The organism is Neobacillus sp. Fa239 (genome assembly GCF_055395235.1).
In genome coordinates this window covers 4,335,074-4,392,744 of sequence record NZ_AP041611.1, presented here as the reverse complement: position 1 = coordinate 4,392,744, position 57,671 = coordinate 4,335,074, and the positions used below count along the sequence as shown (strand labels likewise).

Below are 57,671 nucleotides of genomic sequence, written 5' to 3'. Positions count from 1 at the left end.
CCAGTCCAAGCCCTTTTTCATACACATGAATAAAGGAGGCGATTGCTGTGAAAGACAAGCAGACTGTCAACCTTGTCGACATGGAAGCGAAATACGGTGCAGATCTTGCAAAAGAAATTGAAAATCACATAAGCTACTGTGATAAATGCGGTATAGATTTTAAACTTGTCGTCATTGAAAATCTCAGTTTTACTTCAACAATTGCTTTTGTAACCCATGCTTTCGCTTATTTGTATGAGGTGTCATTATTGAGAAAGACCATAAGCAATAAAAACTTCGTTGGATTCAACGAAGTTATAAAGCTAGTAGAAATAATGAGCAGCTTAAAAGCCTAACCAGGCTTTTTTTTATTTCTAAAATAGGCAATGAGAAATAAAAGTATAGGAATAATAATTTCTACTGTCCAATATAAATAACCTATTTTAAACCCTTCTTGAAAGTGCTCGGCAGAATTTGATGCTATCGCCATAGAAGCAAATAAAATAACTAATCCTATTGGAAAAATAACATTACTTTGAACCTTAAGTCGAAATACATCTGCAACGGCAGTTACAGCAGCATAAAAGAAGATGGTAATTTTTAAAAAACCTCCTATGACAAGTTGGAGCATAAAAAATACATCAAATCTAAAAAAAACAATTTTCCTAATCGTGGAAAACAGAGGGAATGGGGAGCGGACAAAAGCATCCACCCCAAGAGAAGCAATATTAATGATTGTGACAATGACTAAATCGATCCCACTCAAAAGAATCGCGGAAAGGCAAACATTTTTTGCTTTTTTGGACTCATTTATCTGAGGAAGTATCATAGAAAATACAATCATTTCACCAAATGGATATAGGATAGATTGATTTAAAGATGTTTTTAACACTGGTGTATAGCCGTCTTCTAGAATTGGCTCTAGATTTTCTAAATGGATTATTCCGGAAAATAATATTAAGAAAAAAGCGAGAATGGACATTAAAAAAACTACTATAAAAAAAATCTCACTCACTCTGCCCAATACTTCAAGACCTTTATGGAGTGCATAGATACAGATTAGAATCATTAACATATTTATAACAATTAGGGGTGTATTTGTATAAATAGTTGTCGTTAATAATTCGCCGAAATCACGTAATACCCTTGATGCATCATATATAAAGTAAATAATATAAATAAAACCAAGGATACGGCCTAAAAATTTTCCTGTTAATTGTTTTATATAGCTTGTTAAGGGGAGGTCTGGATAATATAAGAACAAACGGTGATAAATAAGAACCAATATTAAGCCACACATTAGTCCGATGAGCATCACTATCCATGCGTCCTGTTTAGTATTCGAGCCGATACCAACTAGAAGAGCACTTCCTAATTCAAACAAATATATAAGGGAAAACAATTGAAATGGTGATACTTTTATTGTCTTCATTATTCTCCTCACTGTCATTTCTAAAGGGAAAAATCATCGCAGAGGGCTTTCTGTTGGGATTTTGTTTTTTGGAATTTCAATTCATACTACTCACCATTAATCTTTTCCCTAAACCTTGTTGTTAAAGGTTATTATTTCCAAATTAAAAATAAAAAACCCTAGAAGCGTTGTAATAACGCTTCTAGGGTTTTTATGATTGCTATTTAATAAGCAAATCAATTAACGAGAGTAGAACTCAACGATCAATGCTTCGTTAATTTCAGCTGGAAGTTCAGAACGCTCTGGTAAACGAGTGAAAGTTCCTTCTAACTTGTCAGCATCAAATGTTAAATAGTCAGGTACGAAGTTGTTTACTTCGATTGCTTCTTTAACAACATCAAGGTTACGAGATTTTTCACGTAAGCCGATAGTTTGACCAGCAGTTAAACGGTATGATGGGATATCAACGCGTGAACCATCAACAAGAATGTGTCCGTGGTTAACTAACTGACGAGCTGCACGACGAGTGCGGGCTAAACCTAAACGATAAACAACGTTGTCAAGACGTGATTCAAGAAGAACCATGAAGTTCTCACCGTGTTTACCAGCTAATTTGCCGGCTTTATCAAATAGGTTGCGGAATTGACGCTCGTTAACTCCGTACATATGACGAAGTTTTTGCTTTTCTTGCAATTGCAATCCGTATTCAGAAAGCTTTTTGCGTTGGTTTGGACCATGTTGTCCAGGAGCGTAAGGACGCTTATCTAATTCTTTACCTGTGCCGCTTAGAGAGATTCCAAGACGACGGGATAATTTCCAGCTTGGGCCGGTATAACGAGCCATGAGAGACTCCTCCTTGTGTGTTTTTATTTTGGTAAAATAAAAACGGTTATGAAACACAGATAACAGCCATTTTGTTTTCATGCACCTTCGCCCTAGCAGCTAAGGGTTACGAGATGCACCATCATTAAAAAATGAGGAACAAAATGCACTATTAAACGGTACACATAAGCTGCAATATTTTACACAAAAAGTATTATATAATTTTCATCGCCTTAAAGTCAATTATTTTTTTTAAAAATAATCTATCAAGAAAAATGAAAAATAAAACTTGTTAAAAAACTCTTTAAAAAAATACAAAAACAGCAATTTTTTTACTATAATTAGGTGATGATGTATATTTTTGGGACTATTGAATAATAGGTGGTTGTTTTATGGAGGATTTTGAGAATAAATTACGATTTGAAAATGAATTTACAAAATATAAGAAATTATATCAAGCTGCTGAAAAATTCTATTCCTTATTGGATAAAGACGAACTATTAAGAGAAATCTTCTTTACTCTTCAAGACATATATCCTGCCTTTTATTATTTTTTGCTGCTTTCACAGGATGATCACAACCAAAGAGATCTCCCAATTATGGAACTAGAATATGACAGCGATAATTTTACAGCTATGGAAGCCTACGTTTCAGGAAAAATTCAAATGGAAAAAACAGTAGAAGGAAATCAATCCACCCTTTATGCTCCATTAAAAGGGAAACAAGGGGTCTATGGAGTGTTGAAGATTGTATCCGGTAATTCGCTGGTTTTTTCTGAAAACGATATTGAATTTTTTAGCCTTTTAGCTAAGAGCGCGGGCAGTGCTTTGGAAAATGCCAAGCTTTATCAACAATCAAAGAGAGAAATCATCGAGTTGAAATTAATAAATGAAACTTCCCACCGGTTAAATTCGAACCTTCGTTTAGCAGAAACCATGACCTATATGTCCGGTCAAATTAGACAGTCCTTTCAAGCAGAGGAAGTCGGCTTTTTTCTCTTTACGCAGGATGATATCAATACAAAGGTTTTACCCGGTTCTACTTCCTTTTGTTATAGTAAACAAGCTCGTCCATATATCGAATATATAAAAAATAAAATTCAACAAGAAAAAGATCCTTTATTTATTGGCGATGTAAATATTCCTATAATAAATGACTCAAAATCCTATCGATCCATCATGGCCGTTCCCTTTATTCAGAGTGATACATTAAAGGGGTTCTCTATGGTTATGCATCAAGAACCTTACTTCTTTTCATTTGATATCTTTAAGCTGCTCCAATCGCTTATCCATCACTCCTCACTAGCACTTACGAATTCGATGCTTCGTGAAGAGTTGGAGCGAATGATTATTACTGACCATTTGACAAAACTCCATTCTCGTAATTATTTGGATGAAAAAATCAAAACATCCATGAAAGAAGATGAGGAAGGTACTTTTATTTTGATTGATATCGATAATTTCAAGGGAATAAATGATACATATGGTCATCAAATTGGTGATGAGGTACTGGTACAACTATCCAACTTAATTAAAAGTAACATTCGTGAAAGTGATGTAGGTGCTCGCTGGGGCGGTGAAGAACTTGCCATATATCTGCCAAAGGTATCATTAGAGGCAGGAACAGCTATTGCCAGGAGATTGGTTGAAAAAGTCTTTGAATCCACCAATCCCTGTATTACAGTGTCGTGTGGTGTTTCATATTGGAATAAAGAAAAATATGATACTTACATCCATTTATTTAAACGGGCGGATGAGGCGCTTTACGCGGCCAAAAGTTCAGGCAAAAACAGAGCTGTGACACAGGGTGAAGGGATTAAAGCAAGTTAGAAAATAATTTATAAAAAAAGCACGGGGAATCTGATTCTACTGCCCCGTGCTTTCATTTTTATAGATTTTTTACCAGTATTTCCACAAACTCTTCCAATTTTTCCTGGTCTAGTTCATCAAAACGGTTGGTTTCCGGTGAATCAATATCCAAAACACCGAGGAGCTGACCATCTTTAATCAGCGGGATGACAATCTCCGATTGGGAAGCAGCATCACAGGCAATATGGCCTGGAAACTGGTTTACATCCTCAACGCGAACAGTCTTCATTAACTGTGCAGAAGTCCCGCAAACCCCTTTTCCAATTGGAATTCTAATACAGGCAGGAAGCCCCTGAAAGGGTCCTAAAACAAGCTCATTCTCCTCATCCATTAAATAAAATCCTACCCAATTGATGCGATCGAGAAATTGATTTAACAACGCAGAAGTATTGCTGAGATTGGCAATTCGATTTTTTTCACCATGAAGCAGTGCCTGCAATTGTTTTTTGACGAGTTCATAATTCTCTGCACGATTTCCCGTGTACATTTCGACGTTAAACATGTTTTTCACCTTTCTCTCTGTAAATTTATATCCTATTTTATCAAAATATCATGAAAATGCGCATACTTTGTCGACATTTTTATGGAGGAACCCTTGATTATTTAAAGAATCATATTGTAAGGAGTATTTTACGCTGCCTTAAGGGGGAGAACGGATGAAAAAAAACGCAAAGGAAGCCATAATCCAAGCAGCCATTACACTGTTTAATTCAAATGGGTATTCAGGTACATCAATTAGAGATATTGCCGCATTTGCCGATGTGAATTCTGCTACGGTTGCTTATTATTTTGAAAATAAGCAAGGTTTATTGGAATATTGCTTTACGATCTTTTTTGAACAATACCTCGGCATTATTGAGGAAGAATATGCAAAAATTGGCCATGGGGCAAAAGAGTGTTTAAAGCGGGTTACTGCTAAACTTATTTCCTATCAGTGTGAGAATATCCATCTTGCCAGCCTTGTTTACCGTGAAATGTCGATGGACTCCCAGGTTGTCAGAGAAATCATGTCTACCTATAACTTGAAGGAGAAGTACTATTTCTCTAAAATTATCGAAATTGGCTTCCAACGCAAGGAATTTCGGCCTCACTCCATTCCATATTTAATTATCCAATTAAAAGGGTTATTAATGATGCCGTTTATGAATGCCCATTATATTAGAGAAGTCTTGTATATTTTTCCAAATGAGCGTTTTTTTGAGCAAAAATATATAAATGAACTAAATCGATGGATCAGTCATACACTTTGTGAGGAAGTAAGTGTGAAGAAAGAGGCTGTTTTATAAGGTGCCTCTATTTTTTTGTTTTCTTTTACAAAAAAATTGAATTTTATAGTCAAAAATTGTCGTTTACATGTTATCATAAATACATTGAATTGACCGGTGAGTGATTTTTTTATAAATGAAATCGACTTAAATGGAAACGTCCGGATTAGGGGGCAATAAGTGTGCAATATTTCATTGGATTTTTCATCCTGGTACTTGCCATTTTTGTATTGGGATATTTTCTAAAAAAGAAATATTTTAAGGAAATGGACCGATTAGAAGCATGGAAAATTGATTTATTTAACAGGCCGATACTCGACGAAATGTCAAAAGTAAAGCAGTTGAATATGACGGGACAGACGGAGGAGCTTTTTGAAAATTGGCGACATCAATGGGATGATATCGTAACTGTAAAGCTTCCCAATTTAGAGGAATTGCTTTTTGATGCCGAAGAATTCATTGACCGCTACCGTTTTAATAAAGCAAAAGCAGTCCAACGGGACATTCAGAATAATTTACAAGAAACAGAAGATCAAATTAAGAATATTCTGGAAGAATTACATGAGCTTGTTGGCAGTGAGGAGAAAAACCGGGTAGAAATCGAACAGCTTAAGGAAACTTATCGTGAAACAAAAAAGATGCTCCTTGCCCATCGGCACAGCTTTGGAAAAGCAGAAAAAGGTTTAGAAACACAGCTTGAACAAATTACCAATAAATTCCATGAATTTGATGAAAAAACGGAAAATGGCAATTACCTTGAAGCACGTGAAATTGTGTTAACCATCCAAAGTAATCTTGGGAAAATTAAAAATAATATGGATTTAATTCCACAGTATTTAATTGAATGTCAATCCCTTCTTCCATCCCAGCTTGCTGAAGTTCTCGATGGCTTCCGCGAAATGACGCAGCAAGGATATTTCCTTGACCATATCAGATTAGAAGAAGAAATTACGCAGTTAGAACAAAAACTAACGGAGTATCTAAGTTATATAGAAAAAACAGAAATTGAAAAGGCCGAGGAAGGGACAAAAGAAATTAAAGTAAGAATTGATATCCTTCTTGACCTTCTTGAAAAAGAAGTCCTTGCTAAACACTATGTTTTACAAAATGAAAAGCCAATATATGAAATGCTTGTCGCTGTTCAGGAAGAAAATGAACATCTTTCTGATGAAATCATTCAAGTACAGCATAGCTATCATTTAAAAGATCATGATTTTGAAGTGCAAAGGAATCTTGAGAAAGAACTGTCAACTGTTTATAAACACTTTTATGTGTTAATTGAAAAAATTAGGCTGAACGAAACCGCTCAAACCGCGCTAAGTGATGAATTGAAAGAAATCAAGGAACAGCTTGATGCCATATCGGAAGAACAGCAAATTTTTGCCGGTAAGCTTCAGTCACTAAGAAAAGATGAAATTCAGGCAAGAGACAAAGTGAAGGAATTAACAAAAAAAGTCGGCGAAATGGTTCGGCTTGTAACCAAAAGCAATATTCCTGGTTTGCCGGATGATTATAAATATTTGTTTGAGGATACGAACGATAGTATTGAAAATGTTAAACACCAGCTCGAAGAAAAGCCGCTTAACATTTCAGGGCTCAATCAATATTTAGAAATTGCCGAATTAACGGTCGAAAAACTGACCAATACGACAATTGAAATGCTGGAAAATGTCATGCTGGCAGAAAAGGCTATTCAATATGGAAATCGCTATCGCCGCAAGTTTCCATCTGTGGCAAAAGGTTTAACTGATGCTGAACAAGCATTTAGACATTATGAGTATCAAGAAGCTTTGGAACAGGTTGCAGCGGCTCTGAATGGAATCGATCCAGACGCCTTAAAGAAAATAAAAGCTGCTGTCGAAACAAAATAAAGATTTATTGATAAATGGCTGTCCAAAACACAGGGGCAGCCTTTCTTTATGCAATAGGGGGAAAACTTTTTTCAAATTAACTAATCTATGATAAGATTAATTTTTGCATAAGGGTTCGGTTTTGAAAGGAGTAGACCGATGATCTATTTTGATAATAGTGCAACAACTAAACCATATAAAGAGGTATTGGAATCCTTTGTTACAGTCTCCAGTCAATATTTTGGAAATCCTTCTTCCCTCCATGGATTAGGTATCCAGGCTGAGAAACTTTTATCGCAAGCCCGTGAGCAGCTGGCCAATTTGTTATCAGTTAAAGCAACCGAAGTTTATTTTACTTCCTGCGGCACTGAAAGTAGTAATTTGGCGATTAAAGGTACCGCCGCTTTGCTTAAAAATAAAGGACGTCATTTAATCACCACAAGTGTTGAGCATGCTTCTGTCCGGGCAGCTATGGAACAGCTGGAGCAAGATGGTTTTGATGTCACCTATTTGCCAGTTGATGAAAACGGCAGAGTATCAATATCCGATGTCGAGAAGGCAATCCGCAAAGATACCATCATAATTTCCATTATGCAAGTAAATAATGAAATTGGGACAATTCAACCTATTAAGGAAATAGGAAAATTGCTTAGAAATTATCCATCTATTTTATTCCATGTTGATGCCGTACAGGGAGTAGGTAAAGTACCACTTCTGCTCCATGAAAGCAGAGTGGATTTTTGTTCGTTTTCAGCCCATAAATTCCATGGCTTAAAAGGAACAGGTGCCCTATTTGTCCGTGAAGGCTTGCAGCTAACACCATTATTTTCAGGGGGGAATCAAGAACGAAAGCTGCGTAGCGGAACGGAAAATGTGGCAGGTGCGGTTGCGATGGCAAAGGCTCTTCGTATGACATTGGCAATAAGCGATACAAGTCTTAAAAAAATGAAAAAAATTCAGGATCGGCTTAGAGAAGGTCTGAATGAGCTGGAACAAATTCATATTCATACCCCTTTGGAAGGGGCTGCACCGCATATATTAAATTTTTCTATTAAAGGAATGAAATCTGAGGTGTTGATTCACGCGCTTGAATCGGAGGGGATTTTTGTCTCGACAACAAGTGCCTGCTCTTCGAAAAAAAAATCTCCGAGCAGAACTCTTCTCGCAATGGGTGTTTCAGAAGAGTTAGCGGACAGTGCGATTCGAATCAGCCTCTCATTTGATAATACAGAGGAAGAAGCAAATATTGCTCTAAAGGCCATCAAGAAAGTCTCAGAGCATTTGAGAAAGGTAATGAAATAAATGGAATATGAACGTATATTAATTCGTTATGGAGAAATGTCTACAAAGGGGCGGAACCGCAATAAATTTGTAGAGAAATTGAGAAAAAGTATAAAATCTGCCTTGGCACCCTTTCCAAAAATTAAACTCGAAGCGACGAGAGATCGCATGTATGTTTTATTAAACGGAGAAAACGTGACAGAAATTTCTGCGGTATTAAAAAAAATTTTTGGTATACAGTCCTTTAGTCCAGCGATTAAAGTGGAACGGGACCTTGAACAAATGAAGAAGATGGCGCTGGAATTAGTTTCATCACTTTTTCATGAAGGACAAACCTTTAAAATAACCACTAAAAGGTCGGATAAAACATTCCTTCTTGATACAGATCAAGTGAATCAAACCTTCGGTGGCCACGTGCTGGAGCATATACCCGGAATCAAAGTGAATGTGAAAAATCCGGATATTAATCTGGTGATTGAAATAAGAAAAGAAGCCGTTTACTTATCATGTGAAACCATTTTAGGGGCAGGCGGATTTCCGGTTGGATCAAGCGGAAAAGCTGCTCTTATGCTCTCAGGAGGAATTGATAGCCCTGTTGCGGGATTTTTGGCAATGAAGCGAGGTTTAGAAATAGAAGCGGTTCATTTCTTCAGCCCGCCGTTTACGAGTGAGCGGTCCAAGGAAAAGGTCATAGACTTGGCAAAAAAACTGGCCGAAATATCGGGAACTCTTACGCTTCATATTGTTCCATTTACAGACATTCAACAGGCGATAAGAGAGCAAATCCCTGAAAACTATTCCATGACGACAACGAGAAGGTTTATGCTCCGAATTACCGATCTGATTCGCGAAAAAAGTGAAGGACTGGCTATTATTACAGGGGAAAGCCTCGGCCAGGTCGCAAGTCAAACATTGGAAAGCATGTTTACGATTAATGAGGTGACCAATACACCGGTTCTTAGGCCCTTAATTACCATGGACAAAACAGAGATTATTAAAATTGCTCAAAAAATCGATACACATGACATCTCCATCAGGCCATTTGAGGATTGCTGCACGATCTTTGTTCCAGCATCGCCAAAAACGAGACCGCGAAGAGAAAAAGTACATCATTATGAAAGCTTTTTTGATTTTGAACCATTGATTCAAGAAGCGGTTGAAGACGTAGAAACCATTACGATTAGACCAGACAGTAAACGATCAATAGAATTTAATGAATTATTTTAAAAAACAATTTGCGAAAGTTTTGTGAACAATTACCAATTAATTATTCGAATGAACCTTGTGAGTTCTACACATTATATACTCACAAGGAGGTGATATCACATGGCTAGCAACAATTCTAATCAATTACTAGTTCCAGGTGTTGAACAAGCTCTTGACCAAATGAAATACGAAATTGCTTCTGAGTTTGGCGTCCAACTTGGAGGAGATACTACTTCACGCGCTAACGGTTCTGTTGGTGGTGAAATCACTAAGCGTTTAGTCGCTATGGCTGAGTCTCAATTAGGCGGCGGCGGATTTGCTCGCTAACAAATAAATATTATGGCTACAGAGAGTGGGAATTATTCCCGCTCTCTATTTTTTTGCTTATAAAAATAAAATACTTTTAAGTGAATAATAATTTAAAATTTTTGAATAATTTTGTATAATAATTTTGGATAGTATAATTCAAAAACATTTGAGGGGGAGAGGTATGAAGCGCGAGGATTTAATAGCACCGGAAAGATATAATTTAGTTTCTGAAATGGAACGCTTTGCAAAAGAGCCAAATAAATTGGCACTTATCTGGGAAAATGAGGCCGGCGAAACAAAACAGGTTACATATCAGGAGTTAATGAAAAAAGTAAATCAAGCTGGAAATGTTTTTGTGGAAAAAGGTTTGCAGAAAGGCGATGTGGTTCTTATCATCGTTCCAAGGCTTATCGATGCATATATCGCTTATTTGGCATCTCTTAAAACGGGGTTAGTGGTCATTCCAAGTTCCGAAATGTTAAGAGAAAAGGATCTACAATATCGAATCGCACATGGTGATGTAAAAGGGATCATCTGCTATTACCCATATGTGGACCAATTTGAAAATATTAGTTCAGAACATCCGCTTGTGAAGTTTACGATTGGGGAAAAGGAAGATGGCTGGTTTTATTTAGATGAAGAAATGAAAGCGGCTTCAGAGGAATTCCAAATAGCCGATACACTTCGTGAGGACATGGCCTTTTTATCCTATACCTCCGGAACAACAGGAAATCCTAAAGGGGTTGTCCACACTCACGGCTGGGCATTTGCTCATCTTAACACAGCAGCAGCGAATTGGCTTGGTATTGAGGAAAGCGACACCGTTTGGGCAACAGCTGGACCGGGCTGGCAAAAATGGATTTGGAGTCCGTTCTTATCTGTTCTTGGCTCAGGAGCAACTGGACTTGTCTATAATGGAAAATTTGAACCGAAAAAGTATTTAAGCCTTCTTCAAAAATATGATGTTAATGTCCTTTGCTGTACCCCAACCGAATACAGATTAATGGCAAAGGTCGATAACTTGGATGAGTATCATCTACCAAATCTTCATAGTGCTGTTTCAGCGGGAGAACCGCTTAATCGAGAAGTGATTGAAACATTTAAAAGGCACTTTAATGTTGATGTAAGGGACGGCTATGGACAAACGGAAAATTCCTTACTAGTTGGTGTTACAAAAGGGATGGCTTTAAAAGCTGGATCGATGGGTAAGCCGACACCCGGCAATAGGGTGGAAATCATCAATGAAGAGGGCGAGATTTGTCCGGTAGGTGAAGTAGGCGATATTGCTGTTCATGTTGAAACACCTGCATTATTTAAAAATTATTATAAGGATCCAGAAAGAACAGCCATGCAATTCCGTGGTGATTATTATGTGACGGGTGATAAGGCAATGAAGGACGAAGACGGCTATTTTTGGTTCGAAGGCCGCGGAGATGATATTATCATCAGTTCCGGCTATACGATTGGACCATTTGAAGTAGAAGATGCCCTTGTCAAACATCCGTTTGTGAAGGAATGTGCGGTTGTGGCCAGTCCTGATGAAATTCGCGGATTCATTGTGAAAGCCTTCGTTGTTCTAAAAGAGGATGTGAATCAAAATGATCCTGAATTAACAAAGAATTTGCAGGAACATGTAAAAAAACTGACGGCTCCTTATAAATATCCGAGAGCAATCGAGTATTTAGCTGAGCTTCCGAAAACAACCTCCGGGAAAATTCGCCGGATTGAGCTTCGCCAAAAAGAATTGAAATCCGTCAAGAGCAATTAACTTAATCAGAGAGAAGCCGGCAGTTCATACTGTCTGCTTCTTTTTTAGTTTTAGGAAAAAGATGGCGAGAGAAAAATTCCCCTCATTCGTAAATTTCACGGTATAATAAATTTATTTCGAAACTAGAAAGAATAGGGGAAGAGACACCAATGAAAAAAACTGAAACTCAGATGGGAGCCATACACGCAGGTTTTTCCTATGTAATTTGGGGATTATTACCGATTTATTGGAAGCTAATCGAAAGTGTAAATCCAAAGGAAATCCTGGCTAACCGCATTTTTTGGTCGTTCATCTTTATGTTATTCATCCTTCTCATTACAAAAAAATGGGAGCTGTTCCTTCAAACGTTTAAAGGGTTTGCGCAAAATAAAAAACAGATGTTTGCCTTAATTCTCGCTTCATGTTTAATCACCATAAACTGGTTTACCTATATTTGGGCCGTAAATAGCGGACACATGGTAGAAGCAAGCTTAGGGTACTATATCAATCCACTGGTCAGCATTTTATTAGGTATGGCTGTTTTGAATGAAAAACTAACCAATTACCAATATATTTCATTTGGTCTGGCGGCAATCGGAGTCCTGATCATATCTATTTCATATGGCCAATTTCCCTGGGTCGCAATTGTTTTGGCCCTTTCTTTTGGATTGTATAGTTTGGCGAAGAAACTGATCAATGTCGATTCTTCAGTAGGATTGGCATTGGAAACTTTAGTTGTCACCCCTATAGCGGCTGTATATATGTTTTTCTTACTCATTCACGGCTCATCCGCCTTTTTAACCGCCAGCTTATGGATGGATTTCCTTTTAATGGGAGCTGGGGCGGCAACAGCTATACCGCTATTGTATTTTGCAAAAGGAGCGCAGAAAATTCCTTTGTCCCTGCTTGGATTCATCCAATACATTTCGCCTACCTTAACCTTGATATTAGGCATATTCGTGTACCATGAACATTTTTCAAGGCTCCAATTACTTTCCTTCATTTTTATTTGGTCAGCCGTAACACTTTATTCTTTATCAAAAACAAAATGGTTATCTGTTAAAGGATTGAAAATGCGCAGCGATAAAAAAGCAATTTAACAAATAAAAAACCTTATCCAACTCGATAAGGTTTTTTATGTGCGCTTGGCAGCGCATCGCTCTAATGGGTGAAAGTCCCTAACATGCCGTTGTGGCGGAAATGTATAGCTGACAGGTAGTGCGAGTATCGTGAGATTTCGTGCGGAGGACTTGAAGGCAAAACTCGGAACAGGTGGCTGTAACCATGTTGGCTGGTAAGGTGGGATAACCTTGCATAAAATGGGGATGTCCAATACCACTCTGTATCTTATTAGTTATGAGGACTGGATTCGAGTGAAAGGCGATGAACGTGACCCAAGGAGATCTCATCATCTCCACCGTAGGTGGTAACTCTTTTTCAAAGCCGCGAAGGACAAGAAATGGATTATGGAAGGTGAGAAGTCAGAGCAGGGGATAGTAGTGAATAAACTTGTTGGAAACGCCACAAAGACAAGTGACTTATCACAAAGTTGATAAGGCGGGCACTGACTCAAAAGGCAGTGGACTGATGCGAAGCCCGTCTGTCCATCGAAGAAAAGCAATACGAACTTATTTACTCGTCATGTACTAAACAGAAGTCGATGAGGCAGAAAGCCGAAGAATCGAGACCGAAAGAAAGTAGGTTGTTTAGGGCGAAGTACTAATATCAAATATCAGCCATTGGTTTACCTATTCAGTTGATATTGTATTGGGAAAGGAATCGAATGCATGAATGAATCAATAGGAAAACGAAGCTTACGTGTAGTGGAGAATTCTAAAAAGAAACGCAAGTGGTACAGCCTAATGGATAAATTATGGAACTATCAAAACCTGGAACAAGCTTTCTATGACGTGAAGAAAAATCGCGGTTCACACGGAGTGGATAAAGTAACGATTAAAGATTATGAAATTGAATTGGAACACAACTTAAGAGTGCTCCAAGAATCTTTGCGTTTGAAAACATATCGTGCAAAACCAGTTAGAAGAGTTTTTATTCCAAAAGCTGATGGTACAAAACGTCCACTGGGAATTCCAACAGTAGAAGACCGAGTTCTCCAAGCTGCAACTAAAAGAATACTTGAACCAATCTTTGAACAGAAATTCTTAGACTGTAGTTTTGGATTTCGTCCGAACCGTAGTGCACATATGGCGATAGACAAAATCCGAAAGGATTTGATGGATGGGTACACCTTTGTAATTGATGCCGATATAAAGACTTATTTTGATTCAATTCCTCATGATAAGCTTATCGAATTAATCAAAGAAGAAGTTGTGGATAATAGAGTATTGGCGCTAATTTTGCAGTTCTTAAAATCGGGAATCCTTGAAAATGGTATTTTCTATGAGAGTGACAAGGGGAGTCCTCAGGGTGGCGTAATCAGTCCATTGTTAGCGAACATCTATTTGCATCCGCTCGATGAAATGATGATGGAAAGAGGTCACCGTATTACAAGGTACGCGGATGACTTCGTCATCTGTTGCAAATCCCGAAAGGGAGCAGAAAGAGTACTAAGAACGGTAGTGAAGCTCTTAGATGAAAAGTTAGGATTGAAAGTGCACCCAGACAAAACTAAGATTGTAGACAACTACGAAGAACCGTTTATCTTCTTAGGGTATGTTTTCAAAAGAGGATATTTCCATTCTCCATCAGACAAAGCAGTAAAGAAGTTTAAGAAAAGTATCAAAGATGTAACGAAAAGAAATCTAACAGTTAACCTGGAAGAATTCGTCAAGCATCGATTAAATCCCATTATTAGAGGATGGGGAAGATACTTTGGAATTGGCTTTTCAAAAAAACTATTTCAAAAATTGGATACATGGATTCGAAGAAGGCTAAGAATGATTCAGTTAAGAAGCTGGAGAAAAATAAGAAAGCTCCACAGGGAGCTTCGGAAAAGGAATTGGAAGGGTGAACTTCCGCATCTTTCAATGACTAGATGGAGGAATTCTAAGACTGAGCACGTTCATTTTGCGATTCCGAATGAAAGGTTTCGGGAAATTAAACTTGTTTTTCTTTTAGACATATACAACGAACTACATCCCCAAAGGGGATAAAGTGGAGGAGCCGTATGCGATGACCCGCACGTACGGATCTGTGAGAGGCGCATGAAATTTCTCATGCGCCTACTCTATTTTTATAAGAATGCTCTCTTCACTTTTTCCCAGTAGGAATTATCTTTAAGTTTTAAGGTTTTTAATTTTGTTTCGCTCAATTTTATTTGAATCTTCTCTACATGCCGAATGCTTAGTGCTTCATTGTCCATTCCCATTGTTGGATGGTCGTTGCCTTCGGATATGACTTTTAGGGTTAAGGTGCGTTCGCTGCCCAGAATAAATGATGCACCAAGGGTACGATAACGATTGTTATTAACAGAGGCAACCTCGCTTACTTGCATACAAGAAATTAATGGGTCAACAACGGAACCATTAACCGATTTATTATAAGCGGTACTTCCAGTCGGTGTTGCCACAATCAACCCATCCCCGCGAAAAGTTTCTAAATGAAGCTGATCGACAAAGACTTCAACCACAAGTGTCTTAATGATGGAAGAGCGAATGCTGAACTCATTTAAGCATGGAAAAGTACCCTGGCCATCTATCGTCACATCAATTAATGGATAGCGCCGGACTTCATAAAGTTCTCGCGTAGCAGCTTCAATCATTTTCGATGTATCATCAATGCTGAAATCGCAATACATACTTAAACTGTTTTTTAGGGAAATCCCTGCGTAAAGGCAATCATCACGAAAACCAGTTTTTCTTACTGCCTGAAGAAAAGTTCCATCATCTCCAATACTGGCAATGATGTTAGCTTTCCGGTAGTCGTCTACGATTGTAAAATCATAGCGTTCCGCCAATTCCAATAGGGGTGCAACTTTAGCTAAAACGTCCGCTTCCCGCTTGTAATAAAAGTAGATATTTCGTCTTTTTTCCATTTCATGATCCCCCGTGAATATAAGTATCTTCCAACTAATTTTATCACCTTTTTTAAGCATTATAAAAATATCATCTGAAATTTTGGTTACAAGTCAGAAAGAAGTCAATGCTATTAAGTTTATTTTGTTAGTTAAAGGCGAATACTACTAGGCTGAAAGGTTGTGAAAAAATTGATTTGGCTGCTTGTAGTTCTTTTGATTCTTTTGCTCTTATTCATTTTAATTATTTTAACAAAGCTCACGATTCAAATTGATTATTTCCATCATAATGACAATGACGACTTAAAGCTTGAGTTTAAAATTTGGTTTGGTTTAATTAAGTACAAAAAGCACATTCCTTTAATAAAGATTGATGATAATTCACCTAGCATTATTGTAAAAAGCAATTCACCTAAGCAGCAGCCACAGGAAACAACTGAAGATAAGACTGTTCATCAAATTAAACCTAGTGATATCGTAATGAATATAAAAAATGTACGAGAAATAATCACACATGTGCTCAATTTAAAAGTGGTGATTAGAAAGTTTTTGAAAAAAATTTCAGTCAAAAAGTTTGAATGGCATACCATTGTGGGTGTTGGAGATGCGGCGATTACCGGCATGGTTGGCGGTGGATTGTGGGCCATTAAGGGAAGTTTAATCGGGCTTCTCAGCCATTACCTTAGACTTAAAGAAATGCCGCATTTAACCGTTACTCCTCATTTTCAACAAGCGATTATTCAAACAAGAATCACATGTATTTTTCAGTTTCGAATTGGGAATGCTATTTTAGCAGGATTGAAAATGATTAAATTTTGGAGGGGCGGACGCCCGAAATTAAAGTCCAAAACCAATTTATCTGAGGAAAAAACAAATTCAGTTTGAAAAAGGAGGAAACAGCCATGTCTGACCACCCAATTCAAGGTTTAATGACGACGGCAATGGAAAGTTTAAAAGAAATGATTGATGTGAACACAATTATTGGCGATCCCGTCGAAACTCCTGATGGCAGTGTTATATTAACAGTTTCTAAGGTAGGTTTCGGGTTTGCTGCAGGAGGAAGCGAATTCAAGCTCGACAATGCTCAAGCGCACTCCCAAAGTAAAGATCAGGGACAAGGTCAAGGACAAAGTGGATTGAAGCTTCCTTTTGGCGGCGGTAGTGGAGGCGGAGTTTCCATTACTCCAATCGCATTTTTAATTGTTAACTCACATGGAGTTAAAATGCTCCACTTGGATGAAAGCACTCATCTTTATGAGAAAATATTAGAGCTTGCACCTCAGGCTGTTGATAAAATACAGCAGATGTTTTCGAAAAAAGATAATGAAAAATTATCGAACGAAGGTCACCATAAGCAAGAACTGGAGTTATAGAATTAGGTTAATCTTCCGAAAAAAAGGAGGATTAACTTTTTTCATGGTTTGAGAGTGTAAATAATTGCAAATGTAAGGCTGACAAGATATATTTACACTGTACATAATAGGGGTGAAGCTGCAGGAATGTTTCGTGCACTTAGCTCAATATGATAAAGGAGGATGTTAGATTTGGCAAACATTACATTCGGAGGAAATGCAGTTACATTACTAGGCAATGAAGTAAAGGTAGGAGATAAAGCGCCTAACTTCACAGTGCTTGCCAATGACCGTTCAGAGGTTACATTAAATGATACGAAGGGGCATGTACGTTTAATTACCTCAGTTCCATCTTTAGATACTGGTGTTTGTGATGCTGAAACACGCCGTTTCAATGAAGAAGCAAATAAATTAGGGGATGTAAAAATTTTAACAATTAGCACTGATCTTCCATTTGCGCAAAAGCGTTGGTGCGGAGCAAACGGAATTGAAAACGTCCAAACACTTTCAGACCATCGTGACCTTTCCTTTGGGGAAGCATATGGTGTGGCCATTCAAGAGCACCGACTATTGGCTCGTGCCGTTTTTGTAGTGGATTCAAGTGACACTGTGACATATGTAGAGTACGTAAGTGAAGCAACCCATCACCCTAACTACGAAGCAGCAATTGAAGCTGCAAAGAGTGCAAAATAATTATAGATTTTAAAAGGCCTCGCGGGTGGCGGGGTCTTTTTTGGTTTAAGGAGGTTTTAGAAAGTGAATATTTCTCCGGTAGAACAGCTTTTTACGGTATTTAACGAAACGGCTCTTGTTTTACAAGAAGAATTAGGATGTACCTATTTAGAAGCATTAGCCGAAACAGGGGAGAATCTTTTTCAGAGTTCCATTCTCCAAGAAGAGTTAAGTGAATTAACTGTTAAAAGGCTAAAGAAACAGTATGAAGGCATTCGTCTGGAAAAGTTCTCAAATGAGGAAATCCGCAAAGCCTATCAACTAGTGATCTTAAAAGGGATGAAAGAAAATGTTCAGCCAAATCACCAAATGACACCTGATACAGTCGGGATGCTGGTTGGATACTTAGTACAAAAATTTATGAAACAATCAAGTTATCGCTTGATGGACCCTGCTGTTGGAACAGGAAATTTATTAACGACTGTATTAAATCAAGTCCCTAATAAAGTTGAGTCAATCGGTGTTGAGATTGACGATCTATTAATAAAACTTGCCTATGTAAATGCTAATTTGCAAGAACACCCAATCCAGCTTTTCAATCAGGATAGCCTCGAACCGTTATTTATTGATCCGGTTGATGCGGTAATCGGTGACCTTCCAGTTGGATATTATCCAAATGACATCCGGGCTTCAGATTATCAACTTCAAGCAAGCAGCGGTCACTCTTACTCCCATCACTTGTTTATTGAACAAAGTGTTCGCCACACTCTTCCAGGCGGATATTTATTTTTTATTATTCCGAATGGTTTGTTTGAAACTGAACAGGCTCCCGAGCTTCGCGAATTTATTAAGGAACATGTATATATTCAAGGCTTACTTCAACTTCCGACCAATATGTTTAAGAATAAGAATGCAGCTAAGAGTATTTTAGTCTTACAAAAAAAAGCGGAGCATATAACAGCACCGGGACAGGCGCTCTTGGTAAACTTGCCTAATTTATCAAATGCCATTGAAATGGACAAAATTCTGACAAAAATTGAATCATGGTTTAAAGAAAATAAACGCTAATAAAACCGGATTTATTCCGGTTTTTTCTTTTGTAAAAATTTAATGAAAAATTATGAATTTATTTATATTTTCCGTAATCGCTTACAAGAAAAATTTACTCCTTGTAATGTCGATGAGACAGTGTTTAAATGAGGAAGGATAAAATTGAAAAAGAGTTTGAGCACAATAGACATTGTACTAAATAAATTTTTTATTTATTTATGTTGTTATATAAAAGGAGCGTTTTGCAAAATGTCAAAAATTATTGCCATCAATGCTGGAAGTTCTTCACTAAAATTTCAGCTTTTTGATATGCCTAGCGAAGAGGTTATTACAAAAGGGCTTTTTGAAAGAATTGGATTAAAGGATTCCATTTTTAATATTACCGCTAACGGTGAAAAAATTCAGGAGGTTCTTGATATTCCTGACCATGAAGTTGCTGTTAAAATGCTATTGGATAAGCTGACGACTTTAGGGATTATCCAATCCCTCAATGAAATTGAAGGAATTGGCCATCGGGTTGTCCACGGCGGCGAAGCCTTTAATGATTCTGTTCTTATAACAGATGAAGTTTTAGCGAAAATTGAAGAATTGTCCGATTTAGCACCATTGCATAATCCGGCAAATATTACCGGGATAAAGGCTTTTCAAAGTGTACTTCCTAATGTTCCGGCTGCTGCTGTTTTTGATACTGCTTTCCACCAAACCATGCCGGAGAGCTCATATCTATACAGCCTTCCATATGAGTACTATGAAAAGTATGGAATTCGTAAGTATGGATTCCATGGAACATCACATAAATATGTATCACAGCGCGCAGCAGAGCTGTTAGGCCGTCCGGTTGAACAGCTTCGTCTTATTTCCTGCCACCTAGGAAATGGAGCAAGTATAGCAGCAATCGAAGGCGGAAGATCAATTGATACATCAATGGGCTTTACACCTCTTGCAGGTGTAACCATGGGAACCCGCTCAGGGAATATCGACCCTGCCTTAATTCCTTATATCATGGAGAAAACGAATCAAACGGTTGAAGAAGTCCTTGATATTTTGAATAAAAAGAGTGGTATGCTTGCGGTTTCCGGATTCTCGAGTGATTTGCGTGACATTGAAGTTCAAGCAAAACAAGGAAATGAACGTGCGAAGCTTGCTTTAGAAGTTTTCGCGAATCGTATCCATAAATACATTGGTTCTTATTCTGCCCGTATGTATGGTGTTGATGCCATTATCTTCACAGCGGGTATTGGTGAAAACAGTGATGTTGTTCGTGAAAATGTCTTAAAAGGTCTTGAATTCATGGGCGTTTATTGGGACCCTGCACTCAATAAAGTAAGAGGAGAAGAAGCGTTTATTAATTATCCTCACTCTCCAGTAAAAGTCATCATTATTCCAACAAACGAAGAAGTCATGATAGCCCGCGACGTTGTTCGTTTATCATAATTTATTAAAGGCAAATTGTCCCTCATGGGGCAATTGCCTTTTTTATTATCGCTTTTTCCTGTGATATACTTAAAAGAAAGAATTGGAAATAGGGGGGCCCCTGCCCATGCACTTAACAGAGCGCGAAATAATCACTTTGAATCAGATTCGCGAATGGGAAAAAAGTTTATTTACCTATGAACCGAACGATTTTCAATTAACGTATGAAAAATATTTAGAGCGGGCCTTCACCTTATTGCCCGATAAAGTCCAAAAGCAATTTTTTTCACTTCTCGACAGCTGGCTGTTTCATTTACATAGCTTTATTCAAAGCTCACAGCTTCAGGTGGATGCAAAAGAACGAATATTATCTTCAGGGAGAATTTTCAAGAAGGATTTAGAAAAAATAGCTGACTTAAGGCAACTTGATATTGATCAATTACAATACATAGCCCAACAACAAATTGCCAAGCACCGTTTTTTCTCGTTTGCCCAGGGAGGATTGGCTGGAACTGGCGATACATTCTTGCTTGGTTCTGATATTCCGGCAATGGCTTTCATTAATTTACGGGCCGTTCAATTAATTGCAATGACATACGGGTTCGAGGTCAGCACACCATATGAAATAATGACTTCGCTTAAAGTATTTCACATGGCAACATTACCCCCAAGAATGCAAAAGGATGGCTGGTTAGCGTTAATGGCTGAATTGGATGGCAGCAATGAACGTTATTTTTATGAAGGAAATGAAGAAATCACGGATATTACTTGGCTGGAACAGCCGATTCAACAATTATTAAAAGCATTGGTTATTTCCATGTTCCGCAGAAAGGTCATTCAAGGAATTCCTCTTATCAGTATGGCCATTGGAGCAGGGGCCAATTATCAGCTCACTAGAAAAGTAACCGATGTGGCGCATAAATACTATCAGCTGCGCAATCTAAAGGAGAAAGAGGAAGCTATTGATGAGTACAATCGAGCATAAGATGGAAGCGCCAAAAACAGTCATCTGCAAAGTGATTACGGTCAGTGATACGAGGGATAAAAATTCGGATAAAAGCGGGAAGTTAATGGTGGAACTGCTTGAACAAAAAGGGCATCAGGTTGCCGACTATTGTATTGTAAAAGATGAGGCTGCCGAAATTGAAAAGGAAATTTTAAAAGGCATCGAACAAGCAGAAATTGATGTGATATTGACTAATGGCGGGACGGGAATTGCGAAGCGGGATGTAACGATTGAAACGGTTAAAGCCCTTCTTGAAAAAGAGATTGTCGGCTTTGGCGAGTTATTTCGGATGCTAAGCTATCAGGAGGATATTGGTTCAGCTGCGATTCTATCAAGAGCGATCGCCGGCGTGATCAAAAACAAAGCGATATTCTCTACCCCTGGGTCATCCGGCGCAGTGAAACTTGCCATGAATAAACTTATATTGCCTGAAATAGGGCATGTGGTGAGAGAATTGAAGAAGGATCTATAGTTTAATATTTTCTATATTGAGGAAAAAAGATTTTACTTTCAAATTTTGAGCGGTTGCATTGCCCGTAGAGAGGCAAAAAAAGCTTGAACGGTCAAAGCAGAGGGGTTGCATTGCTCGTAGAGAGGCAAAAAAAGCTTGAACGGTCAAAGCAGAGTGGTTGCATTGCTCGTAGAGAGGCAAAAAAAGCTTGAACGGTCAAAGCAGAGCGGTTGCATTGCCCGTAGAGTGGTATAAAAAGCTTGAACGGTCAAAGCAGAGCGGTTGCATTGCCCGTAGAGAGGTAAAAAAGCTTGAACGGTCAAAGCAGAGCGGTTGCATTGCCCGTAGAGTGGTATAAAAAGCTTGAACGGTCAAAGCAGAGTGGTTGCATTGCCCGTAGAGTGGTATAAAAAGCTTGAACGGTCAAAGCAGAGTAGTTGCATTGCCCGTAGAGTGGTATAAAAAGCTTGAACGGTCAAAACAGAGCCGTTGCATTGCCCGTAGAGTGGTATAAAAAGCTTGAACGGTCAAAGCAGAGTAGTTGCATTGCCCGTAGAGAGAAAAAAAGCTTGAAGGGTCAAAGCTGAGAGGTTGCATTGCCCGTACGATATGCCCGCAATTACATAAAATGAATCTAGATAAATGTTAAAGGGTAAATAGAGAGATTAAGTGGAAATCCACCATGATTCCATTAAAACTTTAAATAATAAAAATGCACCCGAGATTTGTGAAATCTCGGGTGCATACGAACCCTTAAGAATCTAGATTAATGATGTGCCTTTGAGGATACCGTCTGATTCACGCGGTACCATAACCATAAATCATTGATAATCGAGGCAAGTTCTGCTATCTCACTATTAAGCTCACATGAACGAGGGAAGTCAAATTCATCGGAAAGCTGTGCTTGTTTTTTATTGATGATCCCTTCCAGTTCTGCAATCCGATCGGGAATGGAGCCGCGAACTTTCTCCCAAAATAAAAGAATTCTATCTTGTTTTTCTATACTGAAATGGTCCCAATCCTCCGTAAAAACAGGAAGGAGGATCCCAAGGCGTTGATCGAAAGAAAAAAGTTCTTCCATAATTTCCTCCAAAACTTTTGATAATTATATTTTACTATAGATTCTCTAAGCCATCACTTATAATGTTCGAAAATAACCATTCTTCCATCAGAAATAGGTGTTAGAGCAATCATTAATTCTTTTCAGTGCGGACCACAAGCACATCACAATTTGCATATCGAGTAATATGCTCAGATACACTGCCGATAAAAAATCTTTCCATTGCACTCATTCCAGTCGCTCCGCAAATGATCAAATCTACTTTATGTTTTTTAGCGATATCTTTAGGTATCCTTACCTTCGGTGAGCCATATTCAATTTCATATTTAACATTTACTACTCCAGCCTTAAGGGCTTCTTCCTGGTAACTTTCAAGTAATTCTTTTGCCAAATTTTCTGCTCTTTCAGCAATGCTGCGGTTATAGGATTCCACCATTGCAAATGTCCTTGTGTCGATGATATGGACTAAAAGAAGGCTGGCATTATTTCTTTTTGCAATTTCAATGCCTTTTTTTAAAGCCCATTCTGCTTCTGTTGAGCCATCAAGAGCGACTAAAATATTTTGATATTTGAGTCCCATGATTATCATCTCCTTACCTAAATAATACCATTTTTTTCAGAGAATAAGTGTTTCAATTTTTCGAACAATAATGGAGTACTTATTATGGGAAGGGAGTCTGGATGATGAAAAGGGATCCAAATCAACGATTTACTTTTGAGTTTGATGAACAAGGAACAAATGAAGTAAGCAACCAAATCATGAATTCGTATAATAGCGGGTTTATTGATCAGGAATCCGTGCAGGCTGACAGTAATGATTTTCAAGGAACAGAGAGTTAAAAACAAAAAAGAGTAAGGCTGCCATGCATCGTGGCAGCCTTTTTGTGTACGTTTGTCTAGAAGAAATTCATTTAGCAGGGCATTTACCCAAGAGTCTCGCTATTTGCCCGCATATTCTTTAGTATGTAACCCAATAAAATGAGGAGGATTTAAAATGTATTCTGATATTCAGGGGATTCCTATTGATGAAAGACACTTTGGCGGTGGATTCGGGCATATGGGCGGCTTCGGACATGGTGGCTTTGGACACATGGGCGGTATTGGCCGACCAGGCTTCGGCTTTGGCGGATTTGGCCGGCCAGGTTTTGGCTTTGGCGGATTTGGCCGACCGGGATTCGGCTTTGGAGTTCCATTTTTGACTGGGTTAGCTGCTGGCGCATTATTAGCACCGGGATGGGGATACGGGTACGGTTATCCTTATTATGACCCATATTATCCTTATTACTAAACTAGTAATGAAAATGAGCTTTGCTACCATTGCAAAGCTTCTTCAATTTTTTGCCTGGATTGTTTAAAGATAGTAAACCGCATCTTTTTTGATAAAAAGATGTGCTATATCATTAAAGACCAATGGTTAACATCTTTCACTAGGTAAATGGATATATTAATATCATCTTGGTTGTTTTTCGATGGAATAAATTTAATGGGGGTAAAAGTATGCGTATTGGTGTACCAAGAGAAATAAAAAACAATGAAAACCGAGTAGCTATGACACCTGCAGGGGTTGTAAACATTATAAAGTTTAATCATGAAGTCTTTATAGAGCGAGGTGCAGGGATTGGATCTGGTTTTACAGATGAAGATTATCAATCTGCCGGGGCCAACCTTGTTGATACAGCTGAAGAGGCATGGTCGATGGAAATGGTCATGAAGGTAAAAGAACCGCTTCCAGATGAATACAAATATTTCCGCGATGGTTTAATTTTATTTACATATTTACACTTAGCGCCAGAACCGGAGTTAACGAAAGCATTAATCGATAATAAAGTGGTGGGTATTGCTTATGAAACTGTTCAACTTCCCAATAGAAGCCTGCCGCTCTTAACACCGATGAGTGAGGTGGCAGGCCGAATGGCCCCGCAAATTGGTGCACAATTTCTTGAAAAAGTGCATGGGGGAATGGGCATTTTGCTTTCAGGGGTACCTGGTGTTCAAAGAGGTATCGTTACCATTATTGGAGGCGGGGTAGCTGGAACAAACGCGGCAAAAATGGCGATTGGGCTAGGGGCAAAAGTGACGATGATCGATTTGAATCCAGATCGTCTCCGCCAGTTGGATGACATTTTTGGTTCGGATGTTACAACGTTAATGTCAAACCCTTACAATATTGCTGAAGCTGTAAAAGAATCGGATTTAGTAATTGGCGCTGTACTCATTCCTGGAGCGAAAGCACCGAAGCTTGTGACCGAAGAGATGATTCAATCCATGAAGCCGGGAAGTGTCGTGGTGGATATCGCAATCGATCAGGGAGGTATTTTTGAAACAACTGACAGGATTACCACCCATGATAACCCAACATATGTGAAGCATGGGGTTGTTCATTATGCAGTTGCAAATATGCCTGGCGCGGTGCCAAGGACCTCAACCATTGCGTTAACCAATGTAACTGTCCCGTATGCCATACAAATTGCCAATAAGGGATATAAACAGGCTTGTCTCACAAATGAAGCCCTATTAAAAGGAATCAATACCCTCGGCGGTTATGTAACTTATGAAGCAGTAGCTGAGGCACATGGGCTTGAATTCAAAGATACAAAATCATTATTAGAATTAGTGTAAAAAATTAAAAGGACCACAAATGTGAACTGCACCCCAATTGTTAGACACAACTAACAATTGGAGGTGCAGTTTTTATATAGGAAGCTTCAACTGTCGCATAATGTGTTCCAATTGTCGGATAGAAAGCTCCAACTGTCGGGTCAAACTCTCCAATTGGCGGATAAGAGTCTCCAACTGTCGCATAGCAATTTTTCTAGAAAAATAAAAAACCAGCCTCATTAAGAAGCTGGTTTAAAAACCATTTATGTAGCCGCATTTGCCGTATTCATATAAGAAAGTTTTAAACCACCACTCCTCAAAGTGGGTGTTCGCAGAAACCCTCCTGCTTGTCCTCCATGTCTTATAGACAGAGGCATGTCATTTCGGTTTCAATAATAAAACTCCCTTTTACAGCTTAAAGGTTAAAACTTTATTATCATTACGAACAACGCAGCTTGTATTTATATACTACTGCAAAGTAACGATTTTTTCAATGTAAAAAAAGCCCAATTACTTTATAATTTGCAATTCTTTAGGGAATTTTGTAAGGATTTTCACTCCGTCTGCTGTAACAAATACATCGTCCTCAATTCGAACTCCAGCGACCTCAGGTACATAAATTCCAGGTTCAATGGTGTAAACCATACCTTCCTCAATGATTAACTGATTGGTTTCTGTCATTGAAGGATACTCATGGACGCTAATTCCTAAACCATGTCCAAGGCGATGAGGGAAATATTCGCCATAACCAGCATCAGCGATGACTCTGCGTGCAGCTAAATCGACATCGGCTGCTGTTACACCTGGTTTACTTGCCTCAAGCGCAGCCAATTGTGCTTTTAAAACCGTATCGTAAATTTCTTTTTGCTTATCATTAATATCTCCATAGGCAACGGTTCGTGTAATATCTGAGCAATAGCGGTCAACGACGACACCTAAATCGAATAAGACTAGGTCACCTTTTTGAATCTTTGTTCCACCAGGTGTACCGTGTGGGGAAGCGGCATTGGCACCGGTTAGAACCATGGTCGCAAACGACATTTCAGTGATACCTTTTTGCTTTAATGCATATTCGACTGCATTTAGCACATCTAATTCAGTTTTACCCTCTTTGATTTCGCTTACACCAAATTCAACAGCAAAATCTGCAAGTGCACAAGCTTCTTCAATTATTTTTAATTCTCTTGCATCCTTGATCATTCGAAGGTTTCTCATTTTTTCTTCAGCAGAAACGAACGCAGCATCAGGGAATAGGTTCAAAAGCTGTTCGTAGCGTTCCACATTCATATGTTCTTTTTCAATCGCTGATTTTGAAACGGATGGCAAGCGTTTGCTAATGGCGTTTTTGACTAATTCCCATGGGTTAACGATATCACTGAAGCCAATGATTTCATGCTCCCAGCCGGAACGCTTGGCGTCATGTACTTCCATGCCTGGACAAACAAGGAATGGCTCCGCCTCCTGGAAAACAGCCAGCGCAAGCAAGCGCTCATGTGGATTGGTAAAGTAACCGCTTAAATAAAAGACATTTTCTGAAGAAGTAAGAAAGCTTACTTCAATATCATTTTCCTTCATCCATGCTTGAAGTTTTTCTAATCGTTGATTCATATATAATCCCCCTAAAAAGTAAATTCCCTCTTTGAGAGTATCAATTTAAAAAGGAATTGTAAACAAACTGTACTTTGAGGTTTGTGCTAAAATTCGCCCTTTTGGGAAAAGAATAGTTTGTGAGGAAGGAAATTCAATTTTTCATATGGAAGTAATAATACAAACCATTTTGAGAGGAGTTATTACGATGAAAATATCTTATCATGGACATGCAGTTGTGCAAATTCAAACAAACGGAAAAACGATTTTAATTGACCCTTTTCTTACAGGTAATTCTTTAACGGACCTCAGAGCAGAGGATGTAAATCCTGACGTCATAATCTTAACCCATGGGCATAATGATCATGTCGGGGACACGGTTGAGATCGCGAAGAGAACTGGGGCACTTGTGATTGCCAACGCGGATTTAGGTGCTTTCCTAGGCATGCAAGGTGTAAAAATCCATGAAATGCATATTGGCGGCGCCTATCAATTTGATTTTGGACGAGTTAAACTTACACAAGCGTTCCATGGGTCAGGTTATATCACAGCAAACAATGAAATTATTTATTGTGGGATGCCGACTGGTATTTTGTTCAGCAATGAAGGAAAGACGATTTATCATGCCGGCGATACAGGCCTTTTTTCCGATATGAAGCTCATTGGCGAACGTCATCCAATTGATGTGGCCTTCCTGCCAATCGGAGATAACTTTACAATGGGGCCAGATGATGCTGCCTATGCAGCAAAGCTGTTAAATGCCAAAACAATCGTGCCAATCCATTTTAATACTTTCCCACCTATAAAACAGGATCCATATCAATTTATTGAAATGCTTGAGGATCGCAACGGGAAAGTTCTTCAGGCAGGAGAAGTAATAGAAATATAAGATTCCTGGGTTTTTATCTACTTTTTTTCCTCTCATAAGCATAAATATGAAACAAGCAGTGTGAAAGGGAGGAAAGGAAATTGAAGAAGAATAGATATTTGTTATGCCTCTTGCTATGCGGTTTTATGCTTTACTATGCTGTCCCTAAGTTATCGGTGACAGCAAGCGGTGCCCAGGGTGTGTTTTCGCTTGTATGGCTTTTATTTGCTTTAATGGTGATTGCCGGAAATTTAACTGGTATCCTTTATAGTCCTAAAAGGCAAGTGCAAAAACGCCAGCCGGAGCGTTTAAAGAAGAAATCCCGTTCATTCCATTGATGGCGGACCCTTATTTGTAACAATACGCATTGTATCAAGGCTTTTAACTCTTTATAATGAGATGTAGGAATTCATTTATAAAGGGTGAAGGTATGGCTACAAAGCATGAACAAATATTGCAATACATTGATGAACTTCCAATAGGTGAAAAGATATCCGTGAGGCAAATTGCCAAGGCAATGAGCGTTAGTGAAGGGACAGCCTATCGCGCAATCAAGGAAGCTGAAAATAAAGGATATGTCAGCACGATTGAACGTGTTGGCACCATTCGGATTGAACGGAAGAAAAAGGAAAATATTGAAAAGCTGACTTTTGCAGAGGTTGTCAATATTGTGGATGGACAAGTTCTGGGCGGTAGAACGGGTTTGCATAAAACCTTGAATAAATTTGTCATTGGTGCCATGAAATTAGAAGCAATGATGCGCTATACAGAAGCGGGAAACCTGTTAATTGTCGGGAACCGCACACAGGCACATGAGCTTGCATTAAAAGAAGGCGCAGCTGTGCTTATCACCGGAGGGTTTGATGCGGAGGAACATGTAAAAAAATTAGCCGATAAAATGGAGCTCCCGGTTATTTCCACTTCCTACGACACCTTTACGGTCGCAACCATGATTAATCGTGCCATTTATGACCAATTAATCAAAAAAGAAATTATTTTGGTGGAGGATATTTTAACACCCCTTTCTGAAACCTATTTTCTAAGAACAGCAGACAAGGTATCAAAATGGCATGAATTGAATCAACAAACCACTCACAGCCGTTACCCTGTTGTGGATCAAAATATGAAAGTTCAGGGAATTGTAACCTCTAAGGATATACTGGGTCAGGATTACGATATCACTATAGACAAGATTATGACTAAAAATCCGATGGCCGTCAGCGGTAAAACAAGTGTTGCTTCCACAGCCCATATGATGGTTTGGGAAGGGATCGAAGTTCTTCCTGTAACAGATGATGCGAATCGTTTAGAGGGTATCATCAGCAGGCAGGATGTGTTAAAGGCGCTGCAAATGAATCAGCGTCAGCCGCAAGTAGGGGAAACCCTGGATGATATCGTTACAAATCAAATGGTTTTGCAGCAAGGGAAGACGAAAGGGGAAGAGGTCTATTCCTGTGATGTTACCCCGCAAATGACAAACCATCTTGGTACGATTTCCTACGGTGTGTTTACGACCATTGTTTCAGATGCCGCAAATCGGGTTTTACGAAGCTATAAAAAAGGTGATCTCGTCGTTGAAAATATGACGATTTACTTTATTAAGCCGGTACAAATGGAGAGTAAATTGGAGATTTATCCTAAAGTGCTTGAGGTTGGTAGAAAATTCGGTAAAGTTGATGTCGAGGTTTTTAACGATGGTATTTTAGTTGGAAAAGCAATGATGATGTGTCAATTGATAGATCGGAATTAATATTTACAGAGGAAAAGCCGCTTCCAAAATGGAATGCGGCTTTTCTATCATTGGCCTTTCTCATACATTTCGGCTTCCTCTATTGCAAATGGTAGGTAGTGTTTATATTTTTTATAGCCGGACCAAGTATTCATGCCACCCATGATCATAAAGATAACGGCCACAATCCAAGTTAGCGTACTTTGGGATAAAAAAACAATGTTTATGCCAAAAAAGAAGACAAACAGGCTTAGAGCTATCGTTGATTTTGCAGAAAGCCATTTCTTTTCAACAGTTCGGTTGCTTCTAAAGTACTTTGTTTTATAAAATAAATATAGTGCAAATAATAGGACAATTAAAACGACAAAAACGGACATTTTATGTTCCTCCACTTTTCAAAAATCTCTTATTATTGTAACTGGAATGAAGGCAAAATGCCAGATTTGGTTCAAAAACATTGATTGGTAAAGGAGAAATTATGAAAGAGAAAATTTTGGAAGCAATTCAAGCTTATGAAAAGATCATCGTTCACCGCCATGTCCGCCCCGATCCTGACGCCTACGGATCACAATGTGGCTTAGCAGAGATTTTAAAGGAATCCTACCCTGATAAAAAAATCTATGCTGTAGGTAAAGAAGAACCATCACTTAATTATATGCGCCGTCTCGATACGATTGGAGATGATATTTTTAAAGGTGCATTAGTGATTGTATGTGATACGGCAAATGCAGAACGGATTTGTGATAAACGCTATTCGTTAGGGGACAAGCTTATCAAAATTGACCACCATCCAAACGAGGATCCATATGGCGATTTGCTTTGGGTGGATACAAGTGCCAGCTCATGCAGTGAAATGATTTATGAATTTTATTTATTTGGGAAAGAATTCGGTTTGAAAATGAGCGATGAAGCAGCAAGACTTTTGTTTGGAGGGATTGTCGGGGATACCGGAAGATTTCTTTATCCAAGCACAACCGATAAGACCTTTGCTTATGCTGGGGAATTGATTCATTATAACTTTTCACGTCCAGAATTATTTAACAAAATGTATGAGCTTGACCCTAATATTATTAAGCTAAATGGGTACATTTTACAAAACTTTGAGTTCCAAGCTAATGGTGTTGCTTCTGTCATTTTGTCTAAGGAGCTTTTAGCAGAATATGACGCCAAACCGTCTGAGGCTTCGTTGCTTGTCTCAATATTAGGCGATGTAAAAGGGATCAAAGCTTGGGTCTTTTTTATCGAGGAGGAGGATCAGATTAGGGTAAGGCTGCGCTCTAAGGGACCGGTCATCAATGGAGTGGCGAAAATGTTTAAAGGCGGCGGCCATCCCCTTGCAGCAGGTGCCTCCATTCATTCATGGGACGAAGTTGCACTGGTCTTAAGTGAACTTGATAAAGTGTGTAAAAACTAAACAGTAAAAACAAAAACGGCCATTACTGCATGAAGGCCGTTTTTTCATCTTCAAAATGTATTTCCAATTGAATGGACAAAGTCGTATAAATGACCATTTCCTCTACCTTAAGCTTGTATCGTTTATCATTAATCACTACCGGTTTATTTTCAATGATTTTCTTAATTAGTTCCTTACTTCGATACACTGTATCAATATCTTTCGCAAGCATCATACTAATGTCGTCCTTTACAGAATCTTCAGTCTCCATAACACTTAAAGAATCGAGCTTGTATCTCTCCCAGTTTGTAATTTTAATATTAATTTGCTGGGTGGTCAGCTTCTCCATATTCTCCTTATTCATTTGCTTATATTCTTCCTGCCAGATTCTTTTCTCTCCCTGTAAGTCAACAATTTCTTTTTGCTGCTTGCGAATCGTTTTTGATTGTTCTTCTTGCCAAACTCCAAAAATATATAAAAAAATGACCCAGCTAATTGCTCCGCCAATGGCCATTCCGGCAAGAAAACGCTGCCAGGATGGCCTTCGGTATAAGGGAGGAATTCTCATGATGAAATATGCTCCTGTGTAAGCCAATTAATCAATAGCGCTCCAGTCTGGGCTCCGCCGAGGGCGGAAAGAATTAATAAAATTTGTTTGAATACGTCTTTCGTTTCGGCATTGAATAACCCTTTTTCAAAGCTATAAACAGCATCGAAGGTACCGCCAATTGCAGCAACAATGGCCCATATTCTTAGGGCAGAAGACAATCGGTATACGGCAGTTAATGGGGGTTGTCCGGTTAAAAATGAGGCAAGGCCTCCAATCAAGGACCCGCCGAGTAAAACTCCTAATGCGATAAAATAGGACTCAATAAAAGCAGGGAAAAATCCGATTTCTTTCATCTGTTCAACCGCCCTCGTTCAAGATCAATAGATTCCTACAACAAATATATGGACCAAGCCTGCAGATTATGTGTTAAGAAAATGAGAACATATTTTCTTTTTTTGCTGAAAGTTCTATAATAAAAGCAGAGAATAAAATGAAAGGGGTGACATAAATGGCTTTTATTCACCTGCAGGTCACGAGTGCCTATAGTCTCTTGTCCAGTACAGCCTCTGTTCCTGATTTAATCGAAAAAGCACAAAGGCAGGGCTTTACAGCACTTGCTTTAACAGACCGAAATGTCATGTACGGAACCATTGAATTTTATAAGCTATGTAAAAAGAATCATATAAACCCCATTCTTGGGCTGACGGTAGATGTAGAGAGCAGCACTTCTGAAGGTGCAGCCTATCCGCTCGTGCTGCTTGCTGAAAATGACAAAGGATTTAGTAACCTGTTAAAAATCTCTAGTGCCGTCCAGACCAAAGCACAAAATGGTCTTCCCGTAAAATGGCTAAAACACTATTCAACCGGACTTATCGCCTTCACGCCAGGGCTTGAAGGAGAAATAGAACAATGCCTTTTGGAGGGGAAGGAAGATCAAGCCAAAACATTGATTGAAATGTTTTCAGGCATTTTTGGTACCGAAAATTTCTATTTATCCATTCAAAATCATCAACTTGAAGAAGAAGCCGCAATAAAAAACCATTTCTTGACCATTGCAAAAGAAATGAATGTTCCTCTCATTGTGACCAATCATGTCCATTATTTAGAAAAAGATGATACCTTTGCCCATGAATGTTTGCTTGCCATCAAAGCAGGGATAAAGCTTCAGGATGAAGAACGTGAAAAATTGGGCAGTGATCAGTTTTATTTTAAATCCACGGAAGAAATGATCGAGCTCTTTTCAGATATTCCCGAAGCACTAGAGAACACTGTATTGATCGCCGATAGGTGCAAGGTGGATATTGAGTTGAACAAAACGTATTTACCTGCATTTCCGACTGAAAACGGCATTCCTGCGGAGCAATATTTAGAATCACTATGTAAAAAGGGACTGACTGAACGTTTTTCTATGCCGGGCCCAGAATATTATGAACGGTTAGCCTATGAATTAGCGGTTATTAAAGGGATGGACTTTAGCAATTATTTTTTAATTGTATGGGATTTTATGAGGTATGCCCGTGAGAATGGAATTTTGACGGGACCGGGAAGGGGTTCTGCTGCCGGATCCCTTGTTGCCTACGTACTGTACATAACGGATGTGGATCCGATTGAGCATAATCTATTATTTGAGCGCTTTTTAAATCCAGAGCGAATATCAATGCCTGATATTGATATCGACTTTCCGGACCATCGGCGCGATGAGGTTATTGAATATGTTGCAAAGAAATATGGGGAATTGCATGTCGCTCAAATCGTTACTTTTGGTACTCTTGCTGCAAAAGCATCAATCCGGGATACAGGCAGGGCATTTGGATTAAATACAAAAGAGCTGGACCATTTATCCAGGCTAATTCCCTCCCGTTTAGCTGTTAGCCTAAAAGATGCTTATAAAGAATCAGAAGGGTTAAGGAAGTTTGTAAACGAAAGTACTTTGAATCGCCGTCTGTTTGAAACAGCATTAAAGCTTGAAGGCCTGCCGCGGCACACATCCACTCACGCAGCCGGAGTGGTTATAAGCGAGAAGCCGCTGATCGATTTGATTCCGATACAGCAAGGGTCTAATCAAGTCTTTTTAACCCAATATTCAATGGAATACTTGGAAGAAATCGGATTATTGAAAATGGATTTTCTTGGGTTAAGAAATTTATCGCTCATCGATTCAATTCTTACATCGATCAAAAGAAAAACAGGAAGAAAGATTGATATAAAGACAATTCCATTAGATGATCCTAAGACGTTTGAACTATTATCGAAAGGAGAAACAACAGGAATCTTTCAACTAGAGTCGGAAGGAATAAGAAAGGTTCTCATTAGGTTAAAACCAAGCCGTTTTGAGGATATTGTTGCGGTTAATGCTTTATACCGCCCTGGTCCAATGGAGAATATCCCTGTCTTTATTGATCGGAAACACGGCCTTGAGCCCGTTAGCTTTCCCCATCCAGATTTACAGCCAATTCTTGAAAATACTTACGGTGTCATTGTGTATCAGGAACAAATCATCCAAATTGCTTCTACACTGGCAGGATTTTCTTTGGGAGAAGCTGATCTATTGCGCAGGGCAGTGGGGAAAAAGCAAAAAGATGTCTTAGATCGTGAGAGAGCCCACTTTGTTCAAGGAGCTATTCAGAAAGGGTATCCCGTTTCACTGGCAAATGACATTTATGATTTGATTGTTCGCTTTGCCAATTATGGATTTAACCGGAGTCATGCCGTTGCCTACAGTTTGATTGCCTATCAATTAGCCTATTTAAAAGCCTGTTACCCTACCTACTTTATGGCGGGATTATTAACATCTGCTATCGGAAATGAGTCCAAAATTGCTCAATATATTATGGAAACGAAACAAAAGGAGATTAACATTCTTCCTCCTTCAGTGAATCAAAGCAGCTATTCATTTAAGGTGGAACAGGCTGGAATACGCTATAGCCTGGCGGCGATCAAAGGGGTGGGTGCGGCGGCCTTAAAGGATATTTTCCGCGCAAGAAAAATAAAAAGATTTGATGATTTATTTGATTTTTGCATTCGTGTATCCGCTAAAGCTATTAATCGCAAAACCCTTGAAGTTCTTGTCCATTCGGGCAGCTTCGATGAATTTGGCGAGGACCGTGCTGTATTACTGGCTAGCTTAGATGTGGCCCTGGAGCACGCGCTATTAATGAAACCGGATGAGTCCAATCAAGCGGAATTATTTTCTGATGAGGAATTTTCACTTAAGCCCAAATATGTGGAGGTTGACCCAATAAGACCTGAGGATAAACTCTCTCTTGAGAAAGAAGCTCTTGGATTTTATCTTTCAGATCATCCTTTATCGACGTATGAAAAAGAAATAAAACAAAATGGAGCTCAAAGTTTATTTGAGTTAAGGGAAGTTACCAAAAAAGCAGTTGCCGGGGTATATATTATCTCCGTAAAAAAGATTAGAACGAAAAAAGGAGATTCCATGTCCTTTTTAAAAGTGAGTGATGCGAGCGGCGAAATGGAAGCAGTGGCATTCCCGGAAACCTATAAAAAGTATTCCTCATTATTAGCGGAAGGAAAATTGGTCGTAATGGAAGGAAAAGTGGAGGAAAGGGAGGGCCATCCTCAGTTTATTGTTCAACGTGTATTCGAAATCGATCATTGGCTTCAAGAAAAGACCACCAAAAAAGCAGTATTATATTTAAAGATCATACCTGAAAAACAAGAAGAACAATCGCTGAAACAATTATTTCATTTGTTTAAAGAAAATAAAGGTGAAACGGGAGTTGTTCTGCATTATCCCGATACCCGTAAAACAGTTAAACTGTCTGACGCAAATAATATTAACCCCACTCCTCAATTCTTAAATTTAGTTCAACAGCTTTTAGGATCGTCAAATGTTGTTCTTAAAGAATAATCTTTACAACTATCATAGATATGTTATAGTGAAAAAGAGACAAGTGTGGTCTGACCACTAATTTGCCTAAATTTTAAGAAATTATATATCTTTTTGTAAAAATTTAAGGGGTGAAGAGTTTTGACATTACGTGAAGAAGCACTACATATGCATCGAATTAATAAGGGGAAATTGGAATCAAAGTCAAAAGTTATAGTTCGAAATGCTAAGGATCTAAGTTTAGCTTATTCACCAGGTGTTGCAGAGCCTTGTAAAGAAATTTACGAAAAACCTGAAACCGTTTACGACTACACGATGAAAAGTAATATGGTAGCTGTCGTTTCGGATGGTACAGCTGTTTTGGGGCTTGGAAATATCGGTCCGGAAGCCGCTCTTCCAGTAATGGAAGGGAAAGCAGTATTATTTAAAAGCTTCGCAGGCGTAGATGCTTTTCCAATTTGCCTAAACACAACAGATGTGGATAAGATTGTTGAAACCGTTAAATTGTTGGAGCCGACCTTTGGTGGTGTAAATCTTGAGGATATTGCCGCTCCCAATTGTTTTGTGATCGAAGAAAGACTAAAAAAGGAAGCAAGTATTCCGATCTTCCATGACGACCAGCATGGTACAGCGATTGTAACAGCTGCCGGTCTTGTTAATGCTCTTAAACTGATTGGAAAGAAAATGACTGAGATCAAGGTCGTGGCAAATGGCGCAGGTGCCGCAGGAATTGCTATTATTAAATTATTATATAATTATGGTGTTAGAGATATTATTATGTGTGATACAAAAGGGGCCATTTATGAAGGCCGGCCGGTTGGAATGAATGCCGTTAAGACGGAAGTTGCAAAATACACTAACCGGGATAATCTGTCTGGCAGCCTGGAGGATGTAATTAAAGGTGCTGATGTCTTTATCGGTGTTTCAGTAGCCGGTGCCTTAACAAAGGAAATGGTTGCCTCCATGAATGAAGATGCTATCATTTTTGCGATGGCAAATCCAGACCCTGAAATTATGCCTGATGATGCAAAAGCGGCTGGTGCAAGGGTTGTTGGAACAGGGCGTTCTGATTTTCCAAATCAGGTTAACAATGTTTTGGCATTCCCTGGAATTTTCCGCGGTGCACTCGATGTAAGAGCAACACACATCAATGAAAAAATGAAGGTAGCAGCAGTGGAAGCTATCGCCAGCTTAATTTCTGAATCCGAATTGGATGCAGATTATGTTATTCCAGGACCATTTGATCCACGCGTTGCTCCGGCAGTAGCTGCTGCGGTGGCAAAAGCAGCAATGGAAACCGGGGTTGCACGCTTAAAAGTAGATCCCGAAGAAATAAAGGAAAAGACAAAGAGGCTCGCTATTATTGGTAAAAGTGAGTGATCTTTAAGTGACAAATACGAAGGTATATTTAGAAATAGTTAGACAGTTAAGAGAAATGATTACTGCTGACGATCTGAAATCTGGTGATAAACTACCTTCTGAACGGGAATTGTCGGAGCGCCTGAATGTTGGGCGCTCTTCCGTTAGGGAGGCCCTTAGAGCATTGGAGCTGCTTGGACTTATCGAAACGAGACGCGGGGAAGGTACCTATATTAGAGACTTCCGTGGCCACCAGCTTGTCCAGCTTTTAAGCACATTTATTTTGCAGGATGAAAAAGCCAAACTAGACGTATTTGAAACGAAGAACCTTATCGAAATGGACTGTCTCCGCCTGGCAATTCAAAGATGCAGAAGCGAAAATCTTCAGGATTTGCTAGAATGGCTTAAATCAGATAGACTAAATGATGATGAGTTTTTTTATCGGATTATTGAAATGGCGGATAATCATTTGTTTTTAAGAATGTGGTTAATTTTAAAGGATTATTACTATTCCCTTAATTTGGAGAAAATGGAGTGCGAGAGAGAACACTACATTTTATTGCATGAAGCTTTAGTAGAAAAAGATGAACAAAAAGCACTTTCTGCATATCGGCATCTACGAAATTTGTCTTTGCATTCTGACAAAAAACAACAGATTTTGTAGTCTTTTTTTCTTATACTAGCATTTATACAAGCATTCAAGCCCAAAATGAATGGGCATTTTTTTGCTGTCTGACCAGTTTTGAAAAATGCGATGGTATGAAGTATAAGTAGAATAGAAAGACTTCTGATAGGAGATTAAAGGAACTTGCCAGCTGGCTTAGTATTACCAACGAGGGAGGTTTAATTTTGCTTAAAGAGCTTTTTTCAAAAAACAATGTTAAGAAGAAAAAATACGCAACGATACCTTCAGAAACAGTAAAAAATGATGTGCCGGAAGGAATCATGAGTAAGTGTCCATCCTGCAAAAAAATCATGTATACAAAGGAATTAGTTAAAAACCTTAAAGTTTGTTTACACTGTGGATATCACTTTCAGATGAATGCAAGAGAACGAATTGAAAGTTTCCTTGACGAGGGAAGCTTTGTTGAAATTAATGAAAACATGATTTCAGTCAATCCGCTTCAATTCCCTGATTACCTGGAAAAGCTTGAAAAAGACCGGGAAAAAAGTAAATTGAATGAGGCGGTTGTAACAGGTACTGGAACAGTGAACGGATACAAGATTGCAGTAGCAATTATGGATTCAACATTCCGGATGGGCAGTATGGGTTCTGTAGTGGGGGAGAAAATCACCCAAGCAATCGAAAAAGCGGATGAATTGAAACTTCCATTTATCATTTTTACAGCCTCCGGAGGAGCGAGGATGCAGGAAGGTGCACTTAGCTTAATGCAAATGGCGAAAACAAGCGTTGCTCTAAAAAGGTTTAGTGACCATGGCGGTTTAATCATTTCCATCATGACTCACCCAACAACAGGCGGTGTCTCGGCAAGCTTTGCGTCATTAGGTGATTATAATTTTGCGGAACCAGAAGCATTAATTGGCTTTGCAGGCCGCAGAGTTATTGAACAATCCATTAGAGAAGAATTACCTGAAGATTTCCAAACAGCTGAGTTCCTCTTAAAACACGGCCAACTCGATGCGATATTACCACGTCTTGAACTTATCGATAAAATGACCAAGATATTGGAAATTCATCAACCAGGGGGTGAACTTGAATGATAGGAGAATTGGAATTTGAACGCCCGGTAGTGGAATTAAGAAAGAAAATTAGTGAATTACAAGAATTCACGAAATCGTCCGATGTGGATTTAAGTACGGAAATAGAAAAATTGGAAGCTCGCTTGGTAAAACTTGAAAATGACATTTATGAAAATATAAAACCGTGGGATCGAGTGCAAATAGCCAGGCATCCGAGCAGACCAACAACGCTTGATTATATCTCCTACATTTTTGATGACTTTTTTGAATGCCATGGTGACCGAACCTTTTCAGATGATGAAGCAATAGTTGGCGGGATTGCCAAATTCAGGGGATTGCCGGTTACCGTAATCGGCCATCAGCGTGGAAAAGATACGAAAGAAAACATTCGAAGAAATTTTGGTATGCCCCATCCTGAAGGATATCGAAAGGCTCTTCGATTAATGAAGCAAGCAGATAAATTCAAACGGCCAATCATTTGTTTTATTGATACGAAAGGCGCATATCCAGGGAAAGCTGCCGAGGAGCGGGGGCAAAGTGAAGCGATTGCCCATAATCTTTTTGAGATGGCCGGCCTAAGCGTTCCTGTCGTCTGTGTTGTCATTGGCGAAGGAGGCAGCGGCGGTGCCCTTGGACTAGGTGTTGGCAATCGAATTTATATGCTTGAAAACTCGACTTACTCAGTTATATCACCTGAAGGGGCAGCAGCGATTTTATGGAAAGATGCGTCCTTGGCTAAACGGGCTGCGGAAACCATGAGAATTACTGCACCCGATTTAAAAGAGCTTGGAGTTATTGATGGAATTATTCCCGAGATCAAGGGTGGAGCTCATAAGGATGTTAAAAATCAGGCTGAGGAAATTGCAAACCAGCTTAAATCGTCTTTACAAGAGCTATTAAAGCTTTCTGAGACTGAATTGGTTGAAGACAGGTATAATCGATTTCGAATGATCGGGGATTTTTCCTTCGAAAAAGAATATATTGGGGCAAAATAAAACGTACTCTTTTGGGTGCGTTTTATTTTTTGTGAAAATTCCTCTGCCACAAAATTTTCATACAAAATTCCGGTAATGGACAATGACAGCGGTTCCATTTTAAAATGAAACGCTTTCAGTTATCGGATTATTTCGTCTATTTCAAATACCTCTATGAATCAGTTGTTATCGTTATTTCTTCATGTTATTTTATAAATATTCGTAGTTGCAATGTTAATAATAAAAGAAGGTTTACTTCGTCTATTTATGTCTACAAGCTTTATTCTGTTATACATATTCCTTTAAATAAAACTTTGGGGTGAATGCCATGAAAAAAATTGGGGTGCTGACAAGTGGAGGAGACTCCCCAGGTATGAATCCGGCGATTCGTGCGGTCGTAAGAAAAGCAATTTATCATGATATTGATGTATATGGAATTTATGGGGGATATTCCGGTTTAATATGTGGAAATATTCAAAAACTTGAGCTGGGCTCGGTGGGAGATATTATTCATCGAGGCGGAACAATGCTTCATTCTGCCCGTTGTTTGGAGTTCAAAACAAAGGAAGGGCAGCAAAAGGGAATTGAACAATTAAAAGCGCATGGGATTGAAGGTTTGGTTGTCATTGGTGGAGATGGTTCCTATCGCGGGGCAAAGGCATTAACTGAACAAGGATACCCATGTGTTGGTGTCCCGGGAACAATTGATAATGATATTCCAGGAACTGAATTAACCATTGGATTCGACACTGCCTTAAATACTGTTATCGATGCGCTTGACAAAATCCGTGACACGGCAACATCACATGAACGAACGTTTATAATTGAGGTGATGGGGCGTAATGCTGGTGATATTGCCCTTTGGGCAGGACTTGCAGGCGGAGCCGAAACCATCTTAATTCCTGAAGAAAACTTCGACATGAGCGAAGTTGCTGAACGTCTATTAAAAGGGAAAGAGCGCGGTAAGAAACATAGTATTATTATCGTTGCAGAAGGTGTATGCAGCGGCTATGATTTTGCCAAGCAATTGGAGGAAGCAACAAACCTGGAAACCAGAGTGTCCGTATTGGGGCATATTCAACGCGGCGGTTCACCTAGTGCAGCTGACAGGGTTCTTGCAAGCAGATTGGGTGCCAGAGCGGTGGAGCTTTTAATTGAAGGTAAAGGCGGACGTGCAGTTGGAATTGAGAATAATCGTCTTGTTGATTATGACATTATCGAAGCATTAGCAAGAAAGCACACATTGGATCTTGATTTATATAAGCTTTCAAAAGAATTGTCTATTTAATTGTTGCTCTAATTAGGAGGAAATAGAATGTTACGTAAAACAAAAATCGTCTGTACAATTGGTCCTGCCAGCGAAAGCGTTGAAAAATTAACTCAATTAATCGAGTCAGGGATGAATGTGGCCCGATTAAATTTTTCTCATGGTAATTTTGATGAACACGGAGATCGAATTAAAAATATTCGTGAAGCGGCAAAAATAACTGGAAAAACCGTTGCCATTTTACTTGATACAAAGGGACCTGAAATTCGTACGCATAATATGGAAAACGGGGCGATCGAACTAAAGGCCGGCGGGGAAATACTTGTATCGATGACCGAGGTAGAAGGAACGGCAGAAAAATTCTCTGTTACATATCCAGGTTTAATTGAAGATGTTCATACAGGTTCAAAAATACTATTGGATGACGGTCTAATCGGACTTGAAGTTATCAATGTTGACAAGGAAAAAAATGAAATTCAAACGAAAATATTAAATAGCGGAACATTGAAAAATAAAAAAGGTGTAAATGTACCTGGCGTTTCTGTAAATTTACCGGGAATTACCGAAAAAGACAGACAAGATATTCTATTTGGAATCAGTCAGGGTATTGATTTCATTGCCGCATCTTTTGTGCGCCGTGCAAAGGATGTCTTGGAAATTCGTCAGCTTTTAGAGGAAAATAGCGCAACATATATCCATATTATCCCTAAAATTGAAAACCAGGAGGGCGTCGACAATATTGATGAAATCCTGGAAATTTCGGATGGCCTCATGGTAGCGCGCGGAGACCTTGGAGTAGAAATTCCCGCTGAAGAGGTACCGCTTGTTCAAAAAATGCTGATCAAAAAGTGTAATTTTTTTGGCAAACCAGTTATTACCGCTACACAAATGCTGGATTCTATGCAGCGTAATCCAAGACCGACTCGTGCCGAAGCAAGTGATGTTGCGAATGCGATTTTCGATGGTACGGACGCTATTATGCTATCTGGGGAAACCGCAGCAGGATTATATCCTGTGGAAGCCGTTCAAACCATGCATAATATTGCTTCAAGAGCAGAGGAAGCGCTGGATCATAAAGAAATCTTATCAGCCAGAAGCAAGGATACTGAACACAATATTACGGATGCTATTGGTCAATCAGTTGCCCATACCGCATTGAACCTGGAAGTAAATTCGATTATCACACCAACCGAGAGCGGTCATACTGCCAGAATGATCTCGAAATATCGGCCTGAAGCACCAATTATTGCTGTTACTGCAAATGAAACAGTTTGCCGCCGGTTAGCCCTTGCGTGGGGAGTTTACCCGCAGCTTGGCAGAATTGCTACTACGACTGATGAAATGCTTGATGTTGCTGTCGAAGAAAGCTTAAATAGCGGGATTGTAAAACATGGTGATTTAGTGGTTATTACTGCAGGAGTTCCAGTTGGAGAAGCAGGTACGACCAATTTAATGAAGATTCATGTCGTAGGAGGTATCTTGGCAAAGGCACAAGGGATTGGCCGAAAATCGGCATTTGGTAAAGTTGTCATTGCACACGATGCGCATGAAGCTTTGGAAAAAGTAAAAAACGGCTCAATCTTAGTAACGATTGGTACTGACCGTGATATGGTACCAGCTATCGAAAAATGTGCAGCACTGATAACAGAAGAAGGCGGTTTAACCAGCCACGGTGCCGTAGTAGGATTAAACTTGGGCATACCGGTTATTGTAGGAACAGAAAATGCAATGAACATTTTTAAAGATGGTCAAGAAATAACAGTTGACGCAGCGCGCGGAGTCATTTATAACGGCCATGCAAGTGTACTATAAGAAAAAAGACGGGGAGCTCTAACAGGTTCCGATTCATGTCGCAAAACCCGAAAATGCAATTGAAAATCTAGACCCATTTGCACTGCCTTTTGTATCTGTTTTTGCTATTAAATAATAAAATGGCTCAGTTCATACTGAGCCATTTTTAATATCCATTTTTGGCCGCCTGAATGCTACCCGATAAAAAGATGTTGATTCCTTCATCTGGGTCCGTGAGGGTCCACTCTTATCTGTTGGGGGGCAGGGTAAGCAGCCGATCTTATAAATAGACGGAGAAATTCCCCTTAATTAGTAAAATGCACTGAAAATAGCTTAAATAGACGGAGAGATTCCGCCTACTGACTCGAAAAACATGAAAATGAGGGATTTTTCTTTGCATAGCCGGAAATCCTCCCCTTATTCCCCCCGAAAAGAGCACCATTCTGAATTTAACTGAAAAAGCTCCGCTTAATTTACATATCACTGGTTACTCAATTAAGGATAAGATTACTTATGTTTTCATGCGTTTTTTTGTAAGAACTGTCTATCAAATTGAGGGTAAAATTGTAGGGGTACAACAGCCATTGTACCCCTACAATTTGGGTGTATTTCCCTATTCGAATTTTTATGTAATTTCCACCCAAAATGGCTTTACATCAATAAAAAATGAGTGTCAATTGCAAAAGCAAATTGGCACTCATTTTAACTTACATTTTTAATGTTAGTGATAGGAAACGGAATCTGTTAAGGGGCTCTCCCCTTCTCTTATCTATACTTCTTTTCCTTTTATATAAGACCAAAGGTCATGAAAAACATTGGCCCGATTTAAAGTATTAAAAATTACAAGGGAAACAGGACCTACAATTAACCCTAGAAATCCAAACAATTTAAAACCGATAAACAAAGCAACGAGGGTTGCTAAAGGGTCCAGCCCAATGCTTGAAGAAAGAATTTTTGGCTCCACAATTTGTCTCTGGACGATGACGATAATATAAACAACTCCTAAGCCAATCGCAAGCCCTGTATCACCGCTTATCACTTCATAAATGATCCACGGGACAAAGACGATTCCAGTTCCAACATAAGGAACTAGCTCAACAATTCCGGTTATAAGAGCGATTGTAATCGCATAATCCACACGCAAAATGAGCAATCCGATCAGAATAATCACAGCAGTAATCGAAATGAGAGTCAATTGGGCTTTTAAAAACCCGAATAATGCTCGTTTTAAATCCAAGAATACCGTTCTTCCGCTTGATTTTGCTTTTTCTGGCAGGATCTTTCCACCGAAGGCGGAAAATTTATCCCAATCCTTACTAATGAAAAAGGTAGCCAAAAAAGAGAATATTAAGACGGTTGCAGCATTTGGAAACCATGATAATATATTGGGGATATTGCCAAAAAGATTTTGAATAAATGAACCAACCGTTGTGCCGATTTTCTTGCCAACATTTTGGACATTGGCGATAATCGTATTACGCTGCCCTTCATCAAGCTTATTAAATACGCTTGTTAAATGATTGTAGAATGGAATCATTTGATCCGTGAAAATCTTCTCCACATAATTAATAATTGTATCTAAATTCTCTGGCACCACAGTAGCTAAATAAGCGGCTCCAGAGACAATTTCTGCAACTAAAAGTGTGATTATTCCTGCAAATAAAGCGATAATTATAATCATTGCCAATAAAACAGAAAGCACACGGGGCATTCTCGCTTTCTTTTCAAATAAATCGACGAGTGGATTTATCATAAATGCAATAACAATGGCAATTAAAAATGGATATGTGACCCTCGATAAATAATAAAGAGCAATAATACCAAGCACCACGATTCCAATAACCAAAAAGAACCTGAATGTTCGGTATAAATATTTTTGGTTCAAATCATGACCTCCTTTTTTACACATGGTAAAGTGAATAGTTTTATTTTAACATTTTGTGAGTAAATCTGCATATTTTTCCAGATGTGTTTTTTAATTACTCAAAAAATATGCTATTGTGCTATAACTTTTTCGATAAAGTGTGTATAATTTTGTGCATTTTTTAGTACATGGTATGCTTATACTATTATTAAATTCAAAAAAATTTTTCATAAGATATTTTGTAAAATAATATTTTTTTGTATTTTCAATGCCTTTTCATTCACAAAAATCTGATAATTGTTTATAATGTTCTTGTAAGCGCATCCTTGATTACATATTTTATTTACATTCTTTATAAACACGTGGAAGAAGGCAAACGGCGCTATATTGCTTATATTTCGAGCAAGCGCTCATTCTATTTTTTGTTTTATACGCGAACTAAAGATAAGAAATCCTAATGATTATTGGTAATTCTTCCAGACGACTGAAATAATATGGGTATTTCAGTTTTCGTATTTTATAAACAAATGGGTAATGGGGAATCTTAGAAAGCAAAGGAGAGATTTACTTATGACAGTTACACGTGGATTAGAAGGGATTGTAGCAACAACTTCATCCATCAGCTCCATCATTGATGATACTCTGACTTACGTGGGCTATGACATTGATGATTTGGCGAAAAATGCAAGCTTTGAGGAAGTTATTTACTTGTTATGGCATCGTGCATTGCCAACAGCAAAACAGCTGGAGGAGTTAAAGAAGGAACTTTCGGAAAATGCGGCTCTTCCACAGGAAGTAATCGAGCATTTTAAAATGTATCCAATCCAAAAAGTACATCCGATGGCAGCGCTTCGTTCAGCAGTATCATTATTAGGTTTATACGATACTGAAGCAGATACAATGAACGAGGAAGCAAATTATCGCAAAGCCATCCGCCTCCAAGCAAAAATGCCAACCATTGTTGCAACTTTTGCCCGTGTAAGGAAAGGGTTAGAACCAGTCGCTCCAAGACAGGATTTAAGCTTTGCAGCCAATTTCCTTTATATGTTATCAGGGAAAGACCCGCAACCGATTGCAGTTGAAGCGATTGATAAAGCGCTAGTCCTGCATGCGGACCATGAATTGAATGCGTCTACCTTTACTGCGCGCGTTTGTGTGGCTACATTGTCAGATATTTATTCTGGTGTTACGGCGGCAATTGGAGCACTTAAAGGTCCACTTCACGGCGGTGCGAATGAAGCAGTTATGAAGATGCTTACTGACATTGGTACACCTGAGAATGTTGAGCCTTATATTCGAGGCAAGCTTGAAAAGAAAGAAAAAATCATGGGCTTTGGCCACCGCGTATACCGTCAAGGCGATCCACGTGCAAAGCACCTAAGAGAAATGTCAAAGAAGCTGACCGAATTAACAGGAGAACCACAATGGTATGATATGTCTCTTAAAATTGAGAGCATTGTGACGGGTGAAAAGAAATTACCTCCAAACGTTGATTTCTATTCAGCCTCTGTTTATCACAGCTTAGGCATTGATCATGATTTATTTACACCAATCTTCGCTGTCAGCCGTGTTTCAGGCTGGCTGGCACATATTCTTGAACAGTATGAAAACAACCGATTAATCCGTCCACGTGCCGAATATACCGGTCCTGGAATGCAAAAATATGTTCCAATCGAACAAAGGGGTTAATATATTTTACTTTTACGTCAAAAATTGATGTAATAAGATGGTATGAAAGGTTAGAGGTAATACTCTAGCCTTTGATTCAGTCTGCGCTTTTTACATATTAGGAGGGAGAACAACTATGCAAGGCGAAAAAATCACGGTTAAAAATGGAGTATTAAATGTACCAAACAATCCAATTATCCCATTTATCGAAGGAGACGGAACAGGTCCAGATATTTGGGCAGCTTCCTACCGCGTATTAGATGCTGCGGTCGAAAAAGCCTATAAAGGTGAACGTAAAATAGTTTGGAAAGAAGTATTAGCAGGTGAAAAAGCTTTCAACCAAACAGGTGAATGGCTCCCATCTGAAACACTTGATTTGATTAACGAATATCTAATTGCCATCAAAGGACCACTTACCACTCCTGTAGGCGGCGGAATTCGTTCATTGAACGTGGCACTTCGCCAAGAATTAGACTTATTTGTTTGCTTACGTCCTGTTAGATGGTTTGAAGGGGTTCCATCACCAGTTAAGCGTCCACAAGATACAGATATGGTGATTTTCCGTGAAAATACGGAAGATATTTATGCTGGAATCGAGTATGAAAAAGGTTCTGAAGGTGTTAAAAAGGTCATTGACTTCTTACAAAATGAAATGGGTGTTAAGAAAATTAGATTCCCAGAAACTTCAGGAATCGGTATTAAACCTGTTTCTGAAGAAGGAACAACACGCTTAGTCCGCGCTGCCCTTAATTATGCTATTAAAGAAGGCCGTAAATCTCTTACATTGGTGCATAAAGGAAACATTATGAAGTTTACCGAAGGTGCATTCAAAAACTGGGGCTACGAGCTTGCGGAAAAAGAATTCGGCGATAAAGTCTTTACATGGGCTCAGTACGACCGTATTAAAGCAGAACAAGGCGCTGATGCAGCGAATAAGGCACAGGCTGATGCAGAAGCTGCTGGCAAAATCATCGTAAAAGATGCCATTGCCGATATTTTCTTACAGCAAATTTTAACTCGTCCTAAAGAATTTGATGTTGTTGCAACAATGAACTTAAACGGAGATTACATCTCTGACGCGCTTGCAGCACAAGTTGGCGGGATTGGTATTGCACCAGGAGCCAACATCAACTATGAAACAGGACATGCCATTTTTGAAGCCACACACGGTACAGCACCTAAATATGCAGGTCTTGATAAAGTAAATCCATCTTCCGTTATTCTTTCAGGCGTTCTAATGTTAGAGCATCTTGGCTGGAATGAAGCTGCGAAGATGATTGTGAAATCTATGGAAAAATCGATTGCATCTAAAGTTGTCACATATGACTTCGCCCGCTTAATGGACGGAGCAACAGAAGTTAAAACTTCTGAATTCGGTGATGAATTAATTAAGAATATGGAGTAAGCAAAGCTGTTATTAAGAAAATATTTTCTAACAAAGGGGAGAGCAAGAATGTCATTAAAACGTAAAAAGATTTCTGTAATCGGCGGTGGATTTACTGGGGCTACAACAGCATTTTTACTAGCTCAAAAAGAACTCGGTGATGTAGTTTTAGTTGACATCCCACAGGCAGAAAACCCTACAAAAGGGAAAGCCTTGGATATGTTAGAAGCAAGCCCTGTTCAGGGATTTGATGCGAATATTACCGGTACGGCAAACTATGAAGATACTCGCGATTCGGATATCGTTGTTATCACTGCTGGTATTGCCCGTAAACCTGGCATGAGCCGTGATGATTTAGTGCAAACAAATCAAAAAGTCATGAAAAGTGTGACTCAAGAAATTGTTAAGTTTTCACCAAATTGTACGATCGTTGTGTTAACAAACCCGGTTGATGCAATGACTTACACGGTTTTCAAAGAATCAGGTTTTCCTAAAAACCGCGTAATTGGTCAATCAGGAGTTCTTGATACAGCTCGTTTCCGTACATTTGTTGCTCAAGAATTAAACCTTTCTGTTAAAGATATTACAGGCTTTGTTCTAGGTGGACATGGTGACGACATGGTACCACTTGTGCGTTATTCTTATGCCGGCGGAATTCCTCTTGAAACATTAATTCCTAAAGATCGCTTGGAAGCGATTGTGGAACGTACAAGAAAAGGCGGCGGGGAAATCGTTAACCTGCTTGGAAACGGCAGCGCATACTACGCACCGGCGGCTTCCTTAGTGGAAATGTGTGAAGCGATTCTTAAAGATCAACGACGTGTTCTTCCTTCCATTGCCTACCTTGAAGGTGAATTTGGTTATGAAGGTATTTACCTTGGCGTTCCAACAATCCTTGGTGCAAATGGGATTGAAAAAATAATTGAACTTGATTTGACGGCTGATGAAAAAGCAGCATTAGACAAATCTGTTGAATCTGTACGCAATGTAATGCAGGTATTAGCATAGAAATGCGGAAGCGACCGTTTAGCGACGTATGGACTGGAGCCTCTCCAACTGAGATAAAGGAAACACGAAGAGCGTTAGCGATTCGATGTTGACTTATCGTAGGGCGGATAGCGAAGTACACTAGTCGCTGGGAGCTGGAGCTAGACAGTAATCCAGGTTCAAAGTGCGGTACTACTTTCTTATTACTATAGAAAATTCGGGGTTCTGACCCCGAATTTTTTTCAAATGAACTCTGAAATCGTTTACATCGGGGGTGCACCTTATGCTTTTAGGAAAAAAACGAAAGCTAGGCAGAAAAATTGAAGAAATGACCGTAGGAGAAAAATTATCTTTAACAGAAAAAATTGAAGATAAGGACCTGCTTCTTTATTTAGGATTAACTGATGATGCGAACCCACTTTATATACAGCATGACTATGCATCCCAAACGCCATTTAAAAAACCTATTGTCCCAAGTATTATGCTGACTGGAACCATTACATCAGCCATTTCGAAATATCTTCCAGGTCCAGGCAGTCATGTTATAAGCCAGGAAATCGAATTTCCGAAACCGGTTTTCCATTATGGCACTGTTCAATTTTTATTTGAGGTCATTGAAGTAAATCATGACCAACATTTTGTTGTCATCAAAATAGATGGCAGCAATGAGAAAAATGAAACCGTGATTACCGGAAAAATAAAAGTGTGTCCGCCTTATCGTTTAGAAGAATTTAACGGACATGCACTAGAAAATTTTTAATATGAAAAAACGTTAGGGATGTGGTTACATTCCTTTTTTTTTTGGATTTTGTGAAAAGTTGGATTGAAAGTATTTTCTAACCGTTTAGTTTATAATGGGGATGGAAAGATATAAAAAAGGGATTAGACGGAGGAATATATGAAAAACAAAGTGCTTGTTGTAGACGATGAACAATCGATTGTGACTTTGCTGAAATATAATTTGGAACAAGCAGGATTTGAAGTCATTACAGCAATGGACGGTGAAGAGGGTCGAAATTTAGCGGAATTAGAAGCGCCGGATATTATTGTGTTAGATCTTATGCTTCCAAAATTAGACGGTATAGAGGTTTGTAAACAGCTCCGTCAAAAAAAGATTATGACCCCAATTCTAATGTTAACCGCGAAAGACGATGAATTTGATAAAATATTGGGTCTTGAACTTGGTGCAGATGATTATATGATTAAACCATTTAGCCCGCGTGAAGTAATAGCGAGAGTAAAGGCAATCCTTAGAAGAATCCAGATTCAAACGGATAATAATGATCCTAATAATGATGCAAACCAAATTGATATTGGTGCTATCAGAATTTACCCAGAAAGACATGAAGCCTATTTTAAGGAAGAACTTTTGGAATTAACTTTAAAGGAATTTGAATTGCTGCTTTACTTGGCACAAAACAAAAGCCGTGTCCTAACAAGAGATCAGTTATTAAGTGCAGTTTGGAATTATGACTTTGCTGGAGATACTCGAATCGTTGATGTTCATATTTCCCATTTAAGGGAAAAAGTTGAAGTGGATACCAAAAAGCCAATCTATATCAAAACAATCCGTGGTCTTGGATATAAATTAGAGGAGCCAAAAGGTGAATGAAAAAATTCCGAACAAGATGGCTAATCGCCCTCATCACCATATTTATAATGGTGTTGGTGGAATTAGGGGTATTGATAGGAAATTTATTTAAACGCTATTATGTTCCAAGCACAAAAACAAGTTTGTTATCCAATGCCTATGGAGAAATATGGTGGATTTTATCAATCAGCCTGGGAATTACCTTCATTTTGATTTTATGTTTTGGGATGAGGATAGCATCCAAATATACAAAACTGATAGAAGATACAGCAAGTGTGGCCATTGAACTGGCGAAGGGGAATTATCGTGCCCGTTCATCGCTAGAACGGAGCGATTCAACAAGGGTGCTAAGCACTTCAATCAATTTATTGGCACAAAATCTGCAAGAAATGGTTAAAGCTCAAGAAATGCAGCAGGACCGCTTAGAAGCATTGATTGAAAACATGGGGGCCGGATTAATTTTAATTGATAGCAGAGGTTATATTAATTTGATTAATAAAGGCTATGTGGATATATTCCATGTAGATTCTGCGCAATATCTGTCAAAGCTTTATTATGAAGTCATTAAATACGAAGATATTTGCAACCTCATTGCTGAGGTATTTCGAACAGAACAAAAAGTTAGTAAACAGATGCTGCTTCCGGTATTAATTGAAAGGAAGTATTTTGTTGTGTATGGTGTTCCCATTATTGGGACAAACAATGTTTGGAAAGGTGTTTTGCTGGTTTTTCATGATATTACTGAATTGAAAAAACTTGAACAAATGAGGAAAGACTTTGTTGCTAATGTTTCACATGAATTAAAGACCCCAATTACTTCAATTAAGGGATTTACGGAAACATTATTAGATGGCGCCATGAATAATCAAGAAACACTGGAAGCATTCCTTTCGATTATTTTAAAAGAAAGCGACCGCCTGCAAACCCTGATACAGGATTTGCTTGATCTCTCAAAAATAGAACAACAAGGTTTCCAATTAAATATACATAAGCTTGACTTGAAAGAAGTACTTGAAGAAGTAATAACCATGCTGACCTCGAAGGCAGAAGCAAAAAAAATTCAAATTACATTTTATTGTAAAAAGGAACATGTTTTCATCGATGGTGATTTAAATCGCTTAAAACAAGTGTTTATTAATTTAATTGTAAATGCCATAACCTACACCCCGATGGAAGGTGATGTTAGGGTGATTCTGCTCGAACAAGCCGATCAGGTTAGAATCCATGTAAAGGATACCGGTGTGGGGATCGAAAGTGGAGAAATACCACGTATTTTTGAACGTTTTTACCGTGTTGACCGTGCCAGGAGCCGTAACTCCGGTGGGACTGGCCTTGGTTTAGCAATCGTCAAACATTTAATCGAAGCTCATAAAGGAATGGTTAGCGTCCGCAGTGAAGTCGGTGTCGGCAGTGAATTCATCATCGAGCTCCCTCGATAATGGAAGAAATCCTGGAAGGAGAAATTTGATGGAAAAAAAGAAGTTAGTTTTAATTGATGGAAACAGTATTGCATATCGTGCGTTTTTTGCATTGCCCTTGCTTAATAATGAGAAAGGGATTCATACAAACGCGGTGTACGGCTTCACCATGATGTTAATGAAAATAATAGAAGACGAAAATCCCTCCCATATGCTTGTAGCATTTGATGCCGGAAAAACAACCTTCCGCCATAAAACTTTTGGTGACTATAAGGGTGGGAGACAAAAAACACCACCTGAATTATCGGAGCAATTCCCGTTTATCCGGGAGCTTCTTGACGCATACGGAATATCTCGTTATGAGCTTGAAAATTATGAAGCTGACGATATTATCGGAACTCTTTCAAAAGCTGCAGAAGAAGACGGATATCAAGTCAAAGTCATTTCAGGGGATAAGGATTTAACGCAGTTGGCATCTGAAAAAACGACTGTTGGAATTACCCGAAAAGGAATTACTGATATCGAAGAATATACACCAGAGCATGTTCAGGAAAAGTATGGACTAACACCGTTTCAAATAATCGACATGAAGGGGTTAATGGGGGACACATCAGATAATATCCCAGGGGTCCCAGGAGTGGGGGAAAAAACAGCTATAAAGCTTTTAAAAGAATTTTCAACACTTGAAAATCTGCTTGGGTCGATTGAACAGGTAAGCGGGAAAAAACTTCAAGAAAAGCTTGAAGAATTTAAAGATCAAGCGTTAATGAGTAAGGAATTGGCTACGATCGAAAGAAAAGCACCGGTTGAGATTCAGTTAGATAATATCTCATTTGAAGGTTTTTCAAGAGAAAAATTAGTTGCTTTTTATAAGGAATTGGGTTTCCTCTCCTTACTTGATAAGCTTGGAGAAGACACAGCAGTGACGGAAAACCTTGAACTGGAAGAGGTTGAGTGGAATATTCCGCATGAAATCACTGCGGATTTATTTGCTGATCAAAATTATTTTTATGTTGAAATTTTGGACGATAATTATCATTATGCCGATATCATTGGCTTTTCCGTCGTTAATGATAAAGGAAGCTTCTTTTTGCCTACAGAAATGGCTTTACAATCAGAGGAATTTAAAAAATGGGCGGAAGACGAAGGAAAGAAGAAAATTGTTTATGATGCCAAGCGGTCAGAAGTTTCCTTGAGAAGATTTGGGATTCACCTTAAAGGAGTTGACTTTGATACATTAATTGCATCTTATATCATTAATCCCACTGAAAATATTGTGGATATTGCTTCAATTGCCAAAAGATATCAAGTTTTTAATATTCAATCAGATGAGTCTTTTTATGGAAGAGGAGCAAAACGGAAGGTCCCTGAACAAAGTGAACTTGCCAAAAATCTCGTTCGCAAATGTTTGGCAATGTCCGAGTTAAAAGAGAAGCTTGAAAACGATCTAATGGAAAACGAACAATTTGAATTGTTTACCGAGCTTGAAATGCCCTTATCGCTTATTTTAGCTGATATGGAGTCTTGTGGGATTATGGTTAACAGTGAACAATTGCATTCGATGGGTCAGGAGTTAAACGAAAGGCTGATTGAAATTGAGAAAAAGATCCATGAACTGGCTGGAGAAAAGTTTAATATCAATTCTCCAAAACAATTAGGTGTAATTTTATTTGAAAAACTGAATCTACCTTCCTTTAAGAAAACAAAAACAGGCTATTCAACATCTGCGGATGTTTTGGAAAAATTAGCTTCAGATCATGAAATCATTGAACATATTCTCCTCTATCGGCAATTGGGAAAGCTGCAGTCGACCTATATTGAAGGCTTGCTGAAGGTTATTCATCCGATAACCAAAAAAGTCCATACAAGGTTTCAACAAACCTTAACGGCGACCGGCAGATTAAGTTCGATTGATCCCAATCTGCAAAATATCCCGATTCGTCTTGAGGAAGGCAGGAAACTGCGGCGTGCCTTTGTTCCATCAGAAAAGAATTGGGTGATATTTGCGGCTGATTATTCGCAAATTGAACTCCGTGTCCTTGCAGATATTGCCGGGGATGAAAAGCTGATCGAAGCCTTTCAAGCGGACATGGATATACATACGAAAACCGCAATGGAGGTATTTCATGTAAGTGCTGATGAAGTTACCTCCAATATGAGGCGCCATGCAAAGGCTGTTAATTTTGGAATCGTATATGGAATCAGTGATTATGGACTATCACAAAGCTTGGGAATTAGCCGTAAAGAAGCTGCGCATTTTATCGAACGTTACTTGAACAGCTATCCAGGTGTAAAAGAATATATGGACTCAATCATTCACTCGGCAAAACAAAAAGGCTATGTGACCACTTTAATGCAGCGAAGAAGGTATATCCCTGAAATTACGAGCCGAAATTTCAATCTAAGGAGCTTTGCGGAAAGAACTGCCATGAACACTCCAATCCAGGGCAGTGCAGCAGATATCATTAAAAAGGCCATGATTGATATGGCTGATGCATTAAAAGAAAAGGGATTACAAACTCGATTGCTGCTTCAGGTCCATGATGAATTGATCTTTGAGGCACCAGAAGAGGAAATCGAAATTCTTAAAGTTTTGGTCCCGTTAGTAATGGAAAATGCTCTCGAATTAAAGGTGCCTTTAAAAGTAGACTACGCCTACGGTCCAACCTGGTTTGACGCTAAATAAAGGGGGGTACATCATGCCTGAGCTGCCAGAGGTCGAGACAATCAGAAGAACATTGCAACAACTGATTCTGCATAAACAGATTGAAAAAATCACTATTTATTGGCCAAAAATAATCAAATCCCCAATAGATGTGGAGCAATTTACAGATGCCTTAAAAGGGGAAATATTTGAGGATGTGGGCCGAAGGGGAAAGTTTTTAATCCTCTATACGGGGAATTTCGCATTAGTCTCTCATTTGCGGATGGAAGGTAAATATGGACTTTATCCAAAGGATGAGCCATGTGATAAGCATACGCACGTGATTTTTCATTTTACAGATGGGACCGAATTACGGTACCGGGATGTCCGTAAATTTGGGACGATGCATTTATATAAAAAAGGCGATGAATTTACGAAGCCACCCCTTTTAGAACTGGGACCTGAGCCTTTTTCTGAAAGTTTCACAAAAGAGTATTTGGAACAAATGCTAAAAAAGACGACACGGAAAATAAAGCCTGCCCTTTTGGACCAACAAATCTTAGTTGGGCTTGGGAATATATATGTCGATGAAGCTCTCTTTCGTGCGGGAATTCACCCGGAGCGAATCGCCAACACTATAAATAATGAAGAAATCGCTCTTCTTCATCAGGAGATTATTGACACTTTAACTGAAGCAGTTAAAAAAGGCGGAAGTACCATCCGTTCATATGTCAATTCTCAAGGAGAGATCGGCATGTTTCAGCTTGAATTATACGCCTATGGCCGGAAAGGACAGGCCTGTAAAAAATGCGGCACCCCGCTTGAAAAAACAACTGTAGGGGGCAGAGGCACACATTTTTGCCCGAATTGCCAAAAGATATAACGCAGCACAAAGGATAGGCTCCTTCCATATACTATCGTAGTGATTGATAGGAAGGAGCCTTTAATCAATGGTTCAATTGTTCTCACTTATCTTACTGGCTTTTGCCCTCAGTCTCGATAGCTGTAGCGTAGGATTCACCTACGGATTGAGGAAAATGGTAATGCCGTTTAAATCTGTGCTTATTATCGCTTGCTGCGCAGGCAGTTCCTTAATGCTAGCCGTGGCAATTGGACATGGTCTGGCAAAAATATTATCACCGAATATAACGGCAGGACTTGGAGGGTGCATACTTATCGGTCTTGGTGCCGGAGTGATATATCAATATTTTCGGCCGGAAAAAGAGAAAGAGGCGCAAAACCAAGAAAAAACAATTCTTAACTTTGAAATCCGCTCACTTGGTATTGCAATCAATATTTTAAAAAAACCATTGTCTGCTGATTTTGACCAATCAGGCACCATTACGGGAGTAGAGGCGTTAGCACTCGGCTTTGCCTTGTCATTGGATTCTTTTGGTGCTGGGATTGGTGCGGCTATGCTGGGGTTTTCTCCCTACTATTTAGCCCTTGCTGTAGCGGTTATGAGCCCTTCATTTGTTCTTTTGGGGATAAAAATCGGCACTTTTTTTCATAGATTCGAGTGGATTCAAAAGTTTACCTTTTTACCGGGGGTTCTGTTAATAATTATAGGTATATGGAAATTATTGTGAATGAGAAAGGGAAAAGAGCATGTCCATTGTAATCGGGTTAACAGGCGGAATTGCCAGTGGAAAGAGTACAGTATCAAATTTGTTGAAGGAAATGAATATACCAGTGATCGATGCCGATGTGGAAGCACGCCTGGCCGTTGAAAAAGGAGAACCAGCCTATTTCAAAATCGTCAAAGAATTCGGTTCGGATATATTAATGCCGAACGAACAAATTGACCGACAAAAATTAGGTTCCATCATTTTTCATCATAACGATAAGAGGCAGCTTTTAAACGAGATTGTTCACCCAGAAGTTAGAAATAGAATGAAAAAGCAAATCAAGGAAGCGACTGAACTTGGCAAGGGAATCATCGTTCTGGATATCCCTCTATTATTTGAAAGTAAATTAACCTATATGGTCGATAAAACGATCCTTGTATTCGTGGATAAAAATGTGCAGCTTAAGAGATTAATGGAGCGAAACAATCTATCACGAGAAGAGGCAGAGGCAAGAATAAACTCGCAAATGCCCCTTTCTGAAAAAGTCGCTTTAGCTGATGAAGTCATCAATAATAATGGTTCAATAAACGAAACTAAAAAACAGTTAATGGACATTTTAATCAATTGGGGAATAGCTTAAATGAGAAGGGAAACCTTCTCTTTTTTGTTGTGTTAAAGGTTGTGTGTTCAATAACAATGATGATTGGAGCGGAACGCACTCGACTCCTGCGGGATAGAGAGGTCACTGGAGACCTCCCCGCGGAAAGCGAGTGCCTCGTGACAGGCAAAAGACAGCCTGTCCCTGCGATGATTATTCTAGGAAGCTTTCCTTAGTGCAGCCGAAATCGACAGGTACCTTTAACAAAAACCAAATGTGAAATGTCTGAATAGTAAAACATTAAAAAATCCGCAGATTACTTATCACATTTTAACTTTAATATGTTATACTAATTACAAGAAAACAAGTTAACAGTATAACACTAATGCGGAAGGGGCCGTAAAAATGAAAGCAAGAGTTGCCATAAATGGTTTTGGGAGAATAGGAAGGATGGTTTTTAGAAAAGCAATCCTTGAAAATAAACTTGAGATTGTAGCGATTAATGCGAGCTATCCTGCTGAAACATTAGCTCATTTACTTAGATATGATACGAATCACGGACCTTTTGAGGGTGAAGTCATCTCATTAGATAATGAGTTAATCGTAAATGGAAAAAGAATTAAGTTATTAGATAATCGTAATCCAGAAGAACTGCCATGGAAAGAATTAAACATAGATGTTGTCATTGAAGCTACAGGCAAATTCAATTCTCGGGAAAAGGCAGCCCTTCACTTGGATGCCGGAGCCAAGAAAGTGATTTTAACTGCGCCTGGGAAAGATGAAGATGTTACGATTGTCATGGGCGTCAATGAAGAAATGCTCAATGTAGACATTCATGATATCATCTCCAACGCTTCATGTACGACAAACTGTCTTGCACCAGTTGCGAAGGTATTGGACGAAACGTTTGGGATCGAAAGCGGCTTAATGACTACCATCCATGCTTATACAAATGACCAGCATAATATTGATAATCCACATAAAGATCTAAGAAGAGCACGCGCATGCGGACAATCTATTATCCCGACCACAACAGGTGCTGCCAAGGCTTTATCACTTGTATTACCGCAGCTAAAAGGGAAATTGCATGGTATGGCCCTTCGTGTTCCAACACCTAATGTATCGCTTGTCGATTTAGTAGTAGACCTTAAACAAGATGTAACAGTAGATGACATTAATAATGCATTTGTAGAAGCAGCACATGGGTCATTAAAAGGAATTTTGGATTTTACAATGGAACCGCTTGTTTCAGTCGATTTTAATACAAATGAGCATTCTGCCATTATTGATGGTTTATCAACGATGGTTATGGGAACAAGGAAGGTTAAAGTTTTAGCATGGTATGATAATGAGTGGGGTTATTCTTCAAGAGTAGTTGACCTAACCCTATTTGTAGCTGCTGAAATGGCGAAAACGACTCAAGTGAAAGTTGGGTAGCATACAAAAAAACTGCTGTCGAATGGCAGCAGTTTTTTTGTTTATTCTTTAAAATTCTACATAAATTAGAGCATATCTCCAGGTGCTGTCCACCTTTAGCCTATCAATAAAACTAGCCCAAAAAAAT

The 57,671-nt window shown here is 38.9% G+C and carries 54 protein-coding genes and 1 other RNA gene; 43 read left to right on the top strand and 12 right to left on the bottom strand.

Annotation, left to right across the window (positions count from 1 at the left end):
• The first annotated feature begins 47 nt into the window (after window positions 1-47).
• A complete protein-coding gene (locus tag ACZ5XR_RS21745) occupies window positions 48-335 on the top strand; it encodes a hypothetical protein (RefSeq protein ID WP_464498559.1) in 288 nt (95 codons plus the stop codon).
• Here ACZ5XR_RS21745 and ACZ5XR_RS21740 read toward each other — a convergent pair.
• A complete protein-coding gene (locus tag ACZ5XR_RS21740) occupies window positions 332-1,411 on the bottom strand; it encodes a GerAB/ArcD/ProY family transporter (protein WP_464498557.1) in 1,080 nt (359 codons plus the stop codon). The two genes, ACZ5XR_RS21745 and ACZ5XR_RS21740, sit on opposite strands and share 4 nt — an antisense overlap.
• 219 nt (window positions 1,412-1,630) lie before the next feature.
• Entirely contained in the window at window positions 1,631-2,233 is a 603-nt protein-coding gene (gene rpsD / locus ACZ5XR_RS21735; RefSeq protein ID WP_464502401.1) for a 30S ribosomal protein S4, read from the bottom strand.
• A 371-nt stretch (window positions 2,234-2,604) separates the two neighbouring features.
• On the opposite strand from rpsD, the gene ACZ5XR_RS21730 reads away from it, so the two are divergent.
• Window positions 2,605-4,041, top strand: a complete 1,437-nt coding sequence (locus tag ACZ5XR_RS21730; protein ID WP_464498555.1) for a sensor domain-containing diguanylate cyclase — start codon at window positions 2,605-2,607, stop codon at window positions 4,039-4,041.
• 58 nt (window positions 4,042-4,099) lie between these two features.
• Here ACZ5XR_RS21730 and ACZ5XR_RS21725 read toward each other — a convergent pair whose 3' ends face one another.
• Window positions 4,100-4,582 carry a GAF domain-containing protein gene (locus ACZ5XR_RS21725; protein WP_464498554.1) on the bottom strand — a complete coding sequence of 161 codons (483 nt, stop codon included), beginning with the start codon at window positions 4,580-4,582 and terminating at the stop codon, window positions 4,100-4,102.
• Window positions 4,583-4,736: 154 nt separating this feature from the next.
• Between ACZ5XR_RS21725 and refZ the strand changes: the two genes are divergently transcribed.
• The 8 genes from refZ (at window position 4,737) to ltrA (ending at window position 14,851) form a co-directional block, all read left to right on the top strand.
• Complete coding sequence (refZ, locus tag ACZ5XR_RS21720; protein WP_464498552.1) at window positions 4,737-5,366, top strand: forespore capture DNA-binding protein RefZ; 630 nt, start codon at window positions 4,737-4,739, stop codon at window positions 5,364-5,366.
• A 161-nt stretch (window positions 5,367-5,527) separates the two neighbouring features.
• Complete coding sequence (gene ezrA / locus ACZ5XR_RS21715; RefSeq protein ID WP_464498551.1) at window positions 5,528-7,216, top strand: septation ring formation regulator EzrA; 1,689 nt, start codon at window positions 5,528-5,530, stop codon at window positions 7,214-7,216.
• A gap of 138 nt (window positions 7,217-7,354) precedes the next feature.
• On the top strand, window positions 7,355-8,497 hold the full coding sequence (locus ACZ5XR_RS21710) for a cysteine desulfurase family protein (RefSeq protein ID WP_464498550.1): 1,143 nt from the start codon (window positions 7,355-7,357) through the stop codon (window positions 8,495-8,497).
• The gene (gene thiI, locus ACZ5XR_RS21705; protein WP_464498548.1) at window positions 8,498-9,703 is read left to right on the top strand and encodes a tRNA uracil 4-sulfurtransferase ThiI; all 1,206 of its coding nucleotides are present in this window, start codon (window positions 8,498-8,500) and stop codon (window positions 9,701-9,703) included.
• A gap of 99 nt (window positions 9,704-9,802) precedes the next feature.
• Complete coding sequence (locus tag ACZ5XR_RS21700) at window positions 9,803-10,009, top strand: small, acid-soluble spore protein, alpha/beta type (RefSeq protein ID WP_464498547.1); 207 nt, start codon at window positions 9,803-9,805, stop codon at window positions 10,007-10,009.
• A gap of 163 nt (window positions 10,010-10,172) precedes the next feature.
• Window positions 10,173-11,759, top strand: coding sequence for an acyl-CoA synthetase MbcS (mbcS, locus tag ACZ5XR_RS21695; RefSeq protein WP_464498545.1), 1,587 nt, complete (start codon window positions 10,173-10,175; stop codon window positions 11,757-11,759).
• Between the two features lie 149 nt (window positions 11,760-11,908).
• Window positions 11,909-12,838, top strand: a complete 930-nt coding sequence (rarD, locus tag ACZ5XR_RS21690) for an EamA family transporter RarD (RefSeq protein WP_464498544.1) — start codon at window positions 11,909-11,911, stop codon at window positions 12,836-12,838.
• Between the two features lie 687 nt (window positions 12,839-13,525).
• On the top strand, window positions 13,526-14,851 hold the full coding sequence (gene ltrA, locus ACZ5XR_RS21685; protein WP_464497298.1) for a group II intron reverse transcriptase/maturase: 1,326 nt from the start codon (window positions 13,526-13,528) through the stop codon (window positions 14,849-14,851).
• An 80-nt stretch (window positions 14,852-14,931) separates the two neighbouring features.
• On the opposite strand, the gene ACZ5XR_RS21680 is transcribed toward ltrA, so the two are convergent.
• The gene (locus ACZ5XR_RS21680; protein ID WP_464498543.1) at window positions 14,932-15,732 is read right to left on the bottom strand and encodes an NAD kinase; all 801 of its coding nucleotides are present in this window, start codon (window positions 15,730-15,732) and stop codon (window positions 14,932-14,934) included.
• Window positions 15,733-15,894: 162 nt separating this feature from the next.
• On the opposite strand from ACZ5XR_RS21680, the gene ACZ5XR_RS21675 reads away from it, so the two are divergent.
• The 8 genes from ACZ5XR_RS21675 to ACZ5XR_RS21640 all read left to right on the top strand — a co-directional run bounded on the left by ACZ5XR_RS21675 (window position 15,895) and on the right by ACZ5XR_RS21640 (window position 22,013).
• Window positions 15,895-16,596: a DUF2953 domain-containing protein gene (locus ACZ5XR_RS21675; protein ID WP_464498542.1), complete on the top strand. Its 702-nt coding sequence runs from the start codon at window positions 15,895-15,897 to the stop codon at window positions 16,594-16,596.
• A 17-nt stretch (window positions 16,597-16,613) separates the two neighbouring features.
• A complete protein-coding gene (gene ytfJ, locus ACZ5XR_RS21670; RefSeq protein ID WP_464498541.1) occupies window positions 16,614-17,084 on the top strand; it encodes a GerW family sporulation protein in 471 nt (156 codons plus the stop codon).
• 171 nt (window positions 17,085-17,255) lie between these two features.
• Window positions 17,256-17,756 carry a thiol peroxidase gene (tpx, locus tag ACZ5XR_RS21665; protein WP_464498540.1) on the top strand — a complete coding sequence of 167 codons (501 nt, stop codon included), beginning with the start codon at window positions 17,256-17,258 and terminating at the stop codon, window positions 17,754-17,756.
• Window positions 17,757-17,819: 63 nt separating this feature from the next.
• Window positions 17,820-18,803: a class I SAM-dependent methyltransferase gene (locus ACZ5XR_RS21660; protein ID WP_464498539.1), complete on the top strand. Its 984-nt coding sequence runs from the start codon at window positions 17,820-17,822 to the stop codon at window positions 18,801-18,803.
• Between the two features lie 231 nt (window positions 18,804-19,034).
• Window positions 19,035-20,219 carry an acetate kinase gene (locus tag ACZ5XR_RS21655; RefSeq protein WP_464498538.1) on the top strand — a complete coding sequence of 395 codons (1,185 nt, stop codon included), beginning with the start codon at window positions 19,035-19,037 and terminating at the stop codon, window positions 20,217-20,219.
• Window positions 20,220-20,325: 106 nt separating this feature from the next.
• Window positions 20,326-21,183 carry an EcsC family protein gene (locus tag ACZ5XR_RS21650; protein ID WP_464498537.1) on the top strand — a complete coding sequence of 286 codons (858 nt, stop codon included), beginning with the start codon at window positions 20,326-20,328 and terminating at the stop codon, window positions 21,181-21,183.
• Window positions 21,164-21,676, top strand: a complete 513-nt coding sequence (locus tag ACZ5XR_RS21645) for a MogA/MoaB family molybdenum cofactor biosynthesis protein (RefSeq protein ID WP_464498536.1) — start codon at window positions 21,164-21,166, stop codon at window positions 21,674-21,676. The genes ACZ5XR_RS21650 and ACZ5XR_RS21645 overlap by 20 nt, the downstream gene beginning before the upstream one ends.
• A 187-nt stretch (window positions 21,677-21,863) precedes the next feature.
• Window positions 21,864-22,013 carry a hypothetical protein gene (locus tag ACZ5XR_RS21640; RefSeq protein WP_464498535.1) on the top strand — a complete coding sequence of 50 codons (150 nt, stop codon included), beginning with the start codon at window positions 21,864-21,866 and terminating at the stop codon, window positions 22,011-22,013.
• 408 nt (window positions 22,014-22,421) lie between these two features.
• Here the strand turns inward: ACZ5XR_RS21640 and ACZ5XR_RS21635 are convergent, their stop codons facing one another.
• Window positions 22,422-22,736, bottom strand: a complete 315-nt coding sequence (locus tag ACZ5XR_RS21635) for a hypothetical protein (protein ID WP_464498534.1) — start codon at window positions 22,734-22,736, stop codon at window positions 22,422-22,424.
• Between the two features lie 112 nt (window positions 22,737-22,848).
• Window positions 22,849-23,295 carry a universal stress protein gene (locus ACZ5XR_RS21630; protein WP_464498533.1) on the bottom strand — a complete coding sequence of 149 codons (447 nt, stop codon included), beginning with the start codon at window positions 23,293-23,295 and terminating at the stop codon, window positions 22,849-22,851.
• A gap of 101 nt (window positions 23,296-23,396) precedes the next feature.
• On the opposite strand from ACZ5XR_RS21630, the gene ACZ5XR_RS21625 reads away from it, so the two are divergent.
• The 3 genes from ACZ5XR_RS21625 (at window position 23,397) to ald (ending at window position 25,334) form a co-directional block, all read left to right on the top strand.
• Window positions 23,397-23,555: a hypothetical protein gene (locus ACZ5XR_RS21625; RefSeq protein ID WP_464498532.1), complete on the top strand. Its 159-nt coding sequence runs from the start codon at window positions 23,397-23,399 to the stop codon at window positions 23,553-23,555.
• Between the two features lie 217 nt (window positions 23,556-23,772).
• Window positions 23,773-24,003, top strand: a complete 231-nt coding sequence (locus ACZ5XR_RS21620; protein ID WP_464502400.1) for a spore coat protein — start codon at window positions 23,773-23,775, stop codon at window positions 24,001-24,003.
• Between the two features lie 209 nt (window positions 24,004-24,212).
• The gene (ald, locus tag ACZ5XR_RS21615; RefSeq protein WP_464498531.1) at window positions 24,213-25,334 is read left to right on the top strand and encodes an alanine dehydrogenase; all 1,122 of its coding nucleotides are present in this window, start codon (window positions 24,213-24,215) and stop codon (window positions 25,332-25,334) included.
• A 243-nt stretch (window positions 25,335-25,577) separates the two neighbouring features.
• On the opposite strand, the gene ssrS is transcribed toward ald, so the two are convergent.
• Together ssrS and ACZ5XR_RS21605 are read right to left on the bottom strand one after the other, a co-directional pair.
• Window positions 25,578-25,773: non-coding RNA, 6S RNA (ssrS, locus tag ACZ5XR_RS21610), on the bottom strand.
• A 50-nt stretch (window positions 25,774-25,823) separates the two neighbouring features.
• Window positions 25,824-26,921 (bottom strand): M24 family metallopeptidase, encoded by a 1,098-nt coding sequence (locus ACZ5XR_RS21605; RefSeq protein ID WP_464498530.1) that lies wholly within the window; start codon window positions 26,919-26,921, stop codon window positions 25,824-25,826.
• Window positions 26,922-27,108: 187 nt separating this feature from the next.
• Between ACZ5XR_RS21605 and ACZ5XR_RS21600 the strand changes: the two genes are divergently transcribed.
• The 3 genes from ACZ5XR_RS21600 to ACZ5XR_RS21590 all read left to right on the top strand — a co-directional run bounded on the left by ACZ5XR_RS21600 (window position 27,109) and on the right by ACZ5XR_RS21590 (window position 29,518).
• Window positions 27,109-27,789: a metal-dependent hydrolase gene (locus ACZ5XR_RS21600; RefSeq protein ID WP_464498529.1), complete on the top strand. Its 681-nt coding sequence runs from the start codon at window positions 27,109-27,111 to the stop codon at window positions 27,787-27,789.
• An 80-nt stretch (window positions 27,790-27,869) separates the two neighbouring features.
• Window positions 27,870-28,106: a hypothetical protein gene (locus ACZ5XR_RS21595; protein WP_464498528.1), complete on the top strand. Its 237-nt coding sequence runs from the start codon at window positions 27,870-27,872 to the stop codon at window positions 28,104-28,106.
• Between the two features lie 92 nt (window positions 28,107-28,198).
• Entirely contained in the window at window positions 28,199-29,518 is a 1,320-nt protein-coding gene (locus ACZ5XR_RS21590) for a DRTGG domain-containing protein (protein ID WP_464498527.1), read from the top strand.
• A gap of 47 nt (window positions 29,519-29,565) precedes the next feature.
• On the opposite strand, the gene ACZ5XR_RS21585 is transcribed toward ACZ5XR_RS21590, so the two are convergent.
• Complete coding sequence (locus ACZ5XR_RS21585; protein WP_464498526.1) at window positions 29,566-29,874, bottom strand: YtpI family protein; 309 nt, start codon at window positions 29,872-29,874, stop codon at window positions 29,566-29,568.
• Between the two features lie 101 nt (window positions 29,875-29,975).
• Between ACZ5XR_RS21585 and ACZ5XR_RS21580 the strand changes: the two genes are divergently transcribed.
• Window positions 29,976-30,911, top strand: a complete 936-nt coding sequence (locus tag ACZ5XR_RS21580) for a DHH family phosphoesterase (RefSeq protein WP_464498525.1) — start codon at window positions 29,976-29,978, stop codon at window positions 30,909-30,911.
• Between the two features lie 22 nt (window positions 30,912-30,933).
• Here ACZ5XR_RS21580 and ytrI read toward each other — a convergent pair whose 3' ends face one another.
• The gene (ytrI, locus tag ACZ5XR_RS21575; protein WP_464498524.1) at window positions 30,934-31,458 is read right to left on the bottom strand and encodes a sporulation membrane protein YtrI; all 525 of its coding nucleotides are present in this window, start codon (window positions 31,456-31,458) and stop codon (window positions 30,934-30,936) included.
• On the bottom strand, window positions 31,455-31,793 hold the full coding sequence (gene ytrH / locus ACZ5XR_RS21570) for a sporulation membrane protein YtrH (RefSeq protein WP_464498523.1): 339 nt from the start codon (window positions 31,791-31,793) through the stop codon (window positions 31,455-31,457). Before ytrH ends, ytrI begins: the two co-directional genes overlap by 4 nt.
• 155 nt (window positions 31,794-31,948) lie before the next feature.
• Between ytrH and dnaE the strand changes: the two genes are divergently transcribed.
• The 7 genes from dnaE (at window position 31,949) to pyk (ending at window position 42,406) form a co-directional block, all read left to right on the top strand.
• Window positions 31,949-35,314 carry a DNA polymerase III subunit alpha gene (gene dnaE / locus ACZ5XR_RS21565; RefSeq protein ID WP_464498522.1) on the top strand — a complete coding sequence of 1,122 codons (3,366 nt, stop codon included), beginning with the start codon at window positions 31,949-31,951 and terminating at the stop codon, window positions 35,312-35,314.
• A gap of 120 nt (window positions 35,315-35,434) precedes the next feature.
• Complete coding sequence (gene ystJ / locus ACZ5XR_RS21560) at window positions 35,435-36,673, top strand: NADP-dependent malic enzyme (RefSeq protein WP_464498521.1); 1,239 nt, start codon at window positions 35,435-35,437, stop codon at window positions 36,671-36,673.
• Window positions 36,674-36,728: 55 nt separating this feature from the next.
• Window positions 36,729-37,316 carry a FadR/GntR family transcriptional regulator gene (locus ACZ5XR_RS21555; RefSeq protein WP_464502399.1) on the top strand — a complete coding sequence of 196 codons (588 nt, stop codon included), beginning with the start codon at window positions 36,729-36,731 and terminating at the stop codon, window positions 37,314-37,316.
• Window positions 37,317-37,501: 185 nt separating this feature from the next.
• Window positions 37,502-38,374, top strand: coding sequence for an acetyl-CoA carboxylase, carboxyltransferase subunit beta (gene accD / locus ACZ5XR_RS21550; RefSeq protein WP_464498520.1), 873 nt, complete (start codon window positions 37,502-37,504; stop codon window positions 38,372-38,374).
• Entirely contained in the window at window positions 38,371-39,348 is a 978-nt protein-coding gene (gene accA, locus ACZ5XR_RS21545; RefSeq protein ID WP_464498519.1) for an acetyl-CoA carboxylase carboxyl transferase subunit alpha, read from the top strand. The genes accD and accA overlap by 4 nt, the downstream gene beginning before the upstream one ends.
• A 307-nt stretch (window positions 39,349-39,655) precedes the next feature.
• Complete coding sequence (pfkA, locus tag ACZ5XR_RS21540) at window positions 39,656-40,615, top strand: 6-phosphofructokinase (protein ID WP_464498518.1); 960 nt, start codon at window positions 39,656-39,658, stop codon at window positions 40,613-40,615.
• A gap of 27 nt (window positions 40,616-40,642) precedes the next feature.
• A complete protein-coding gene (pyk, locus tag ACZ5XR_RS21535; RefSeq protein ID WP_464498517.1) occupies window positions 40,643-42,406 on the top strand; it encodes a pyruvate kinase in 1,764 nt (587 codons plus the stop codon).
• 748 nt (window positions 42,407-43,154) lie between these two features.
• On the opposite strand, the gene ytvI is transcribed toward pyk, so the two are convergent.
• On the bottom strand, window positions 43,155-44,270 hold the full coding sequence (ytvI, locus tag ACZ5XR_RS21530) for a sporulation integral membrane protein YtvI (protein ID WP_464498516.1): 1,116 nt from the start codon (window positions 44,268-44,270) through the stop codon (window positions 43,155-43,157).
• A gap of 549 nt (window positions 44,271-44,819) precedes the next feature.
• Here ytvI and citZ point away from each other — a divergent pair.
• The 11 genes from citZ to ACZ5XR_RS21475 all read left to right on the top strand — a co-directional run bounded on the left by citZ (window position 44,820) and on the right by ACZ5XR_RS21475 (window position 57,544).
• Entirely contained in the window at window positions 44,820-45,938 is a 1,119-nt protein-coding gene (citZ, locus tag ACZ5XR_RS21525) for a citrate synthase (protein ID WP_464498515.1), read from the top strand.
• A 115-nt stretch (window positions 45,939-46,053) separates the two neighbouring features.
• Window positions 46,054-47,322 (top strand): NADP-dependent isocitrate dehydrogenase, encoded by a 1,269-nt coding sequence (gene icd / locus ACZ5XR_RS21520; RefSeq protein ID WP_464498514.1) that lies wholly within the window; start codon window positions 46,054-46,056, stop codon window positions 47,320-47,322.
• A gap of 48 nt (window positions 47,323-47,370) precedes the next feature.
• Window positions 47,371-48,309, top strand: a complete 939-nt coding sequence (gene mdh / locus ACZ5XR_RS21515; protein WP_464498513.1) for a malate dehydrogenase — start codon at window positions 47,371-47,373, stop codon at window positions 48,307-48,309.
• A 262-nt stretch (window positions 48,310-48,571) separates the two neighbouring features.
• Entirely contained in the window at window positions 48,572-49,048 is a 477-nt protein-coding gene (locus ACZ5XR_RS21510) for a MaoC/PaaZ C-terminal domain-containing protein (RefSeq protein WP_464498512.1), read from the top strand.
• 138 nt (window positions 49,049-49,186) lie between these two features.
• Window positions 49,187-49,900, top strand: coding sequence for a response regulator transcription factor (locus ACZ5XR_RS21505; protein ID WP_464498511.1), 714 nt, complete (start codon window positions 49,187-49,189; stop codon window positions 49,898-49,900).
• Window positions 49,901-49,947: 47 nt separating this feature from the next.
• The gene (pnpS, locus tag ACZ5XR_RS21500) at window positions 49,948-51,318 is read left to right on the top strand and encodes a two-component system histidine kinase PnpS (protein ID WP_464502398.1); all 1,371 of its coding nucleotides are present in this window, start codon (window positions 49,948-49,950) and stop codon (window positions 51,316-51,318) included.
• A gap of 25 nt (window positions 51,319-51,343) precedes the next feature.
• On the top strand, window positions 51,344-53,983 hold the full coding sequence (gene polA, locus ACZ5XR_RS21495; protein ID WP_464498510.1) for a DNA polymerase I: 2,640 nt from the start codon (window positions 51,344-51,346) through the stop codon (window positions 53,981-53,983).
• A gap of 13 nt (window positions 53,984-53,996) precedes the next feature.
• Window positions 53,997-54,824 carry a DNA-formamidopyrimidine glycosylase gene (gene mutM, locus ACZ5XR_RS21490; RefSeq protein WP_464498508.1) on the top strand — a complete coding sequence of 276 codons (828 nt, stop codon included), beginning with the start codon at window positions 53,997-53,999 and terminating at the stop codon, window positions 54,822-54,824.
• A gap of 67 nt (window positions 54,825-54,891) precedes the next feature.
• A complete protein-coding gene (gene ytaF, locus ACZ5XR_RS21485; protein WP_464498506.1) occupies window positions 54,892-55,530 on the top strand; it encodes a sporulation membrane protein YtaF in 639 nt (212 codons plus the stop codon).
• Window positions 55,531-55,549: 19 nt separating this feature from the next.
• Window positions 55,550-56,149 carry a dephospho-CoA kinase gene (gene coaE, locus ACZ5XR_RS21480; RefSeq protein ID WP_464498505.1) on the top strand — a complete coding sequence of 200 codons (600 nt, stop codon included), beginning with the start codon at window positions 55,550-55,552 and terminating at the stop codon, window positions 56,147-56,149.
• Between the two features lie 363 nt (window positions 56,150-56,512).
• The gene (locus ACZ5XR_RS21475; RefSeq protein WP_464498504.1) at window positions 56,513-57,544 is read left to right on the top strand and encodes a glyceraldehyde-3-phosphate dehydrogenase; all 1,032 of its coding nucleotides are present in this window, start codon (window positions 56,513-56,515) and stop codon (window positions 57,542-57,544) included.
• The last annotated feature ends 127 nt before the right edge of the window (window positions 57,545-57,671 follow it).

Coding starts and splice junctions, on each gene's coding strand:
- ACZ5XR_RS21655 (WP_464498538.1), top strand. CDS start 19,035: ATGTCAAAAATTATTGCCATCAATGCTGGAAGTTCTTCACTAAAATTT.
- ACZ5XR_RS21590 (WP_464498527.1), top strand. CDS start 28,199: ATGGCTACAAAGCATGAACAAATATTGCAATACATTGATGAACTTCCA.
- ACZ5XR_RS21555 (WP_464502399.1), top strand. CDS start 36,729: ATGATTACTGCTGACGATCTGAAATCTGGTGATAAACTACCTTCTGAA.
- ACZ5XR_RS21510 (WP_464498512.1), top strand. CDS start 48,572: ATGCTTTTAGGAAAAAAACGAAAGCTAGGCAGAAAAATTGAAGAAATG.
- rpsD (WP_464502401.1), bottom strand. CDS start 2,233: ATGGCTCGTTATACCGGCCCAAGCTGGAAATTATCCCGTCGTCTTGGA.
- ACZ5XR_RS21585 (WP_464498526.1), bottom strand. CDS start 29,874: ATGTCCGTTTTTGTCGTTTTAATTGTCCTATTATTTGCACTATATTTA.
- pnpS (WP_464502398.1), top strand. CDS start 49,948: ATGGTGTTGGTGGAATTAGGGGTATTGATAGGAAATTTATTTAAACGC.
- pyk (WP_464498517.1), top strand. CDS start 40,643: ATGTTACGTAAAACAAAAATCGTCTGTACAATTGGTCCTGCCAGCGAA.
- ACZ5XR_RS21725 (WP_464498554.1), bottom strand. CDS start 4,582: ATGTTTAACGTCGAAATGTACACGGGAAATCGTGCAGAGAATTATGAA.
- ACZ5XR_RS21740 (WP_464498557.1), bottom strand. CDS start 1,411: ATGAAGACAATAAAAGTATCACCATTTCAATTGTTTTCCCTTATATAT.
- coaE (WP_464498505.1), top strand. CDS start 55,550: ATGTCCATTGTAATCGGGTTAACAGGCGGAATTGCCAGTGGAAAGAGT.
- rarD (WP_464498544.1), top strand. CDS start 11,909: ATGAAAAAAACTGAAACTCAGATGGGAGCCATACACGCAGGTTTTTCC.
- ltrA (WP_464497298.1), top strand. CDS start 13,526: ATGAATGAATCAATAGGAAAACGAAGCTTACGTGTAGTGGAGAATTCT.
- ACZ5XR_RS21650 (WP_464498537.1), top strand. CDS start 20,326: ATGCACTTAACAGAGCGCGAAATAATCACTTTGAATCAGATTCGCGAA.
- pfkA (WP_464498518.1), top strand. CDS start 39,656: ATGAAAAAAATTGGGGTGCTGACAAGTGGAGGAGACTCCCCAGGTATG.
- thiI (WP_464498548.1), top strand. CDS start 8,498: ATGGAATATGAACGTATATTAATTCGTTATGGAGAAATGTCTACAAAG.
- mdh (WP_464498513.1), top strand. CDS start 47,371: ATGTCATTAAAACGTAAAAAGATTTCTGTAATCGGCGGTGGATTTACT.
- ACZ5XR_RS21730 (WP_464498555.1), top strand. CDS start 2,605: ATGGAGGATTTTGAGAATAAATTACGATTTGAAAATGAATTTACAAAA.
- ACZ5XR_RS21635 (WP_464498534.1), bottom strand. CDS start 22,736: ATGGAAGAACTTTTTTCTTTCGATCAACGCCTTGGGATCCTCCTTCCT.
- ytrH (WP_464498523.1), bottom strand. CDS start 31,793: ATGAAAGAAATCGGATTTTTCCCTGCTTTTATTGAGTCCTATTTTATC.
- icd (WP_464498514.1), top strand. CDS start 46,054: ATGCAAGGCGAAAAAATCACGGTTAAAAATGGAGTATTAAATGTACCA.
- dnaE (WP_464498522.1), top strand. CDS start 31,949: ATGGCTTTTATTCACCTGCAGGTCACGAGTGCCTATAGTCTCTTGTCC.
- ytaF (WP_464498506.1), top strand. CDS start 54,892: ATGGTTCAATTGTTCTCACTTATCTTACTGGCTTTTGCCCTCAGTCTC.
- ACZ5XR_RS21710 (WP_464498550.1), top strand. CDS start 7,355: ATGATCTATTTTGATAATAGTGCAACAACTAAACCATATAAAGAGGTA.
- ytrI (WP_464498524.1), bottom strand. CDS start 31,458: ATGAGAATTCCTCCCTTATACCGAAGGCCATCCTGGCAGCGTTTTCTT.
- ACZ5XR_RS21580 (WP_464498525.1), top strand. CDS start 29,976: ATGAAAGAGAAAATTTTGGAAGCAATTCAAGCTTATGAAAAGATCATC.
- ACZ5XR_RS21475 (WP_464498504.1), top strand. CDS start 56,513: ATGAAAGCAAGAGTTGCCATAAATGGTTTTGGGAGAATAGGAAGGATG.
- refZ (WP_464498552.1), top strand. CDS start 4,737: ATGAAAAAAAACGCAAAGGAAGCCATAATCCAAGCAGCCATTACACTG.
- ACZ5XR_RS21620 (WP_464502400.1), top strand. CDS start 23,773: ATGGGCGGCTTCGGACATGGTGGCTTTGGACACATGGGCGGTATTGGC.
- mbcS (WP_464498545.1), top strand. CDS start 10,173: ATGAAGCGCGAGGATTTAATAGCACCGGAAAGATATAATTTAGTTTCT.
- accA (WP_464498519.1), top strand. CDS start 38,371: ATGATAGGAGAATTGGAATTTGAACGCCCGGTAGTGGAATTAAGAAAG.
- ACZ5XR_RS21700 (WP_464498547.1), top strand. CDS start 9,803: ATGGCTAGCAACAATTCTAATCAATTACTAGTTCCAGGTGTTGAACAA.
- ACZ5XR_RS21680 (WP_464498543.1), bottom strand. CDS start 15,732: ATGGAAAAAAGACGAAATATCTACTTTTATTACAAGCGGGAAGCGGAC.
- ACZ5XR_RS21600 (WP_464498529.1), top strand. CDS start 27,109: ATGAAAATATCTTATCATGGACATGCAGTTGTGCAAATTCAAACAAAC.
- ACZ5XR_RS21605 (WP_464498530.1), bottom strand. CDS start 26,921: ATGAATCAACGATTAGAAAAACTTCAAGCATGGATGAAGGAAAATGAT.
- ACZ5XR_RS21625 (WP_464498532.1), top strand. CDS start 23,397: ATGATGAAAAGGGATCCAAATCAACGATTTACTTTTGAGTTTGATGAA.
- ACZ5XR_RS21630 (WP_464498533.1), bottom strand. CDS start 23,295: ATGGGACTCAAATATCAAAATATTTTAGTCGCTCTTGATGGCTCAACA.
- ytfJ (WP_464498541.1), top strand. CDS start 16,614: ATGTCTGACCACCCAATTCAAGGTTTAATGACGACGGCAATGGAAAGT.
- ACZ5XR_RS21505 (WP_464498511.1), top strand. CDS start 49,187: ATGAAAAACAAAGTGCTTGTTGTAGACGATGAACAATCGATTGTGACT.
- citZ (WP_464498515.1), top strand. CDS start 44,820: ATGACAGTTACACGTGGATTAGAAGGGATTGTAGCAACAACTTCATCC.
- ald (WP_464498531.1), top strand. CDS start 24,213: ATGCGTATTGGTGTACCAAGAGAAATAAAAAACAATGAAAACCGAGTA.
- mutM (WP_464498508.1), top strand. CDS start 53,997: ATGCCTGAGCTGCCAGAGGTCGAGACAATCAGAAGAACATTGCAACAA.
- ACZ5XR_RS21645 (WP_464498536.1), top strand. CDS start 21,164: ATGAGTACAATCGAGCATAAGATGGAAGCGCCAAAAACAGTCATCTGC.